This window comes from Pseudomonas asplenii, from assembly GCF_001293465.1.
In the GTDB taxonomy this organism is placed as follows: domain Bacteria; phylum Pseudomonadota; class Gammaproteobacteria; order Pseudomonadales; family Pseudomonadaceae; genus Aquipseudomonas; species Aquipseudomonas fuscovaginae_B.
Genome location: NZ_JSYZ01000007.1, coordinates 284563 through 338051, shown reverse-complemented (window position 1 = coordinate 338051; position 53489 = coordinate 284563). Strand labels below are relative to the sequence as shown.

The window sequence follows — 53489 nt, the reverse complement described above, 5'->3', positions numbered from 1 at the left end:
TGAGCCGCTTCGAACTGTTCAGGCCAGGGCGGTGCGATCAAGAGTTGCAAGGTCGATGAGGGGCCGGTGGGTGAGAGTGAAAGCTGTGCCGTGCAGTGGAAATTGAAGGCGTTGACGCCGAACAGGGTGTCCTGAAGAAAATCTATTCTTATTTCCTGGGTATCGCTGTCGACCACACGATGCATGGGACTTCTCCGGGGTTCTTGAGCGCCGGGGGACGGATGACCTGCGCTTTATCAGGATGAATTCGCTGCCCGGGATACAGGGCAGTAGGTCATTGGACGGATCATGCAGGGGATGATTCAACGTTTCTGTCACTGGAGAAACTGTCGGCTGGAAGATGCCCGCTGACCCACCGGCGCCACCGCGCCATTGCTAACGGCTGACGGCCTGCCCATTCAGGAGCTTGTCCATCCTCAACTGTGCCAGTTCGATCAGGTGCACCACGCCCATCGCCACCCGGCGCTGGGTTGGTTGAATCGGGTTTCCGGGACCCAGATGTCGAATCCGTCTTTATTTGGGAAAAAGCCTACAGGTGCTTGTACAGACCCTCTGCCAAGCTGATTTGAGCGTCGTGCCGACAAGCAGTACGGCGCCGCAAATCTCAATCGCGAGGGTATAAGCATGGTTGCTAAAGCCAGGAAAAAGGGACTTGTCTATCGTCTGAAACGCGTATTTGACTGGCTCTCCCGCCGCTATCGCAGGTGGGAGGAGCCAGTGATCGGGTGGGCGATGAAGAAAGGAGTACCCGCCATGTTGGCGAGCTTGCTGGGTGGGTTGGTGCGATTGTTATTGATTGGCGGGTTTCTGGGTTTGGTATTTTGGATTCTGGTCGTTGTTGTTGGCGTTTTGACACTTAAGGAAATACTGCTTAATAGCTCAGAGATAGAGGATGAAGAAGAGCCGGTTTGGATGGATGGAGAAAGGCTTTTTCCGGATCCGTACTCCGTAGAGAATCGAATTGATCCTGCATTTCATCGTGATCTATGAGTTTAATAACTATTTAGAATTTCTCTTTATTGATTTCTGTGCAGTCCGCTGCAATATATCTTTGCCTTTTCCTCCATATTGTTGAGGGCTAATAGTTCCATCTACCAGACCTTTTAGGAAATGGCCTGTGTGTAGGCCGGCCCAGGCCAATGAGGTCATCCAGAATGAAGGCAGCGCAAGGAACATCGCCCCCATCACAATACCCAACAGAAAATCAGCCTGCTCATTGTTCAACCCCATCAACGGGTTCAGGTTCGAATGGGGCGAGCCGGACCCGTACAAGGCATCGAAGATGGTGCTGTCCATCCAGCGCGCCAGCTGGAACCAGAAGTCGACGAAGATCATCGCGAACTGCACCACCGACACGGTGATCACCGCCTTCAGGTCGTAGCTGCCGAGCACCAGCACCAGTGGAATGCAGATCACCAGCGCCATTTTCAGCAGGGCCATCACCATCGGCAGCGCCTGGCGCACGACGTCCATCGCCGGCAGGTTCGTCAGCGTGCCCATGGTCGTGCCCACCGCGCCGGTCACCCGGGCCGCAACGTCAGGAATCGAAGGGCCAATCCGGCCACCGTAGTCGGTATAGACCTTGCCCTGGGTCATTTGCTGATTTCTCGGTGAAACCACCTGCCGGATGAGCGCTTCGTCCACCTTGTCCTTGCTGGTAAACGTGGCCCACTTGGTGAAACGCTCCAGTAGCGAGCTGTCCACTTCGGCGAGCACCCGGCTTTTCAATCCCTCCTTTTCGTCACTCCACCACTGCTTGCACGTCGGGTAGCCGCCACCGCCGGGTACTTTCGCCAGGCCCGCGTCCCGCTCAGGATCGTATGGCCATGCGTCGCGTGGAGTCTTGGAGTGATAGGTGTCGTAGAACCCCTTGTTCTCCAGGAAATACCGCGAGCCGATCCAGTTGATGTCGTTGGTCTGTTCCTCGGTCAGGTCAGGTTGCTTCATGAACAGCTTGGCGCGGGAGTAGCCGTAGCAGTCGTCGACGAAGTCGGCCACCTCCTGAGCCAGCAGTGGGTTTGTCAGGCGGGTGTTGTTCACCTCCATGCGCATCTGCCGCAGATCCGTCCCGCAGGGAATGGCCGCCACTGCGGCGCCGCTCACGGCCTTGGATGCCGAGTGCACGAAGAACCACCAGAACGGCACCTTCGCACTCTGGCCGTTCAGGGTGGTGAAGGACTTTGCCCAGCCGGTGTTCTGGGGCAGGGGGGCTTGATGCTGACACTGTTCCGAACGACTCTGGTCGAACTCCAGGGTACTCAGGCTCACGGTCATGACGGGCACTCCGGCGAACAGGATCACCGCGGTCGCCAGCCACAAGCGGTGCTCGATGCTGGCGCTGGCCGCAAACGCCAGCTCGGCGCCACCGCCTTCCTCCCGGGCCTTGAACCACTCCTGCAGCAGGATGACCAGAAAGGGCAGCGCGAAGAAGCCCGAGTCCATCATCACGTTCCAGATCCCGTTGCTGACCAGCCAGCCCACCAGGGTCAGGTAGTACTCCAGGTAATCGTTGGCATAGAGCGTCATGCCAGGCCCTCCCACAGTGCCAGGGCCCGCACCAGCTCGATCAGCAGGATGCCGAGGGCGGCAATGACCTCGGCCCTTTTCAGGCTGTCGGGAACGCCCGGCTGAACCGGCAGGGCCCTGCGACGGAACCACACCCATCCCCACGCGGCGAGGCTGAAGAGGAGGAGGCGGGCGAGCAGGAAGTACCCGTAATGGTGGACCTGCCACGCTTGCCACTGAGCGAAGCGCATGAGCGAAAGCCCGCTGATGCTCACCAGGCTGCCCACGAGCAGGCTGAGCAGGGCGAGCACCAGGGGGATGAGAACAATCAGACCCAGGCGCCTGAGAGGCTTCATCGGGCCAGTGGGGACGAGCGCAGAGGGCGTGTGGCGAGGGTGGGACATGGCGGGGCTCCTGAAAGAGAAGCCTCGAATCCTCCCCAGTCCCCCTGGCAATCGCAGCCGGAAAACTGGATCAAGCCGCATGCCTTTGCTGCACAGGACCGTTTGACAGGTTTTCAGGCGACCACATATCGCCACGCGGCCGCCGGTATCAGAGACGCCGGACAGGGCAGGCAGACGCGCAACCGGTAACCATCGGGGTCGAGGGCCACGAACGTCAGTCCGAACGCGGCGTGATGCAGCGGCTGCTCGATCCCGGCGCGAGCCTGTTTCATCAGAGGCTCAAGCCAGGTTGCGCTTCAATTCGGCGATATGTTCCGGGCCGATGCCGCAGCAGCCACCGATCAGGCTGGCACCGCGTTGCCGCCAATCCCGGGCCCAGGCCAGGTAGCCGGGTGGGTCGAGGTCTTCGCGCAGTTCATCCAGGCCATCGTTGGCGGTGGCCTCTTTGGGTTGCGGCGGGAAAGCGTTGGCGTAGGCACCGATGGCGATATCGACGTTCAGCTCTTCGATCACCGAGCGCGCCACGTCCACGGCCGCACCAATGACTTCCGGCTGGCTGCAGTTGAACAGCACGGCGCTCACGCCCAGGCCGGCAACGACCTTGATGGCTTCGGCCACCGGCTCGCCGGAGCGCAGGCGTGGTGTATCGTCGATGTCTTCGTCCTGCAGGGTGAACGACACCCAGAACGATTTGCCATCGGCCGGCAGGTGGGCGTGGATCGCCCGGACCTCGGCAATCGAACTCTGGGTTTCGGCCAGCCAGAGGTCGACGTGCGGCGCCAGGCCTTCGAGCAGCGGTGTGAGCACTTCGGCCACGCGCTCAGGCTGGAACAGGTCGGGCCGATAGGAACCGAACAGCGGTGGCAGGGAGCCCGCCACCTGCACCGGCTGCGCGCTGGCGTCGGCGGCGGTGCGGGCCAGCTTGCCGGCGGTTTCGGCCAGTTGACGTCCTTCCCGGGCAAAGCGCTCCTCACCGATATGGAAGGGCACCACGGCGTAGCTGTTGCTGGTGATGACCTGGGCTCCGGCGGCGATGAACGAGGCATGCACGCCCACGACCGCCTCGGGGGCCTCGCTGAGCGCCAGTGCGGACCACTCCGGCTGGCGGAACGGAGCACCGCTGCGTTGCAGTTCGCGCCCCATGCCACCGTCTAGAACCACCATCGATCGTTGTTTCATATAACCTTCCTGGATGTGCTTATGAAGAAAATTCACTATGTTCAGTGCGCTTATAGCTATTAAATAGCTGAAATTCGTTTTCAGCCAACTTTTCAGGTACTTATATGCGTTTTCCTTCCTTGCTGGGCGCAGGGCTGCTCGCCCTTGCCGCTGCTTCACAGGCTGTTGCCGGTGTCACGCTGGATCGGGTCGAGTCACGCAAGGAACTGGTCAATGTGCTGATGGAAAGCTATCCGCCGTTTTCCTTCCTGAACGAACAGAACCAGCTCGATGGCTTCGACGTGGACGTGGCCAAGGCGGTCGCGCAGAAGCTGGGCGTCAAGCTGCGCCTGGAAACACCTTCCTGGGACGTGATCGCCGCCGGTCGCTGGAGCGGCCGCTATGACCTGTGCATCTGCTCGATGACACCGAGCAAGGCGCGGGCCGAAGTCTTCGATTTCCCGGTCGAGTACTACGCCTCGCCGGCGGTGATCGTGGTCAACGCCCAGGATGACCGCATTCATTCGGCCAAGGACCTGGACGGTCGCAAGGTGGGCCTGACCAGCGCCTCCAGCTACGAGAGCTACCTGAACAAGAACCTGGTGATCGAAGGTGCCGAAGACCAGAAGATCGATTATCCCTTCGACTTCGTCCAGATCGCGCCCTACGACACCGACAACGTGGCCTTCCAGGACCTGGGACTGGGCGCCGGGGTCCGTCTGGATGCCATCCTGACCAACCTGGTGACCGCGCAACCGCGCCTGAACCAGGACAAGCGTTTCAAGCTGGCCGGTGCCCCGCTGTATGAGGAGCCCAACTCGGTCGCCATCGAGAAGGGCGACCCCGAGTGGGAGGCGAAGGTGCGCCAGGTGTTCGCCGAACTCAAGAGCGACGGCACCCTGGCTCGTCTGTCGCAGAAATGGATCGGCGCCGACATCAGTAAATGAGTGCCTTCGAACCTTCCCCGAAGCCCGTGGCCAAGGCCGCGGGCACGCGCCTGTTAGGTTTTCGCACGCGCCTGTACCTGACCTGGCTGGCGCTGTTCGTTCTGTTCGTCGCGTTCTTCCTGAGCTTTGACCTGAAATTCTCGATCATCCTGGAGAAGTTCCCGAACCTGGCCGGTTTCAAACTGGGGCCGAACGGCTTCCTGCAGGGTGCGGCGCTGACCCTGTTCCTGTGCCTGTGCTCGATGGTGGTCTCGGTGTTGTTCGGTTTCGCCGCCGCCCTGGCGCGGTTGTCGAACAGCGCGGTCCTGGTGGGGATTGCCAGCTTCTATACCTCGTTCTTCCGCGGTACGCCGCTGCTGATCCAGATCCTGTTGATCTACCTGGGGCTGCCGCAACTGGGCATGGTGCCAGGGGCAATCAGTGCCGGCATCATTGCCTTGTCGCTCAACTACGGGGCTTACCTGAGCGAGATCTTCCGCGCCGGCATCCTGGGCGTTGCCCGGGGGCAGCGGGAGGCGGCACTGGCGTTGGGCATGCGCTCGCGGCAGATCTTCCGGCACGTCATCCTGCCCCAGGCCATGCGGGTGATCATTCCACCCACCGCCAACCAGTTCATCTCCATGCTCAAGGACTCGTCGCTGATCTCGGTGATGGGGGTGTGGGAAGTGATGTTCCTGGCGCAGTCCTACGGCCGCTCCAGCTATCGCTACATGGAGATGCTGACCACCGCGGCGGTTATCTACTGGTTGCTGTCGATCCTGCTGGAGCTGGTGCAGTCGCGACTGGAACGGCACTTCGGCAAGGCTTATCGGCGGTAGGGTCGGCTGGCGTCCCGCGCGGCGGTGTCGAAATGACGCCCCATTTCGACAACCTGAAGAGAGCGGGGTCACCGACCGGCGATGACCCCGGATAGCGGTCAGTCGAACACGATGCCCTGGGCCAGCGGCAGCTCGCGGGAGTAGTTCACGGTGTTGGTCTGGCGCCGCATGTAGCCTTTCCAGGCATCGGAGCCGGATTCGCGGCCGCCGCCGGTCTCCTTCTCGCCGCCGAACGCACCGCCGATTTCCGCGCCGCTGGTGCCGATGTTGACGTTGGCGATGCCGCAGTCGCTGCCGGTTGCGCTCTGGAAGGCTTCGGCCTCACGCACGTCGGTGGTGAAAATGCACGACGACAGGCCCTGGGGCACTTCGTTGTTCAGGCGCAGCGCCTCGTCGAAATCGTCATAGCCGATGACGTAGAGAATCGGCGCGAAGGTTTCGTGGCGTACCACGGCGGACTGGCCCGGCATTTCCACCAGCGCCGGGCTGACGTAGTAGGCGTTCGGGTACCGGTCGGCGAGCTGGCGTTCACCGCCGAACACCTGGCCGCCTTCGTCGCGCGCCTGGGTCAGGGCGTTCTGCATGGCGTTGAAGCTCTGCTGGTCGATCAGCGGGCCGATCAGGTTGCCTTCCCGCGGGTCGCCGATCCGCACCTTGCCGTAGGCGGATTTGACCCGGGCCACCACCTCGGCCTTGACCGAGTTGTGCACGAACAGGCGACGCAGGGTGGTGCAACGCTGGCCGGCGGTGCCGACGGCGCTGAACAGCACGGCGCGTACCGCCAGGTCCAGGTCGGCACTCGGGGCCAGGATCATGGCGTTGTTGCCGCCCAGTTCCAGGATGCTGCGGCCGAAGCGCGCGGCGACCCGTGGGCCCACTTCGCGGCCCATGCGGGTGCTGCCGGTGGCGCTGACCAGGGCGACGCGGGTGTCGTCCACCAGTACTTCGCCGGCCTGGCGGTCGCCGATGATCAGTTGCGCCAGGCCTTCAGGGGCCTCGCCGAAACGGGCCAGGGCCTTCTCCAGCAGCGCCTGGCTGGCCAGGGCGGTCAGCGGGGTCTTTTCCGACGGTTTCCAGATCACCGCGTTGCCGCAGACCAGCGCCAGGGCGGTGTTCCAGGCCCAGACCGCGACCGGGAAGTTGAAGGCGCTGATCACCCCGACCACGCCCAGCGAATGCCAGGTCTCGCGCATGTGGTGGCCAGGACGCTCGGAGGCGATGGTCAGGCCGTACAGCTGGCGCGACAGGCCCACCGCGAAGTCGCAGATATCGATCATTTCCTGCACTTCACCCAGGCCTTCCTGGGTGATCTTGCCGGCCTCGATGGACACCAGCTCGCCGAGGTCGGCCTTGTGCTCGCGCAGCACTTCGCCGAACACCCGCACCAGCTCGCCACGACGCGGCGCCGGCACCTGGCGCCAGGCCTGGAAGGCACGCTGGGCGGTGGCGATGCGCGACAGCACCTGTTCGCGATCCTCAAGCTTGACCGAGCCGATACGGCTGCCATCGATGGGGGTATGGACCGCGTAGGTGCCTTCGCTATAAGCGTGGGCGGGCACCCCCAGGCGTTGCAGCAGTTGACTGATCATGATTCGGACTCCTTTGGCGTGACGACAGGCACAATTGACAGGGGGCAGTATCGGCGCCGAGAGCCTGGTCGAACAAACGAGCAAAATTCCAAATATCATTCCTTCCTGGAATTCAATGGGCAGAGAGGGTGTGGGTTCAGAACGAGTTTTTCAGTTTTATCCGTCTATGGCAGGGATGTAGGGTGGGGTTCTTGGGGTGATAGCGCGACTTCATGACTGAAAGGAATGAACCCGCGACTATTTATCGTTTGTCTTGCCCGTACCTGCTCGCTTGAATGGAGGCACTTTCACCAGGAACGGCAGCGGGCCATGAATCAGGATTGCATCAGCCAATCGATCAACATCGTTCACCCTGTGGAGCTGACCCACGGACGCAACGCACTTGTCTGGGACAGCGCCGGCAAGCGCTACATCGATTTCATCGGCGGTATCGGCGTCCTCAACCTCGGGCACTGCAACGAGGCGGTGGTGGCGGCCATTCGCGAGCAGGCCGGGCGCATGACCCACGCCGCGTTCAATGCCGTACCCCACGACCAATATGGCGCCTACCTGCGGGCATTGGCCGCGTTCGTGCCGGTCAGCTATGCGCTGTCGGGCATGCTCACCAACAGCGGCGCGGAGGCGGCGGAAAACGCCCTGAAGATCGTTCGCGGTACTACCGGGCGCAGTGGCGTGGTGGCCTTCGATGGCGGCTTTCATGGCCGCACCCTGGCCACCTTGAATCTCAACGGCAAGGTGGCGCCGTACAAGCAGAAGGTCGGCAGCCTGCCGGGGCCGGTGTTTCACCTGCCGTACCCCAGTGCCGACACCGGCGTCACCGCCGAGCAGGCGCTCAAGGCACTGGAGCGCCTGGTCAGCGTGGAAATTGCGGTCGAGGACATCGGCGCGATCTTCATCGAGGCGGTGCAGGGCGAGGGGGGCTTCCTGGCCCTGGATGCGGATTTCGCCAAGCCGTTGCGGGCCTTCTGCGACCGCCACGGCATCGTGCTGGTGATCGATGAGGTGCAGTCGGGCTTCGGCCGCACCGGCGAGCGTTTTGCCTTTACCCGGCTGGGCATCGAACCGGACCTGCTGCTGCTCGGCAAGAGCATGGCCGGCGGGGTGCCGCTGGGGGCGGTGGTCGGCCGCCGTGAACTGCTCGACGCCCTGCCCAAAGGCGGGTTGGGCGGCACCTATTCCGGCAACCCGCTGGCCTGCGCCGCCGGCCTGGCGACGCTGGGGCAGATGAGCGATGACAACCTTTCGCGCTGGGGCGAAGGGCAGGGCACGCTGATCGCCCGGTATCACGCCGCCTGGAAAGAACGCTTTGCCTGCGTCGGCCGCCTGACCGGGGTCGGCGCGATGCGTGGCCTGGAACTGGTCAATGCCGATGGCAGCCCGGCGCCGCAGCATCTGGCCGCCGTGCTGGCCAGCGCCCGCGAAGCCGGCCTGCTGCTGATGCCGAGCGGCAAGGCGCGGCATATCATCCGGCTGCTGCCACCGTTGACCATCGAACCGGCCATTCTGGAAGATGGCCTGAACATCCTCGAACAATGCCTGGCGCAACTGGCCTGAGCGGAGACCTGCCTGATGAGCACCCTTGTTTCGCCTGATCGTATTCGTGCCGACTTTTCCCGGGCCATGAGCGCCATGTACCAGCAGGAGGTGCCGCTGTATGGCGACCTGATGCAACTGGTGGCCGACACCAACCGCCATACCCTGGCGGCGCAGCCGGCCGTGGCGCAGGCGCTGGCCCATACCGGCGAGCTGGAGCGGCTGGACCTGGAGCGCCACGGCGCGATCCGCGTCGGCACCGCCGCGGAGCTGGCGACCATGGGCCGGCTGTTCGCGGTCATGGGCATGCAGCCGGTGGGTTACTACGACCTGACCCCGGCCGGTGTACCGGTGCATTCCACGGCTTTTCGCGCGGTGGACGAAAGCGCCTTGCGCGCCAGCCCGTTCCGGGTATTCACCTCGCTGTTGCGCCTGGAACTGATCCAGGACACCGCGCTGCGGACCTTCGCCGAGCGCACCCTGGCGGCGCGGCAGATCTTCACCCCACGGGTGCTGGAACTGATCGCCCAGGCCGAGCGCGACGGCGGTCTCGATGCCGCAGCGGCTGACGAGTTCGTCACCCAGGCGCTGGAAACCTTCCGCTGGCACGGCCAGGCCACCGTCAGCCTGGCCGATTACCAGCGCCTGGACGGTGCCCATCGCCTGATCGCCGATGTGGTCGCGTTCAAGGGGCCGCACATCAACCACCTGACGCCGCGCACCCTGGACATCGACCAGGTGCAGGCCGACATGCCCGGCCGTGGTATCACGCCCAAGGCGGTGATCGAGGGGCCGCCACGTCGTCGCTGCCCGATCCTGCTGCGTCAGACCAGCTTCAAGGCCCTCAACGAGGCCATCGACTTCGTCGGCCCGCAGGGCCCGGAGCAGGGCAGTCACTCGGCGCGTTTCGGCGAGATCGAGCAGCGTGGCGTGGCGTTGACCCCGAAAGGCCGTGCACTGTACGACGCCTTGCTGGGGCAGGCCCGCGAGGCGCTGGGGGGATTCCCCTCGGAAGCCAATGCGCAGCGTTACAGTGAACTGCTGGCCGAGGCGTTCAAGGCCTTCCCGGATGACTACGAGACCTTGCGCCGCGAGCAACTGGCGTTCTTCCGCTACCGGGCGACGGACAAGGGCCTGGCGGCCGGTGGGGTGTCCCGGGACGTCGAGGCGCTACTGGCCAGTGGGGAGCTGGCCTATGAGCCTCTGGTCTACGAAGACTTCCTGCCGGTCAGTGCGGCGGGGATCTTCCAGTCCAACCTCGGTGACCATGCCCAGGCCCATTACGCGGAACTGGCCAACCGCGACGCCTTCCAGCGCGCACTGGGCCGGGAGACGCTGGATGAGTTGCAGCTTTACCAGCTCACCGAGCAGGCGTCGCTGCGCAGCGCACTGGCGGCCCTGACAGGTTCAGGGGCCTGAATGAGGCCGAGGGTGAACGCCAGGCGCTGGAACGTCGTTCCTGCGGGGCACGAGTGTGAAGGTTGTTAATGTCGAGCTAACGGAACTCACCTACACTCACCGGCATGATCGACCTGCTGCGACGGCTCACCCTCCTGATGCTTGTTCTCGCGCTTCCCTTCAACGGGATGGCGGGGATCGACTCATCCGTCGAGCCCTGCCCGATGCAGGCCGCGGGGATGAACAGGATGGCGGGGATGCAGCACGACTGCTGTCAGGATCAGGACCAGGACCAGGGACAGTCCTCCCATCATGGCTCCAAGGCCTGCAAGGTCGGCCAGGAGTGCAGCACCGCGAGCGTGCTCCAGGTCAACCTGGCTGAGCCCGCCATGCCCTTTGCCGCGCCAGGCCTGGCCGACAGCTATGCGCGGAACCTGCTGACCCGGGCTGCGCCCGACCTGTGGCGACCGCCCCGCGCCTGATTCCTTCGTAAACCCAAGAGCATCGTTCCGCCCTCGCGGCCGGACGATGGCATGCGCGTGTGCGCCGGTTTTTTCGAGGAATCCTCTTCATGACTTTCTCACGTCTTCATGCAGGGCTGACGCCGATGGCCGCCCTGGTGATCCTGCTGCCGACCCTGTCGGTGCAGGCGGCTTCACTTTCCCTGGACGATGCGCTGCAACTGGCCGAGCGCAACGCGCCTTCTCTCCAGGCGCGCCAGGAGCAGATGTCGGCGGCACGCCATGCGGTGCTGCCGGCCGGTGAACTGCCCGATCCACGTTTGAACCTGGGGGTACAGAACCTGCCGGTGGACGGTAGCGACCGCTGGAATGCCAATCGCGACTTCATGACCATGCAGGTGGTCGGCCTGGCGCAGGAGGTGCCCAACCGTGACAAGCGCAAGGCGCGGGTCGAGACGGCCCAGGCGGTTGTCGAGCGGGCCGATGCCGAGGCCGTGGTCGAACGCCTGAAGGTGCGCGCAGCCACGGCGCAGGCCTGGATCGCGGCCTATACGGTGCAGCGCAAGTTGCAGCAATTCGACGAGTTTTACCGCGAGAACGCCTTGCTCGCCGCGGTCGTGCGCGCACGGCTGGCCGGCGGCGGAGGCGCGACGGCCGATGCGTTGGCGCCGCAACAGGAGGCGGCGCAACTGGATGAGCAGAAAGACCGGTTGTCGAGCCAGGCGAGCCAGGCGCGAGCGGCGCTCAAACGCTGGGTCGGGCAGGACAGCGACCCTCGGGCGCGGGCATTCCCCGAATGGGCCGTGGATGCACCGCACTACCTGCATGCCCTGCATGACCATCCGGAACTGGCGGCCTATGGGGCCATGACCCGCGAGGCGCAGGCCCAGGTGCATCAGGCGCAGGCCGAGAAGAAATCGGACTGGGGATGGCAGGTGGATTACCAGCGGCGTGGGCCGGACTTCAGCAACATGGTCAGTGTGCAGGTCAGCTTCCAGTTGCCGCTGTTCAGCGGATCACGCCAGGACCCGACGATTGCCGCGCGACAGGCGCAGGTGCGGCAGCTCGAAGACGAGCGCGAGGCGTTGCTGCGTGAGTACACCGCGCAACTGGAAGCGGACCTGGCCGAGTACCAGCGCCTGCAACGGGCGGTGACACGCAGTCGCCAGACACTGCTGCCGTTGGCCGAGGAGCGGGTGCACCTGGCCCTGGCCGACTACCGGGCGGGCAAGTTGGCCCTGGCAGAGGTGCTTGAGGCACGGCGCCAGCGGGTGCAGGCGTGGCTGCAGGATATCGATTGGCAGGGGCAACTGGCGGCGACGGCCGCGCGGCTGCACTTCGTCTATGGAGAGGTGCGGGCATGAAGCGGACCTCTATCGGATTGAGCGTGGTGTTTGCACTGGCCGCGGGTGTCGCGGCGGGCTATTGGCTGGCGCAGGAGGGCCGTGGCGGGCCTGCGCCGGTTGCCGACGAGCAGAAGGCGCTGTACTGGTACGACCCGATGTACCCGCAGCAGCATTTTTCGGCCCCCGGCAAGTCACCGTTCATGGACATGCAACTGGTGGCCAAGTACGCCGAGGCCGATGCCGGACAGATGCAGCCGGCGGTGCAGATCACCCAGGGGGTGCAGCAGAACCTGGGGGTGCGCCTGGCAACGGCAACCCCCGGACGGCTGCAGCGTTCGCTGCTGGTCAGCGGTGTGCTGGCCTACGATGAGCGGGACTTCAGCGTGCTGCAGGCCCGCACCGCGGGCTTCGTCGAACGTACCTATGGCCGGGCCACGGGCGACAGGGTGGTCAAGGGGGCGCCGTTGGCGGATGTCCTGGCACCGGAGTGGGTCGGGTTGCAGGAGGAGTTTCTGGCCCTGCGTCGCTTGGGGGATGCGGGGTTGCAGGCGGCGGCGCGCCAGCGTCTGTTGCTCGCGGGGATGCCCGCCGAGCTGATCGGGCGGGTTGCGCGCAGCGGCCAGGTGCAGAACCGGGTGACGCTGGTGGCGCCCGGCACGGGGGTGATCCAGGCGCTGGAGTTGCGTCCGGGCATGGCGCTGATGCCGGGGGCGACCCTGGCGCGGATCAATGGCGTGCTCAATGTCTGGCTTGAGGCCGCGGTGCCGGAAGGCCAGGCCGGCGGCCTGCGCGAAGGGCAGGCGATAGAGGCACGCCTGCCGGCGTATCCCGGCGAGGTGATCCCGGGCAGGCTGACCGCCATGCTCGCCGACGCCGACCTGCAGAGCCGCACCTTGCGCCTGCGTATCGAACTGCCCAATCGCGAGGGGCGGCTGCGCCCGGGCATGACCGCGCAAGTCACCCTGCATCCGGACGAACAGGCCGATGATAGCCTGCTGTTGCCGGCCGAAGCGGTGATCCGCAGCGGCAAGCGCGACATGGTGATGCTGGCCGAGGACCAGGGACGTTTCCGTCCGGTACAGGTGCGGCTGGGGCTGGAGAGCAACGGCCAGGTCGCGGTGCTGCAAGGGCTGCAGGCGGGGCAGAAGGTGGTGGCCTCGGGACAGTTCCTGATCGATTCCGAAGCCAGCCTCAAGGGTATCGAGGCCACGACGGCACCGGACATTCCGTCAGCCTCGGCAGCGCCTGCCAGGGAGAGCCGACCATGATCGAGAAACTGATTCGCTGGTCGGTGGGCAACCGCATCCTGGTGCTGCTCATCACGCTGTTTCTGCTGGCGTGGGGGCTGTTTTCACTGCGCAGCCTGCCGATCGATGCGTTGCCGGACCTGTCGGACGCGCAAGTGATCATCCGCACCTCCTATCCGGGGCAGGCGCCGCAGATCGTCGAAAACCAGGTCACCTATCCGCTGACCACGACCATGCTTTCGGTGCCGGGCGCCAGGACCGTGCGCGGCTATTCGGCGTACGGCGACAGCTTTGTCTATGTGCTGTTCGAGGACGGGACCGACCTGTACTGGGCGCGTTCGCGGGTACTGGAGTACCTGAGCCAGGTGCAGTCGCGCCTGCCAGCCTCGGCCAGGCCCGTGCTCGGCCCGGATGCCACCGGGGTGGGCTGGATCTACCAGTACGCCCTGGTCGATCGCAGCGGCGGGCATGACCTGTCGCAGTTGCGCAGCCTGCAGGACTGGTTCCTGCGCTTCGAGCTCAAGACCCTGCCGGATGTCGCCGAGGTGGCGAGCATCGGTGGCATGGTCAGGCAGTACCAGGTGGTGCTCGATCCGTTGCGCATGGCCAGCCTCGGCATCACCCAGGAAGAAGTGGCGCAGGCCATCGGCAAGGCCAACCAGGAAACCGGGGGCGGCGTACTCGAACAGGGTGAGGCCGAGTTCATGGTGCGGGCCTCGGGCTACCTGAAGACGCTGGACGATTTCCGTGCCATCCCCCTGCGCCTGAGCGCCCAGGGGGCGCCGGTGACGCTGGGCGATGTGGCCAGGGTGCAACGGGGGCCGGAGGCGCGCCGCGGCATTGGCGAGCTGGATGGCCAGGGGGAGGCCGTGGGGGGCGTGGTGATCCTGCGCAGTGGCAAGAATGCGCGGGAGGCGATTGCCCGCGTCAAGGACAAGCTCCAGGCGCTGAAGAAGAGCCTGCCCGCCGGCGTCGAACTGGTCACCACCTATGATCGCAGCCAGTTGATCGACCGCGCCGTCGACAACCTCGGCCACAAGCTGATCGAGGAGTTCATCGTGGTCGCCCTGGTGTGCGCGGCATTCCTCTGGCACCTGCGCTCGTCGCTGGTGGCGATCATCTCGCTGCCGGTGGGGGTACTGGTCGCGCTGATCGTCATGCGTCACCAGGGCATCAACGCCAACATCATGTCGCTGGGCGGGATTGCCATCGCCATCGGCGCGATGGTCGATGCCGCCGTGGTGATGATCGAGAATGCGCACAAGCGGGTAGAGGCCTGGCACAGGCTCAATCCGGTGCGCTCGCTGCACGGCGAACAGCACTGGCAGGTCATGACCGAGGCGGCCATCGAGGTGGGGCCGGCGCTGTTCTTCAGCCTGATGATCATCACCCTGTCGTTCGTCCCGGTGTTCACCCTGCAGGCCCAGGAGGGACGCTTGTTCGCACCGCTGGCCTTCACCAAGACCTACGCCATGGCCGCCGCCGCCGGCCTGGCCGTGACCCTGGTGCCGGTGTTGATGGGCTACTGGATTCGCGGGCCGCTGCCGGCGGAGCAGCGTAACCCGCTCAATCGGGGGCTGATCCGCCTGTACCGCCCGGCCCTGGCGGTTGTACTGCGGCGCCCGCTGATGACACTGCTGGGCGCCCTGTTGATCCTGCTCAGCAGCCTGTGGCCATTGACCCACCTGGGCGGGGAATTCCTGCCGCCGCTGGATGAGGGGGACCTGCTGTACATGCCCTCGGCCCTGCCAGGGCTGTCGGCGCAGCAGGCTTCGCAGTTGCTGCAGCGCACCGACCGGCTGATTCGCACGGTGCCCGAGGTGGCCAGCGTGTTCGGCAAGGCGGGGCGCGCGGAGTCGGCCACCGATCCGGCACCGCTGGAAATGTTCGAGACCATCGTGCGGCTCAAGCCGAAGGATCAGTGGCGCCCGGGCATGACCAGCGAGAAACTGGTCGAGGAGCTCGACCGTACCGTGCACGTGCCAGGCCTGACCAATATCTGGATCCCGCCGATCCGCAATCGGATCGACATGCTCGCCACCGGGGTCAAGAGCCCGATCGGGGTCAAGGTGGCCGGTAACGACCTGGCCCGGATCGACCACGTGACCCAGGCCATCGAGCGGGTCGCCAGGGGCGTGCCCGGCGTGACCTCGGCCCTGGCCGAGCGTTTGACCGGCGGACGCTACATCGACCTCGATATCGACCGCCAGGCCGCGGCGCGTTACGGCCTGAACATTGCCGACGTGCAGGCCATCGTCGCCGGAGCCATCGGTGGCGACAACATCGGCGAGACCGTCGAGGGCCTGGCGCGCTACCCGATCAGCCTGCGTTACCCGCGTGAATGGCGCGACTCTGTCGAAACCCTGCGGCAACTGCCGATCTACACCGCGCAGGGTAGCCAGATCACCCTCGGCAGCGTGGCGCGTGTGGGCCTTGCCGACGGGCCGCCGATGCTCAAAAGCGAGAACGCCCGTCCCTCTGGCTGGGTGTACATCGACGTACGCGGTCGTGACCTCTCATCGGTGGTGGCCGACCTGCGCCAGGCGGTGGAACGCGAGGTCAGGCTCGAGCCCGGCATGAGCCTGAGCTACTCCGGTCAGTTCGAGTACCTGGAGCGGGCCAACGCACGTCTGGCCTGGGTGGTACCGGCGACCCTGGCGATCATCTTCGTGCTGCTCTACCTGACCTTCGGCCGTCTTGGCGAAGCGCTGCTGATCATGGGCACCTTGCCTTTTGCCCTGACCGGTGGCGTGTGGCTGCTGTACCTGATGGGCTTCAACCTGTCGGTGGCCACCGGTGTCGGCTTCATCGCCCTGGCCGGGGTGGCGGCGGAGTTCGGGGTGATCATGCTGATCTACCTGAACAATGCCTGGGCCGAGCGACAGGCCAACGGCGAGTGCACGCAGTCGGCGCTGCTGGCGTCGATCGGCGAAGGCGCGGTGCAACGTATCCGGCCCAAGGCGATGACCGTGGCGGTGATCGTCGCCGGGCTCTTGCCGATCCTCTGGAGCAGCGGTACCGGCAGTGAAGTCATGAGCCGTATTGCGGTGCCGATGGTCGGCGGCATGCTGACCGCACCCCTGCTTTCCCTGTTCGTGATTCCCGCGGTGTACTGGCTGATCCGGCGCCGCGGCCTGGCAGCCGTTGCACGGCCCGCTGGCTGACAGGCCAGGTGCAACGACGCCCGGCACTGTTCGAATTGCGCGAACAGCCAATCGGCAAAGGCGTCCCGCCGTGTGGCCGAGCGCGGATGCGCTACCCATGCGTTGAGATGAAAAGGCTCTCCGGGGCCTTTTCACCTCAACCGCCGCGCAGGGCTCTCGCTACTCCACTGCTTCCACCACGCCCAGGTCCTCGCCCAGGAATCCACCACTCTGGTGCTGCCAGAGCCGGGCGTAGGTGCCGTTCTTCTCCAGCAGTTCGCTGTGGGTGCCCTGTTCGATGATGCGCCCGTCATCCATGACGATGAGCCGGTCCATGGCCGCGATGGTGGACAGCCGGTGGGCGATGGCGATGACGGTCTTGCCCTCCATCATCTCGTCGAGACTTTCCTGGATGGCGACTTCCACCTCCGAATCCAGCGCGCTGGTGGCCTCGTCGAGCAGCAGGATCGGCGCGTTCTTGAGCATCACCCGGGCAATGGCGATGCGCTGGCGCTGCCCGCCCGACAGCTTGATGCCGCGCTCACCGACCAGGGTGTCGTAGCCGGTATGGCCCTGTCGGTCGCTCAGTTGGCTGATGAACCCGTCGGCCTGGGCGTTCGCCGCGGCGGCCCGAATCTGTGCCTCGCTCGCGTCGGGGCGGCCGTAGGCGATGTTGTCGCGGATGGAGCGGTGCAGCAGGGACGTGTCCTGGGTGACCATGCCGATGGCGCTGCGCAGGCTGTCCTGGGTGACCTGGGCGATATTCTGCCCATCGATGCGGATTTCGCCGCGGTCCACGTCGTAGAAGCGCAGCAGCAGATTGATCAGCGTGGACTTGCCGGCGCCGGAACGCCCCACCAGGCCGATCTTTTCGCCCGCGCGGATCTGCAGGCTCAGGCCATCGAGCACCTGGCGCTCACCGTTGTAGTTGAAGCTCACGTTATCGAAGCTCACCGCGCCGCCCGAGGTCACCAGTTCGCCGGCGTTCGGCGCATCCTGCACCTTGGGGCCGCGGGTCAGGGTGGCCATGCCATCCTGCACGGTGCCGATGTTTTCGAACAGCGAAGTCATCTGCCACATGATCCAGTGCGACATGCCGTTGATCCGCAAGGCCATGGCGGTGATCGCCGCGACCGCACCGGTACCGATCCCGCCCTGGTGCCACAGCCACAGGGCATAACCGCCGGCCCCCAGGATCAGGCCGACCACCAGCGCCTGGTTGACGATCTCGAACTGGCTGACCAGGCGCATCTGGCGAAAGCCGGTGTCCTTGAAGTCTTCCATCGCCGCACGGGCGAACTGTGCCTCGCGCCGGGAGTGCGAGAACAGCTTCACGGTGGTGATGTTGGTGTAGGCGTCCGAGACCCGCCCGGTCATGGACGAGCGCGCATGGGCCTGTTCCTGGCCGACTTGTCCCAGGCGCGGCACGAAGTACAGCATGGCCAGCCCGAACAGGGCGACCCAGGCCACGAACGGCAGCATCAGCTTCAGGGCGAAGCCGCCGGCCAGCGCGATGATCGCAATGAAGTACACGCCGATACCGGGGAGGATCTCGATGACGGTGAACAGCACTTCGCGTACCGCCAGCGCCGTCTGCATCACCTTGGTGGTGACCCGGCCGGAGAACTCGTCGGAAAAGAACGAGAGGCTTTGCCGCAGCATCAGGCGGTGGAAGTCCCAGCGCAGCCGCAGCGGCAGATTGATCGCCAGGACCTGGTGCTGGACCATGGTGCGCAGTGCCACCAGGCCGATGCTGGTCAGCAGCACGATGCCGATGCCCCACAGCACGCGCCTTTCCTCGCCGCTGGCGGCGCCGCCGGCCTTCCAGCTGGAAAGCAGGTCGACCACCTGCCCGAGGAAGGAAAACAGCCAGGCTTCGTAGATCGATACCCCGGCGCTGAGCAGTGCCAGTGCGAGGATGTAGCCGCGGGCGCCGCGGGTGCAGGCCCAGAGGAACCGCAGCAGGCCCATGGGCGGCGGTGGCACCTCGTCGGGCGGGAAGGGGTCGAGCCATCGTTCAAACGTACGAAGCACAGTGATCTCCGGGTGGTGACGTTGCAGAGAGTCTATCAAGAGAGTCGGATCTCGACCGGAAAGACCCTCATCGACCCGCTTCAGGACGTTCTCAGAGAGGGCTTTTCTTATTGTTTTATAAGGTTTTTCCATGACGGTCTCCGGCGCCGTCGATCACGCCGGCAACGCGCTTCGATTTTCAGAAGCTCTCCCAGCCTCTACCGAGAAAACCTGCGAGCCCCCGCCACACAGAAAATCACCGCCACCGTCACCCCCACCATCCCCACGCTCACCCGCTCATGCAACAAGGTTGCCGCCAACGCCAAGCCGAAGAAGGGCTGCAGCAACTGCAACTGTCCCACCGCGGCAATCCCTCCCTGAGCCAGCCCCCGGTACCAGAACACGAACCCGATCAGCATACTGAACAGCGACACATACCCCAGGCTGGCCCAGGCCGCCGGCGTAATGCCCGAAAAGCTCGGCGGCGCGCAAACCCCGCTCAATACCAGCATCACCGGCAACGACAGCACCAGCGCCCAGCAGATCACCTGCCAACCGCCGAGGGTGCGCGACAGCCTGGCCCCTTCGGCATAACCCAGGCCACAGACTACAATCGCCGCCAGCATCAGCAGATCCCCCACGGGCGACGCGCTGAGTCCCTGGGCCAGCGCATAACCGACCACCAGCAGACTGCCCAGTACCGAAAAGCACCAGAACGCCGGCCGTGGCCGCTCACCGCCGCGCAGCACGCCAAAGATCGCCGTGGCCAGCGGCAGCAAACCGACGAAGACGATGGAGTGCGCCGAGGTCACGTGCTGCAGGGCCAGTGCCGTCAGCAAGGGAAAACCGACAACGACCCCCAGGGCCACGACCAGCAACGACAGCCACTGGCCCCGGGCCGGTCGCCGTTCCCTGAAGATCCACAGCAGGGCGAGCGCCAGCAAGCCGGCGATGCTGGCGCGGGCCACCGTGAGAAACACCGGGTCGAACTCCAGCACCGCCAGCCGTGTGGTGGGCAGCGAGCCACTGAAAATCACCACGCCGATCAGGCCGTTGAGCCATCCTTGCGTGCGCTGGCGGGTGGTCGATTGTTGCAGGTTCGATAGCTGTTCCATTCGGCAGCAGGCTCCTCGGCTCACGTGGGGGTTGCATGAAGGGCATGCTAGGGTCGACCATGATGACAATCAAAAAATTGTCATGGATACGCTTTCACATGCCACGTCTGCGCTACAAGACGCTGGTCGACACCCTCGCTGCGGATATCCGCTCGGGCAGGCTGTCACCGGGCAGCCGCCTGCCGACCCACCGGCAGTTGGCCGAAACCCACGGGGTGGCGCTGGTCACCGCCACGCGGGTCTATGGCGAGCTGGAGAACATGGGCCTGGTCAGCGGCGAGACCGGGCGCGGCACCTTCGTCCGGGAAACCACCCTGCCGCCGGGGCAGGGCATCGACCAGCCGGAAATCGCCGTGGGCGTGGCCGACCTCAACTTCAACTATCCCTCGCTGCCAGGCCAGTCGGAGCTGCTGCGCAACGGCCTGCGCCAACTGGCGCTGTCGGGCGACCTCGAGTCCCTGCTGCGCTACCAGCCCCACGCGGGCCGCCAGCACGAGCGCAACAGCGTGGCCCGCCATCTGCGGGTGCGTGGCGTGACGGTCACGCCCGAGCAGGTGCTCATCGTCGGCGGCGCCCAGCATGGCCTGGCGGTGACGATGATGGCGCTGCTGCAGCCTGGCGACGTGATCGCCGCCGATGCCTTGACCTATTCCGGTTTCAAGGTGATGGCCGAGGCCCTGCACCTGGAAATCCTGCCGATCCCCGTGCTCCCGCACGGGCCCGACCTGGCGGCGCTCGAGCAACTGTGTCGAACACGCCGCGTGCGGGCGCTCTACACCATCCCGACGCTGCACAACCCGTTGGGCTGGGTGCTGGATCTCGAGCAGCGCGAGCACCTGGTGGCCCTGGCCCGGCGGCACGATCTCTGGCTGATCGAGGACGGTGCCTATGCGTTCCTGGCCGAAGATCCACCGGCACCGCTGATCGCGTTGGCGCCCGAGCGGACGATTTATGTTTCGGGACTGTCGAAGAATGTCGCCACCGGCCTGCGGGTCGGTTTTATCGCCGTGCCGTTGCCCCAGGTGCCGCTGGTGCAGCGGGCGATCAGGGCCACCACCTGGAACACGCCGGGGGTGATGACGGCCCTGGCCTGTGCCTGGCTGGAGGATGGCACGGTCGCCCGCCTGGAAACCGAAAAACGCCGCGATGCCCGCGCCCGCCAGGCCCTGGCCGCCGAGGTGCTGGCGGGGTTGCCGTGCATCACCCATCCCGCCTCCTACTTTCTCTGGCTGCCGCTGGCCGAGGAGGCGCGGGCGGACCGGATCACCAAGGCGCTGCTGGACCTGAACGTCTCGGTGTCGACCGCCGAGCCCTTTGCCGTTTCGGCCCATGTGCCCCATGCGATCCGCCTGGCGCTCGGTTCGGTGGACATGACGGTGCTGCGTGAAGCGCTGAAAAAGGTGAAATGGGTGATCGAGGCCGCGTCCTGATCGGCCGCTGTTCAGACGCAAAAGTGCTGGATCGTGGACTCGATAGCACAGGGGGTTATAGCGCTGGCCTGGCCGTTGCCGAATCTTGAATGCAGGCTGTCCAAAGGGTCAGAAAAACCCTACACCGGTGCCAGCGCTCTGCTAGGCTAGAGCCTGTATCTGCAGCACGTGTGTGGCAGTTGCGTAAGCAGTAGCACGGCCTACTGCCAGGGAAGGGGGGCGAGGTCGGCGCAAATGTCAGCCCTTGCAGCTTGCTGCCTTCCATCATTCGTTCGGTTGATAGTGACCATCAAAAAACGCAAGTTCTGTTTTTTGAGCGAAAGAGGAAGATAGCGACATACCGAACCTGCTTTTGAAGGAACCCGAGCGATGAAAATTTCAACCCTGCTGGCTTTTGTCGCCGTCCTCAGCACAGGTATCGCCACCACCTTTCCCGCCCAGGCCGCCGAGAGCGCCAATGGCGACCAGGCCTGCCACTTCCTGCCGGTGGCCGACAGCGGCTTCAGCCTGAAGCAGGCCCGCTCGGTCGGTGTGCTGTACAGCGAAAACACCGTCAATACGCTCGAGTACCTGGAGCGCTACCACAGCGTTGCGCTGAACGGGGCGAAGAACGATGCCCTCGATTCGCGCATCAGCAGCGCCTTCGTCAACAGTTCGGACCCGAAATTGGCGATCGACTGGCTCAAGGGTTCGTTGCAGAAGCAATTCGCTTCGGTGACCGTTTACGACAACCTCGATGCGGTGGTGCAGGCCCGCCCTGACGTGGTGGTGATGCTCGATACCTACAGCCGCCTGGTCACCAAGCGCAACAATCAGTTCGAGGCCCGCTTCATCGCCAAGTTCTATGACGCGAACCTGCAATACATCGGCCAGGCCGAAGGCTCCACCGGCAAGCAACTGTCTTCGGTGTGGGTCAAGGGCAAGGCCGCGCCGGAGATCGCCGCACAGATCAACCAGCAGCGCGACCTACAGGTCGATGCCCTGAAACGGTTCGATGCCTCGCTCAAGGCGCTGGTGACCTCGGGCAATGTGGAACGGATGGCGAGCAACTGAGCGGCCGTTCCCAGTCAGCGGCGTGCCAGTTTGTACTTGACGCAATCCTCATAGAAACCGCGGCGGATGGCCTCGGGTTTGAGCCGTGACGGGCTGTCGTAGGTCTGTTCGGTGATACCCAGGGCCATCATGCGCATCCAGCCCTTGCTGAATTTGTAGGCCTGGATCTTCTGCCGCGCGGCATACAGCGAAACCCCCGACAGCTTCAGTTCCTGCGCCCGCGCCGCGGTGCCGGCCCCCCAACTGCACATGTAGCGATCATTGGGCTTCAGTTCCTTGCCATCGGCGCATAGCGCTACGCCTGCGAGGGAAAACGAGATCAGCGTGGTCCATACCGTTCGCATCTATGCTCAACCTAACTGCCTGAAAATAAAGTGATTCTGGCTGTTGCTGAACGGTCGCGGGGCCATCAATGTGCCTGCTGTCTGGACGGGTGGCTGAGGCCTGTCAGTCCTCCAGCGGTTCCCAGTGCAGGGTGCCGAACAGATAGTCCATCAATGGCAGCACAATATTGAAATTGCGCCCCTGCATCAGTTCGCGCCGATGGTGCAGCTCATGCAGCCGGCGCATCTGGCGGATCCACGGCAGGCGCGCCAGCGGATGCTTCGCCGGCAGGTGTTCGCAGGCGTGGAACACCTCATAGGCCAGGTAGCCGAGCAGGGTGCCGCTGGCGAACAGCGCCGCGACATTGGCATTCAATGGCAGAAGGGCCAGCCACAGCGGCAGGGCGAACACCAGGCTGTGGAGCACGATCAGCCAGGCGGGAAACAGCACCACCCGCCAATCCCGTGCCGTGTCGCAGGTCATGTAGCCGGGGCCGAAGAAACTGTGATGGTCACCGGTATGGCGGGCATAGAACAGCCGGGCGAACGGCTGCCGGTGGTGCCCCAGCCAGCGGTGCACGACATAGATACACAGGTTGAAGAACAGCAGCGACAGCGGCAGGGCCAGCCATTCCATTGGCTGCAACGCGTGCAGCGAGTGCCACAACAGGCCGATGCAGAGCGCCCCGTAAGCCAGGACGAAACCCCCATGCAGCCAAGGGTTGTAGCGCGGGTGAACGGCGGCGCGGTAACGCGCGCGGAAGTCCGGGATGGGGTTGCGCATGGTCGGGCTCCAGCTGTTGTGGTGATTGACAGCAGCGTAGCAGCCGGCGCGTGGGGCGGCGGCGGTCCGGTTCAGGGGTGAAGAGATGTAAGCGCGCGCCGGATTTGGCACCGCTTCGCAGAGGATTTGGCACCGCCGCTGATCGCGGAGCCTAGACATAGCGAAGTTACTTGCTCCCCCCAACGCCCGACGGCGCCCCCAACTGCTCAACGCTGAGTGACCAGCCCAAGCGGGCCTCCGGGTCAAGCGGGATTACCGCCTCTTGCACGACCCAGAAAGCCACACCGGCGGGCACGTCCTTGATACCGATATCTTCAATGGTCAGCCCACACTCACATGGGGTCATGACAGCCACTGGCTCACCTGGGATTTGATACACGATACGCAGAGCCATCACTTACCTCCGAAAACTTGAACGCTGTTGTAGGGGAAATCCGTCATCACGAAATTCGCGCCAGTGCCCATACCGGCAGCGCTGACGCTTGTCACTCGCAACGCGGAGACTGTGGGAGCTACCGAGCCACCACTTGAGAGGTTGAGTGCGTTGGAGATGCCACCCACGGTGTAGCAAAAGCTGTAGTTAGGGTTTGCCAGTGGGGTGGCAAAGTTGATTGTGAAGTCCCCCACACCGTTATCGGTGATGCTCGAAACATTGAAACTGTCTCGCACCGCGACCGTTCCAGTGCCGTTCCATGACACCCAGGCCGAGCAGGTGGCCTTAGCCGAGCGGAACTTCTTGGATGTGAGCACCGCCGTATCATCGCTGCCGGTATCCACCTGCACCTGAGAAGCCACCCGAGCGATCCCCTGGACTGTCTCTGTTGCCTGGACCAAGCGATCCGTAATAGCGGCCAACAGAGCCGTAATCTCGGCCTGGGAGTAGGTCGAGGTCTTTGGATAAGCATCAGTGATGCCATATCCCGAGAGGGTCGTTGCTTTCGCCGCCTTGCCCGCCAGAGCGTTCGTCATGGTGGTTGCGAAATTCGGGTCATTGCCAAGAGCCGCAGCAAGCTCATTCAACGTGTCTAGCGCAGCAGGCGAAGATGCAACTAGGTCTGAAACTGCTTTTTGAATAGCGCTTGAAGTTTCTGTCTTGGTGAACGCATCAGTTATGCCGAACCCAGCGACAGTGGTCGGCTTGTTAGCGAGCTTTGCCCAGGTCCCGGCAGCGGCCTGGAGCGCCTTTACCGCATTCAGAACTTGAGAATCATCACTAGGGACGATGTCCATCCCAGCCCCTACAATTAGGTTCACAAGCTCCCGCTGAATAGCGTTGAGCCAAGCGGGAGTTAGCAACGTGGCATCTACACCCGATGCCGGCTGTCCTTGCGTAAACTCCTTCGAGCCATTGGCTGTCGAGGTGCTGTCACCAATTCTTTGCATCAGTTATCTCCATAGCCGAATAGCAAGATGGACTCAGCAGGCTTCATTTGGCTGAGTCGACATTCCAGCAATTTATTTCCCCACACTGCCAGCGGATCACCCGCCGCAGCCATCCCAGCCACGGCGTGACTGACAGTCACTGCCGGCGCATTGACTCGCCATGCGAAGCTCCAGTCCCCGCCGTAGAGCGCATCGCCAGCGCGGGCTATACCTGCCCTGGCAGGGCGAAATGTGGTGATCGTGACGTCATAGCCCAGTGCCTTTGCCAGCGCGATAAAAAATGGCTTGCTCCGCCCATCTCGACTACTCAGCTTGCTAACAACAGCCTGAATGCGCTGCCGAGTCGTTTGCGGCACTCCGACAAGGCATGGATCAGGTAACGCAAGGACGCGCTCCCAATCAGCCAAACCCATACCCGTATCGGCGAACAACGCCGCACCAACTGCCTCGGCCTTATCGTCAGTCAGGGTGAGCGCGGATGCCTCAGCCTCAATGGCTGCTGACAACCTCGGGGCTGTACCGTCATACGAGACGGGCGGGAGCAGCAACCGCAACTGGTCGGCGAGCGTCGTCATTCCATCAGCCCAAGAGTGATGGTGCCGGGGCGAATCCACCCGACAAGGGCAGGATCATCCGACGCCTTGACGTTGCCCGTTGGGGTTGTCAGAAGGCGATCAGTAACCCCAGCCAAGTTGTTTAGCATTGCCTCAATCTGCGACCGTTTAAGACCATCCTGCGGCTGAATGGCACCGAGCAATGTGTTGTAAGCAGCCTGGGCAGCAGACTCAATATCGGACAAGTTGTAGCCGCTGGCCAATTCAACCAGGGCCGTAGAATCAATCACTCTGACAGTCGGGACATAAACCCATACGTCGGCGATTACTGAACACTTTGATTCAATATGTTTTTTGCAGTTAGAAATGACTTCCTCTGATGGAACCCCGCTACTGCCGGTTATCACCACGTCGACCGTACCGCCGCCCCGACGACCAACCAACACAAGCGCATCAGCTACGCCATCAACTTGCCGAGCCCATTTCCTGTAGTCCTCAGCAGTTCCACCCGCTGGGGGTGTTTGGACTTGATCCAAATACCGGGCACGCAGGGAGTCCAGCGTTTCAGCGTCCTCACCACCAGCAGTTTCGCCAACAAAACTTGCAGAACTGGACATAGCCAACGGCGGGCTAGTAATTACCAGATCTCCACTTAAACCATTGAGAGCGACACCGGCTGTATTGGCACGGACGCTAACAGCCACAGTTCCATCTGGACCAATCTGCGCACCTGAAGTCGTCGCAAACTTTTCCCCTGTGATGAGATGAGTGAGCGTCGATCCTTGCAGCAGAATGACGCCAGGCGTACCGCTCAAAAGCACTGGCGCCGTGGCCGCTACCGGATCTTTCTGAAACAACCCCTGAATCGCCGCGTGATGCAGCAATTCATCATCATCTGCGGTGTCCGCAAATATCTGACGATACACCCATGCCAGCTTCTGATAGAGCCCTTCGACGGCCGCCGCAAAAGCAGCCGAGCGAGCGTAATTGTCGCTGTCCTTGCCGATATCGGCCTCAGGCTGCAAGTTGCGAATATCACGCAGGATCTGCCCGAGAATACTTTCGAACGAGAGAAACGAGATGGCCATTTAAATAACCCTTACAGGGAAACGAAACACATGCAAATTGCTAGTGGCGTCCGTGACGTTGATATCAAGGTTGAGCCAGCCGTTATGTGGCTGTTCAGTGGTTACGCTGATCGCAGTAGCACGGCCGTCATCAAGCAGTTGCTTAAGTGCGTCCTCAGCGTATTGCTTAGCTAATGTGCCCACCCGAGAAAGATCTTTCTCGCGGCGCAGCTCATGCAGGCGGGAACCAATTTCGGGAGCTGCCCAGTAGCTCCCGAGGGGGGTTGCGATTCGGATGTAGACAGCATTAGCCAGCGTGTAGATTCGCTGTCCAGTTGCGTCGCCTGTATTTGGGTCTATGCCTGCGTCCATACAGGCAGAATGACAAGTTTTATCGACCAGTGAGTTTCAACGGAATGTAAGCCAAACCTACTGCTGTTTGTCCGGGGGAGGCCCCTGATTATGCCCATGAACGTTATAAATATCCCGGTCGGCCTGCATACTTCGAACACGGTCTGCAATCTCGCCTGCACCCTTGATATCGCCAGTCGTTTCGATCACAGGCGTATCAAAGATAACTTTTGTGGTCGCCTTAATCCGAAGCGTATCCGTCTCAACTTCAATGACACGTCCGCGCTTCATATGAACGTAATCGCCTTCGTCGGTGTACAAGGCGACTTCGCCGCCTTGTACCGCCAACCTGTAGCGACCGTCTTCGCTTGCAACAACCACAGCGTGATTCGTGCTGCCGCCGACCGGGATGACGATGTACTCAGCACCGGCCAGCGGCGCCGATGTGAAACCGTAGTGCTGGAACAGCTCCCCATCGACAGCCTCACCGGCCAGGCCCTCCATCTGCACGCCCTGGAGCTTGCCCTGGGTGTTACCGGCAGCCACCGCCCGGAATGCCTGACGCACCTGCTGTAGAGCACGCTGCACCTGCTCACGGACCTGCCTTGCTAGCCCAGTCATATCAAGCGCTCCTGATCTGTTCGATAAAGGCGGCATCCGGATTGGACTTGCCCTTGTGTTTCTTGATCTTGGCCCCGTCCAGCACCCACATTTTGTCCTCTCGCAACCGCAGCTCGGTGATTGCACCCTGCCCGCGAGTGAGCCGCATCGTGCGAGCCATCAGGAAGTAGACGGCGTTCAGGCCGTGCGGCTCGCTGTAGACGTGCACCCGCTGCCCCGGATTCCAGACCAGGCCGGATGCTGTCCGATGCCCTTTGACGATTGCGCGGATCTCGAACCCCTCAAGACGACTGTCCGCCAGTAGCTTTCGCGCTCTGGTCGTCGCCATGTCTTGGTTCTCGGTGCTGTTGTCGATCACCACTTTCGGCCGGAAGATGCCACGCTGGGCCAACGTCTCGTCCTTGATGACCGACTGAAGGTGGGAGCGCTTTGTATCCAGGCCATCATTGCTGTACTGACCATGCTGGCCGAGGACGGTGATCTGGCTGTAGCGGTTCGCGATTGATCGCCGCACGGACAGCCGCTCAACGTTGTTGCCCATGCCGTCTAGGCGTAGCACCAGGCCGTCGACGGGTGCCGCGTCATAGTCCGGCCCACCGACCACCAGCGTTCCGTCTGGCTCGAACCACGGCCACAGACCACTTGCCTCAGCGGCTTGCAGCAATGCCTCCCAAGCGGTCTGGCCTGGCTCAATCTGAACACGCCGACGCCCCTTGCCCTTGGCCGACTTCTCGCGCACATCAATCTTGCTGATCCCCAGCGGCTTAACCACCTTGCTGATCACCTCATCAAGCGATGCCTCGCGCATGGCAACGAAAGGACAAGAGCAGTCGACCAGGGGAGCAGCACCGTCGCGGCCGTTAATTCGGATTGCGATACCACTGCGGCTGACGTCGTGTTCAAACTCGTCGACCTGTCCCGTCAGCACCCGGTCACGGCCGAGGTTCAGCGTGCAACTGGCCCCCTCGACCAGGACTTTTGGCAGCCTGGCCGTATCACGGACGTACAACTCAAGCTCAAACGCGTCAGACGGTGTGAGCAGGTCCGACTCGACCGACCACCCGTCCCATGTCGCGTGGGTCATACCGCCAATGGTCAGGCGGATTGCGTCATTTGGCGTAGGCACGTAGCACTTCTCCGGCTTCGATGTTGTGTGGGGCTTTCAGCCCTGGGTTGAGCCGCATCAGCTCTTCGGCACGTGCATGGTCGCCGTACCAGTGGTGGGCCAGCCGCCGCAAACTGGTGGCGCTGGAGACAGTGCGTTCAACCAGTGGTGGACTGAGCAAAATCACCGACCGAGCGCGCGCTTGCACCAGGCCAGCGACTGAACGCAGTGCATTGATCACCGGCAACGCGGATTCGACGTCGTATAGGCGACGGTGCAACAACACCGCAGACTCGGCCAACGAGCGCGCCAGGTTGACAAGGCGCTCTAGATCATCCGGGCTCAGCGTCTGCGCCGTCGCCTCGTCATCGATGACAGCGGCCACAGCCTGCACATGGGAGACGGCCAGCTCAGTGATTGTCAGTACGACTAGGCCCAGCGCAGTGGCCTCGACCGGATCGCTTGGCATCTCAGCCGGCAGTACCGCTGAGTCCGGTTCAACACCTTGTCGGGCAGCCAGCAGAAACGCGGACCCGGCCCGAGCCGCATCAGCGGTCAGGCTTTCGGCACCCGGCATCGCGAAAGGGACACCACTGCGCGACAGCAGTGAGCGCGAGTCGGTCGGCGTGCTGCCCTGAATGACACTGCGGATCTCGGTCGGCGTGCGCAGCAGGTCAGTCAGCGGGTCGAAGGCCGAGAGCGGGTTGCTCTTGAACAGGTCGACGACCCCGGACACGACGCCGAGGATCTGGCTACGCAACTGTTGCAGCCGCAACCCGATCCCCGGCAGGCCGAGCGCCTTCTCAAGTAACCCCGTCCAGCCGCCGCCAATCCATTCCTGGATCTCGGCCACCAGGCTGTCGATAGCAGCCAGAAAGTCAAAGATGCCGTCCTGCCAGGTGTACTCATCCTCCACCAGCATCTTTTGCTCGATGGTGTAGATGAGGTCACGCGTGAAGAACGGTTCGTCTGGCTTATGTCCGACGAAATTCAGCTCGACCTGCGCGTAGTCTGGGCGGTCTGCGCCGTGATGCACCGTGTAGCCTTTCGACACGACCGCGACACTGCCGTACACCGGGTGCACAAGCTCGCCCGGCCCAATGGTGTCGAGCGCGTCGAGAAGCGTCCGCAGCTCGAACTCATAGTTGGTGCCGAACAGCACGGCTCGCATCATGTAGACCCGAGCGCCTTGCCCTAGGTCCTCAACCGCATCGCCGTCCTGATAAGGCGTCCCATGCTGTGCCAGCGAGCGCTCGGCCTGAACACTTTCTTCAACCACATCGAACGGTACGCCCCGGAACGAGGCGTCCAACAAGTTCTCCGCCCAACTCATTGGCCGCGCCTCACTTGAATGTCCGTCCGACGCTCTACCTCAGCCTGGATTGCGTTCGAATCAAGGCGCAGGTCGATGACCAGCGGCCTCGACAGTAGCGCCTGCAACTTGGCGTCTGCGGGGCTCTGGCCGCTCGCCTGCTGCATAGGAGCCAGCGCTGCATCAGTGAGGCGCTGAGAGGCGTTTGCCGCCCATGCCCGAGCCCCATCAACAGATCCACCGGACGCGGTTAGCCCGGTCTGGTCATGCGCCAGGCGCTGTGCCTGACTCGAAATCCAGTCGTCCGAGGCATCCGGGTTGTCCTTCGCCAGATCGATGCGGTTTCGGTAGAAGGCCGTTTGATAGGCGCGCTGCTTGTCGTTGAGCAGCTTTGAATTCTCAGCAGCATGCAACCGGCCCTCGTCGGTGTTCTCTGTCGACCCGCTTGTCACGCCGCCCGCCAGTGCCAAAAGGGCCGCACCACCTGCTTTCCAACTCGGCATGCCCCACTTCGACTTAGCCGCCCCTGGAATCTCTGGTGTCACGGAACCACCAGCGCCGATATTTGCCGGCCAGTTTGTAACGAATACCGAAGTAACGCCGGCCGCCTCTTCAAGCACTTTACCGACTGCGATATTTTTAAGTGTCTCCGGCCCGCCCAAGAACTTATTGAACAAAGCACCTACACCCGCTTTTGCGCCGCGACCTGCGTAATAACCACCAATACCAGCCAGGGCACCGCCGGCCAACATTTGCTCACCAGACAAGTTCAGGTCATCCAGTAGGTAACTCCCAAACTCGGAAAAGCCTTTGTTCAACGGCTGCGCCATGCGGTCAATGGCCTGGCTGAGCGTGGCTTTCATGCGGCTACCGGCACCTGTGGCGCTGTTCACGTTGTCCACAAGGTCTTTTTCAAAGATGGGCTTGGCCTGCTCAATCTCTTTCGACTGTTCAGCAAACTTCTTGTTCTTATCGCCCGTCAACATAATTCGCGCACCGCGAATTGTATCTTGGTCCATGCCTTTAAATACAACGCCCATAAACTTTGCGCGCTGCTCATCTGTTTTCATACGATCATACTTTCGCTTCAAGTCCGAAAAAACATCTTCTGGATTTCGCGAACTTCCATCTTTGTTAAAGAACTTAACGCCAGACGCCTTAGTAACTTGATCACGATAGGTTTTGTTGCTGAATACTCGCAAAGTCGATTCGGCTAAAGTACCCAATCGCTCTGGCTGAAGTTCAACCGTGGACAGCGTTTCGGTGAACGCCAGTGCCTGCGAGATCGACATACCCGCCGCCTGAGCAGCACCCCCAATCTTCGGGAACAGGTCGGCCAGGTTCTCAAGCTCAGCGTTACCGAGGCGACCGGCTACCGTCATCTTTTGCAGCAGATCCAGCGCAACGCCTTCTTTGTTCAGGTCCAGGTTAAACGCACTGGCGCCCGCTACCACTGCCTTGCCCAACACAGCCGAGTCAGCACCAGTTACAGCCGTCCCTTGCCCGATGGCATCAGCGGTCTTCTTCGCCGCGCTGTAGTTGACCCCGGATGCAATCAGCGTGTTGAAACCACTGTCCACTCCCTCGCGGTCGAGGCCGTATTTCTTGGCGATGCGGAACCCTTCCGCTCGCCACTCGTCCCGCTCAGCGTTCGACATGTCGGCAGTCTGCTGGGTGCGGATCAACTGGCGATCCAGACGGGCACTACCAGTCAGGCCGGCCGCTACTCCGAAGCCCAGACCAAGCCCGGCGAGCTGCCCCTGAGCGGTGCCGCCAAACCGCTTGAGCCGGTCGAACTCTTCACGAACGCCGGTCGCGAGACGCTTGAGAAGGCGCAGGTTATTACCGCCGCTCTGAGCCAACCGACGCATGCTGGCTTCAGTCTTGTCGACGGACTGGCGAAGCGGCTCGGAGCCTTCTTTTGCGGCCTTGGCAAGCTCGGTTTTCGTGTCGTTCGCGGCCTTGCGCGCGGTTTCGCCCATCGTTTTCAGAGCGCTAGTGGATTGCGTAACACCAGCACGCCAAACACCTTGCCCCTGCGCTACCTCACGCACGGCCTGGCGAATGATCTTGTAGCTAGCCGCGCCGGCCTGGCCGGCGTTACGCAATGCGGCACCGGACTTGTTTGCCTCGTCAGTGAGGGTGCGCGCTCCCTTCTTGCCGGCATCGCGCAGTGTATTGTCGAGCGCCTGCACTTCGCGGCGTGCATCACCCGAGTGCGCCTGAAGGCGCAAGGCTACGCGCAGGTCCGAATTCATGACCGAATCTCCCAAAGACTTTCATACAGAAGAAAGGCCCGAATCGGGCCTTGAATTAGTGCCGAGTCTCGGCCTTGTCTACTTCCCAGCAGAGGTGGGCATCACCACCCGGCCGGAGCTTCACCAGGTAAGACCCAGGCCCTCCAGGGGACAGGCCCAGTCGCTTACCAGCGGCGACCAGATCCTCTTGAAAGGCCACCATCGGCTCAGGCGCTCCCAGCACAAGAAGCGCGGCGCTACGATGAGCGCGGAACGAATTTTCAAGAGCCTCAAAGTCAGCCTTGGGGAGCGCCACACATTGGATAGTCATCGTCTTTTCTTCCCTTTGCCCCTGGCGACATATCGAGTCGTGTTTTTCTTCCTGCCGATCAGCAGGTCAATACGCGTGTCGATTTCTTGCCGTGTCATTGACCGGATTTCGTCGAGCCGGTAGCCATGCCTTACGAGGGCGTGCTCGATGCGTCGCCAGTCTCGGGCTGTGCCGCCTTCTGCGGCTTCAGCTTTTTTTCCAGGCTGACATCCGCGTCAGCGATCAAGGCCAGGTCGGACTCAGCCAACTCTTCCAGCAACAGCTCCGTCGTCAGCGCCTCGGCAGGGATCTCGCCGAGAGCGAGCAACTGGCGACGGTAGACCTCAACAGTGATCAGTTGCAGCGGGCCCTCGGGGTGCTGTTGCTGGGCCGCCACCATGTCACCAGCGACCGCAACACGCAGAGTGAACTCTTTGTGCCGCGTGCCCGCGTACCACACGCCGATTTCCAACTCACCCTTGATCGTCAGGCCTTCCCAACGCTTGCTTTGGTCAGTCATAACCTCACTCCATGTAGTAGTTGAGAGCGGAAAGGGTCAGGTCACGGGTGGCCTCACCTTCCAACTGGTACTTACTGCCCATTTCCATCAGCGCGACACCTGTCCATGTCTCGCGCTGACCACCTCCATCGACAGGCTCGATGGTGATCTTGGCGTCAAGCATCGCCCGCCAGTTCGGCTCACCCGTCTTCGGGATCGCGACCGAGACACGCAGCTCATGGTCTTCCATGCCCTTGGCGGTGCCTTTGGGGCGGCCAGTGCGGTTCATCGTCTTGACGACGGTGCGACCGGTTTTCAGCGAGTGGTCAAGGCTCTTGACGTCATAGTCTTGGCCGTTGATGGACAGAACGATCTGCCCTACGTAGTTATCAGACATAGGGATCTCCGGTTACAGCAACAGGTCGATTCGGCCAGCAAAGACATGCAGGCCATTCACAACGTCAGCAGGGATAGAGGCATTCAACCGGCTCACGTCTTGACCAGATCGCTCGACGACCAGGCCGTCTGCGTTGTCATCCACGGCCTCGACAATCTCCAGGTCCTCCAGCTTTTTGAGTACGTCCAGCAGCTCGCCACGCACCGCTGCCGGAGTCCGGTTCGACAGCTTGTCGCGCGGGAAGCGCAAACGAATCCGGTCACGGCAGGCCTGCCGCACGTAGTACAGCGTGCGAATGGTGGTCAGATCGAGCAGCGAAACGTCATCGGCACCGGCCGCGCTTTTGGTGTAGGTCGAGACAGCACGAACGATCTGCACCACATCACCTGCGCCGACTTCCAGCGGGGTGACGCCGTTCTTCAGACAGGTCTCTTGCTCAGTTCGGCCCAGGCGCTTGGCGACTGGCGGAACGGCAGTTCCCGTGAGGACGAGGGTGTTGAGTGGCCGGGCCGGGTCTTGTTCAGAAGCGATCATTGCTGCGTACGCGGCAGCAACCTGGCGTGCAGACGATGACGTACCCGGCAGCAGCGCCAGGCTGATGGCCCCACTGTTCAGCGATGCGGCCAGGGCAGTGGCAGCGGAAATGGTCGACGTGACAGCACCAACACCGAGGATGGATTGCTGCTCAATCGAATCGGTATATGTGTTGATGTGAGTGCGCAACGCCGTCATGGCCGCCTGAGTGAACCAGGCCGGCACCAGGATGGTGTAACCGCCTAGGGCCGTTGACGCCAAAGCTGCCGAGATATCTGGCTCATCGGAGCCGGTCACAGCGATACCGACACAGGACACGGCGGCATAGCGGTAGGCTGCGAGCAGAGCCGCAACCATTTCACCAGCCACCGGCCCGAACTGAGCCTGCGCCTCGGTCGCGTCGTAGACCTGAGCCGGCACCAGAGGCTCAGCGGTGGCATCGGCGCCCAGTGGGACAACCAGGCAGATGGATTGGGGATTGGTCGGCAGGTTCCGCACCGCCATCCGCAAGTTGAACTCCATGTAGACGCCGGGCTTGCGAATGCTCGACGGGATCGTGTCAAACGGAATGGTCATTGGGCGGTATCCTTGGCGGCCGTTTTGGCACCGCCTTTGACGGTACTGGCAGTGGCTGGCTGATCGTCAGCCACAACTTTCAACTCGCCGGAAGCAACGCGGCGCTGGTAGTAAGAGTGCTCAGGTACGTCGACCGGATCAGCCGGGGCTGGCTTGATAAAGCCGCCCGACTGGTCGCCGGCCTGGAGCATTGGCACGGGGTGCACTGTGGCAATCACACGCATCACAGGTTCCTCAGTTCAATCGAATCGGTTACGACCACTTCCGGGTTGTCAGCCGGCACGTGGTACGACAGGTCAATGCCTTCCAGGATTGGCAGTTCTTCTTCAGGGATCTCCCAGTCCAGCTCGACGGCGAAGCTCTGGCCCAGCACCGACAGGTGGCTGGCGTCGAACTTACCGTTCACCAGGTTTGCGAACTCGGTCGGCGACACCCGAGCACCGCCCGGTTTGTGTTGCCAGCCAGTCAGCAACCGCATGCAGCTCTCCCAGATCCAGTAGCTGCCGGGGTCAGTGGGTACGGTGCCGCGCCGGGTTTCACGCTCGCCGCGCACTGAGCGACTTGAGATGACCAGGCGGAACACCACCGCTGCCGCGTAACGCCGGGCCTGACTCGCCTTGCGGAACGTCACTTTCGGGGTCGTGATCAGCACGCTCGGGGTGAGCTTGAGAAGGTCGACCAACAGATCAGGGTCGCTCAGTTCGCCGCCGTAGCTGCCGACATGCAGTCGCGGCAATTGCTTCAGCAGCTCGCCCAAACGTCCCTGAATGGCGTCCTCCAGCTCGCCCAGCATCACAGCCCCCTCATGGTCGAGCGGCTGAACGTCCGTGGCTGGTGGCTGATCTGGAGCCCAGATTGCCCAGACTCGGCCGCGCCTCGCTTCTCATCCTCGGCGGCCAGGTTCTCCAGTCGCTTGATGATGTCGCGATATCGCAGACGAACAGCCGATTCGGCGTTGGCCTTCTCCCCGTACAGGTGAAAACGGGTCAGCTCAGGCAGGTCATCAGCCACCCAGTCCGGGGCGTCCTGCCCCGGCTGGCGATACCGCAAGTAGTACTGAACCTCACTGCGAGCACGGCCCGAGGCGTCAGCGATCCTTGCCAACGCAGCCACGGCCGACGCCACGTCCTCCGGTGCCCAGTCATCCAAAGACTCACCATTGGCAGCCGCCTCCAGCAGCTCACCATCAATAGGCCGGTGGGTTTGAGGGACCGCAAGGTCCGCCATTTCCTTGGAACCGAAACGGGTGATGATCGCGATTGCGCTCGGCAGCGAGAGATTCATTACTCAGCCCCCTTCTTGCTGGCTGCACCGCGTTTACCCGCAGCCTTCTCGGTCACAGCGTCCGAGTGATCACCAGAAGCCGGAGCCATTGCCGGAACCGGCGGCGTACTCGACGACGGCTCAGCACCGCCGGAACTGTCGAGCGTCGATTTATGTTCATCGTCCTGCGCCTCCAGCGCCTTGAGGTGTTCGGTGACGAGGCCGGCCAGGCTGTCAGGCAGGATGCAAATCACGCCTTCCTGCGCGGGATCTGCGGGAGCCAGCAGCTTTGCTGCTTCAACGATCAGAGCCGGGGCTGCCTTTTGGCGATCGAGCGCTTTCACCAGGTCGGAACACGCGGACTGCAAGCCGGCACGGGCCTTCTCCAGATCGAACGAGGCCGTCAGCAAACCCGCCTTGGTCTGCTCCAGCTCGTGCTCCAGCTCAGCGATGGTTTCGCCCATTTCCTGCATCAGAACCGGAGACGAATTGCTTTGGCTTGCAGTTGCACCTGGCACTGCTTGCTCAGCCACCACCAGTTGAGGCTCACGGCGGAATTGCTCCAGTTGCTGCTCGGTCAGCTCGCCATCCGCGTAGAAGGTGCCTTCGGCGCTGTGGGCGATGCCACCGCGACGAAAGCCATCAATCTTGGACTTGATCACGACACCCATGATCAGCTCCCCGTACCAGTCGAGCCGAAGGCCATCTGCCAGAAGCCGTAGCCGCCCGCCGCCCGCGCTTCAGCACCGAACTTGAATTCCTTGCGGTTGAATACGTCGGTGGCCTCAGCGTCGATTTGCTGCACGAACACCGGGGCCTTACGTTCCTGATAGATGAACGGTCGGACGGGCTTGCTTGTATCGATCAGGAACCACGCGGTATCCGAAGTGAGCCGAGCCTCGACAACCAGCTCAGCAGTGCCCTTGTAAGGGTTCGGCTTGCCGTCTTCCAGGCGATCAACAGTGAGCAACGCCCGACCGGTGTCTTCCAGCGCCGGCGGCACCAGCAGAACGGTCGGGATGCAGTTGATTGGTCGACCGTCTTCATCCTTGAACTTGCGCATAGCGGTCCGAGCAGCACCGTAGCTCGACTGGGCAGCGGCCAGGGTGGAAATGCTCAGCGCCTTGGTGGTCATGTTGCTGACGCTATTGCCCGCCACAGGATGGTCGGTGTCGAAGAAGTACTGACCGTCATAGCACGGCGAGACGAAACCGCCGTTCACCAGCTCATAAACGATCTCGTCAGGCAACTGCTTGGCCGAGAAACCCGCCATCTGCGCCTGTGGTTGATAGATGCCCAGTTGGTCATCTTCGATATGGTTGCGGTCGACCGCGACGGTGGCTTCGAAGTCTTCGTTCGTCACCGAGTAGCTGTAGGCCTGGAGGTTCTTGACGTGCTTCTCACCGACCCAGCGGCGCATCTTGGGAAACGCTGAGAGCCAGGCGTAGAGGTTGCTGCCGGTGCTGGACGGCACCTTCATCGCGATCTTTTCCCAGGTGCTGGGAGCCGATGCGAAGGCATTGTTGAACAGGGTTTTCAGGCCAATGAAAACGGCCTGGATGGAAGATTTGTTTACCAGCATGCGCTATGCGCTCCTATATAGAGAGGGTTACTCGACCCAGACACCGTCGGAATCGATGCCCACAACCAGGCCAGCGGCCGAGCGAGTGCCGCCGCCATCAGCCGCCGCCACGGTTGCGTCGTCGACGATGTAGGCCGGCTTCAGCAAGCGGGCTTGGGTGACGGTGCCGTCGTTCGCCCACTTGAAGGCTTGGTTACGGCGAACCTTCACGGACAAGGCGCCATCAGCACCGGAGGTGTTATCTGCCGATTCCTCGGCACGGCCGGCGTAGGTCAGGCCGGTTGCTGCCTTGCCCGGAATGGCAAAGCCATTGGCGTTCAGCGCGACCAGGGAACCCGCGAAGATGCGCACACCGGCACCTGCGCCGATCACCACAATGTCGGTCTGTTTGTATGGGGTATTGCGGTCAGCGGTCAGCGGCATGGCTTAGGCCTCGGGCTTCAGGGTTTTGGCGTACTCCACCGGGTTGAGACCGAGCTGGGCACATGCTGCTTGCTGCTCAGCGTTCAGCGCGGTAGAGGTTTTCGGAGGTTGCGCATCACCCAGGCCGGACGGTTCAGCAATAGCCGGCGCGGCCTTTACGAACTCGCGGAAGCGGTCGAGCCCGGCTTGCTCGGAGCAGCAGGCGCGGTGGTAGTCAGCGGTCGCCGGGGTGATCTTGCCGGCCTTCAGGGCGGCATCGATTTCGGCATTGACGACCGCCTTGTGGTCATCAGCCTTGCGGGTTGCCAGGGCATTTTCGGCGTTCGTTGCACGGGAGACGGCTTGGTCGTAGTCGCCACGCGGGACGAACTTTTCCAGGCTCGGCTGTTCGTTGTTGCGTGCGGTGGCGGTTGCCTTGAGTTGAGTTACTGCGGCGACGGCTTGTTCATCGGTTGCGGTGGGGTCCACACCGAGGGCTACCGCCAATGCGAGAGAAATTGCCATTTGAGGCTCCTGCTCATGGTTCAGTGCTGTCAGCACCAGGTTGGGTTTGTTCGTCAGGCCGACGCTGACCATCCGAAGAATTCGGCGGTATGTGTCGTCGTAGTCGAACACGGGGGATACAAAGCGATACTCTTTGGCAACGACCTGCCCCCCAGCGCGAGGGGTCCAATTGACATGCCCCCACAGGGCACCGTCGCGCAGCTCAAGCTGGTCAATCCAACCAGCGGCAGGGGCTTCCTCGCCCTTGGGTGCTGACACTTCGGTGGCGTGCTCCCAATCAATCACCATGTCGATACCGCGTTCGGTGAAGGCAGCGAGCACCAGTTGCTGGGCCAGCTCATCGAACAGCCAGGTACGGCCATCTCGACCAGTGACGGTGGGTCCAGTGGGGATCAGCTCAATCCACTCGGGCGGCTGCCCTTCGGTCGAGGGCAGCGCGGAGAGGTCTGTGTTTAGTGCGAGAAGTGTTTTCATGCCGCCAGTGTCGGCGGCATGAGGGAGAGAGTGTTTTTAAGCCCGACGCAAGAATATGCAGGCTGAGGGGGGGCTAATTGAGAGCCGGGAATGCTACCTCGCTTCGATCAGCGAGCGGGTCACTTTTTGAGGTTTTCCAGCCTTTCGAAGAATCTCAACGCCGGTTATGGCTCGGCAATGGGGCTGAAACAAAATCTAACGGTGGTCTAACGGTGCTTCGATTCGGTTTCCAACCGGATGCACCGGCTAGGCCCTACAACGCGCTCAAACGGGCGCGTTTTCAGGAGGCCCGTTTACCCCCTCAGATAGGCGCCAACGATCTCCACAATCTCTGCCTCGTCCTCGCTCGACAATCCGAGGTAGGGTCGAGCTGGCATATCAACCGACCGCGCCCCGTGCGTGACCCACTGAGCGAAGTTCGACTGACTTTTTCTCACAAAGCGGTTGCCGACCACGCCACCTCTCTCCCTGAAGTAAACCTGCTGCGACCTGGCAGCGTGATTGACCTTGCCGCCGAACTGGTGGATGGCGCCGTAGGGGCGGTCCGTGCCGAACTGCAGTTCGTCGTTACTGACTTGGTGACGGAGCGTATCGAGCAGCGCGCCAGACTCGCGAAGGATCTTGTTACCTCTCTTCCTTGCCAGGGTACGCGGCGATAGTGGCGCCCACGGCGATCCGTCTGGCCCGACTTGGCGGCGGGCGCGCCCATCAACGGACATGTGCAGATACTCGCCAATGTCGTTGAGCGGCACCCTCAACGAGCCGAGGCGCTCAATCAGCAGCTCCAGCCCGCGCCCGGCAACCGACGCATCAATGGTTACATCAAGCACTGCCCCTGCCACGAATGCCTCCTTTATACGTACTGATCACTCGCGGCCCGAGCGACGATAGAGCCGCACGCCGATGCGAAGTTGTTCCAGGTAGTCGGAATCAATGGCAGCCGGCGCAAGCGTGGTGACACCGCTCCAGCCGTCGCTCCCCACCTCAAATACCGCCAGTGCGGGCACCGCGTCACCATCCAGTTTGAAGCGGCGAATGTAGCGGCGGCGCACTACAGCCTTGTTCCGCTCGCGCTGCCACTCCAGCCTTGCCCACACCTCGTCCGGCTCTTTCAACGCGTCAGCCAGCAACAACAGCTCACGCGGTTTGACCTTTGACGCAACGGATTTGGCACCGTCGAACATGTCACGGCCGACAACCACGCTGTCGCCAGCCTTGTCACGGAACACAGCAGGACTGTCCGCAGTGGCACCAAACTCTCCCAGGAACCGGTCGACATACTCGTCATCTGCCAGCCCTTCGGGCATGACGCGGCTGGCAGCAGCCGGACGAGGCGTTGGCAGCGGACCTGGCGGGCGGCGGTTTGGCAGCCCGGCGCTCGGCACCGGACTGGCACGGCCAGGCTCGGGGAGTGGGTCATGGACTCGCGACATCGGCACGGCCGAGGACAACCGCGACTGACCTGGGGCATGCTCAAAGCCAGGGTCGATGCCCAGTGGCACGCGTACGGTACGTGAACCGTTGGGACTGTTGACGCCGATGACGCGGGTCTCATACTCGACCACAGGCACCGGACCAACTTTGAGCCCCATGCGCTCAACGTCCCGTTCGCTCAACATGAACTTTTTGCACTTGCACCCCCATCCATTCTGCGGGCTGTGCGTCGACCACCAAGCGTCATCGAGCGGGAGCACTGTGCCATTCCACGCCAGGTGCTGAGGACGCGGATGTGAGCTATCACCGTGACGATAGAGCCCATAGGGCCGAGTCTTCCGCAGCTCAGGGTCAGCCATCTGCGTTTCTCGGCCGGCGTTGTAGGACTGCCGCAGGTTCGTTTCGAAGATGGTGCGCGACCGCCAGGCTCTGCCGCCGTTGTGCTCCCAGCCATGCTGGGCAACGATCCTGTCGAAGTCCGTTCTGAACTGTTCCAGGGTGCGGCCCGTCGTGATTGCCTTCTCTACTGCACCGCGCATGTCGGACAGCAGATCGCGCTTGGTTGCCCCGGCCACGACGAAAGCCCAGTCATGCTCGGCGGCATACGTGTCTGTCCAGGCGCGGGAGGGCAGATTGGTCTTGCCCCTGAAGTAGTCGATCTGTTCTTTAAACGGCAATGAGCCGTGAGATACTGCCATTGCTGCATCTACTCATTTGGTAACGCCTCATGGAGGGCATTAAGTGAACATCACTGGTGATATGGAAAAAGTTGCTCGCGACACACAGGTAATCGGCCTCTTTACTGCCCTTGCCACGGCTGCCACTTCGGAGCCTGGATTCAACAGAGCCAGCTACATAGCAAAGGTAGAGGGCACTCTCGCGAAGATGGAAAGCGTTTACGATAAGCACCTTCTAGAAATGGTGCGCATCGTGCTCATGGCGATCAAAGCCCCCTGAGCACGTCGTAGCGACCGGCCAGGCTCGCGGCCATCATCCCGTCAGCCATTGCATTGGCGAGCTGGTCGGCGCTCATGGCGGGGTACGCATCAATCAGTCGGTCGCGAAACTCTTCAAGGCTGGACACCGAATCCAACAGCTCCTTTATTGCATCCACCATGTCATCCATGGGCGCGGCAGCAGCCGCCTCCAACGTCTCGACCTGGCTGTCCACTACATCCGGCACGGCAGCCGGGACCGGTGCCGCTTGTCGCTCGCGGTTGAGCGCTGTAGCTACCGGGGCGTCAGCCGCAACCTGCGACGGCGCGCCAAGAATCTCGGCACCCTCGGCCGGCTCAGGCAGACCGAACTTGTCGCGGATAACCGACTGCTCGACCCGCAACCCGAATGGCACGAACGCCTGTACGGCCTTGATCAGCAGCTCAAGGTTTTCGGGCTTCGGCACATCAATGATCAACTTCGGATAGCGTCGACCAGGTGCAAAATTCAGGTCGCAGAAAGGCCGCACGAACATCCGGTTGAGTGTGTTCGACTCAGCCTTGGCGTCGGCCTCCAGCAGATCCAGGCGTACTTCGTTGTGCACCTTGGCTTGAGCCAGGCTGGCACCGTCGTCGGCACTCATGGTCTGCCCGACGATGGCTTTGGACATTTGCTTGTCCCACCACTCAGCCAGCCCCTTAAAGAACTCGCCCGCACCATTGACGTTCGCAGCCTGCGTGAAGTCGATGCGCATCGAGTCGGGGATAACGGCAGCCGCGTCGCTGCCGAGGTTCGCCACGGCAGACATCAAAACACCAATGTCTTCCTTGCTTGCGCTCGGCCCATAGCGACCGACACGCATCGGAATGCCGTAGATATCAGCGAAGCCCATCCAGTCTTTCCAGACCCAGGCCTTGCACATGTAGCCGACCGCCGCCAGGCGTGCCAAACCACCACGGATCGGCAGGCCTGCGCGCAGCCTCGGACGATGCACAATGAACTTGTAGGGAGCCAGCGCGATGCCATTGAGCATGTCCGCCTCATCGAGCAGGCGCAGCTCTTGACCGGTTTCCCGGTCGAACTGAAAGAACCGAGGGTCGCGCAGTTCGAAGCGCTCCGGCGTCCACGTCTTGCCGCTTCGATCCCAGATGACTTCGACCACCGCGTACCCTTTGCTCAGAGCATCTGTTAGGTCTGTCTGCATCTCACCGAACTCTGCCGACTCAACCACCTCGCGCAGAATGTCGGCCCGGCGAATGTCTTCAGCATCATCCGTCGCGGCCTCAATACGGATATTGAGCCCTGCAAGGGCAAGCTTGCGCGTGCCGAGCACCGAGGCGTAGTGCAGGTCTCGCTCCTCCATCTCTTCCGCAAGGGTCAGGTAGTCGCGGGCGTCACCTTCGGCGGCGGCTTGCAGCAAGCCTGCAAGCCGCTCTGGAGTGAGTCCACCCGCGACAGAGGGATGCCAGACATGGCGCACGCCGGTTACACGTGGCGCAGCCACGTCCTCGCTGAGCTGATCGTATTCGATGGCTCGGCCGTATTGATCCACGATTGGTGAGCGTGCCATTACCAGATGCCTTTTCCTGAACGCCAGCCCGCACCCTGCTTGACCTGTCGATCATGCTGGGCCGTGGGCATAACGCGGTGATATTCGAAAATCTCAATTTCCTGCCGGCTGGCGAAGTCAGCGAGGACCAGGGCCACGCCTGCGTCCCCGTGGCGCTTATCGCCACCCTTTTCCGTTGTGCGCTGTTCGGGGATACGAGCAACGCCTTTCACCACACGGAAAGCGCGGACGTCCCCGGTAACGTCCTTGTCTGCGGGGATGCCATAGAGGGTGTCGTCCTCTAGTGCGGCCTTGAAGGGCGGCATGTTGTCCCGATACCAGCCTTCAGTAAGCATCACCTGCTCGATGCGGTTGAACCCGAATTTCACGGCGGCAGACTCGGCGATCTGCTGGCCGTTGCCTCGGGCGTCATGCGCACCCTTGAGAAAGTTCGGTAGATGTTCGACCAGGTAGAACAGGATCTGCTCTTGCTGCTTGAACGGCACGTTCCGCATCTCCAGCACGAACGGCGTGCGCTTGCGCAGGTTCTGCTCCTTGAGCAGCGGCCACAGGACTGACAGGTCGCCAGAGCGGGCGAAGTCCATCCCATAGAAGCTCTGCACGTCGGTCGGCATGGCCTTCAGCAGCGGCAGCAACTCGCGCTCGCACCACTCCAACGACTCAGCCATGCGCACGCTCTCGGGCTTTGTTTCGTATCCCTGCGGATACTTGAGGCGCAGCACGGGCGATTCGCGACTTGTGCGGCTCTCGACCAGGGCCATCGACAGGTAGGCACCGCCCCCCTGACTCGGGATGCAATCAAGTTCCTCATTGGCCGCTTCGCCATAGAAGTCGTAAACGTCCTGCACCCAGGCATCACGCTCCGCCTCAACGAACGGAATGCCTTTGCGCATGCACACCCGGTCATACAGGCCATCTTCGACGGCCTCACGGAAGGTGCACCGGAACACCACACCCTTACGCTTGCCTGCCCGTATGTCTTCGATAAGCTCGTTGAATGCGTTTTCGGTGCCGTCGTGCGTGCTGATCACGTGCACCTCACCACCCCAGATCAAGAGCGCAAGTGCCGCCTTCAGCAGCTCGGCAAGGTCTTGATGGAAAGCGGCCTCATCGATCACCACCACGCCCTGCCGACCACGCAAGTTACTCGGGCGGCTGGTCAGCGCGACAATGCGGTGCCCACTGGGGAATGAGATGGTGAAGGTCTTAATGTGCTTGTCTGGATCTTCATCGGGCCAAATGCCTTCTTCGATTTCGCCCGCCGCGTAGTTGAAGGCGCGCGACCACATTGCGCAGGCCTGGATGTATTCGACCGTCATGTCTTGGTTGTAGCCCAAGTAGTAGACCGTCTGGCCACCGGCCTTTTTCTCTGCGGCAGCCACAAGCACGTTGTCGGCAGCCTCTGCCCAGGTCAGACCGATCCGGCGCGACTTCTCGGCGACCTTGAGGGGAGCGCGAATGTTGACCCAATCCTTTTGATACTCCAGAAGGACAGACGGAGCAGCGACCCCGGCAGCACTCAACATTGACAGACTGCTCATGCGCGCCTCCAGGATGCTAGTCTATTGCCATCATCAATGTGTCGCAGAGGTGCTAAATGATTGACTGGTTTGCAGGTGCAGTGGAAAGCGCAAAGGCGATGAAGGAAATCGGCCAGTCGTTGCTCACGATTCGCGACGAAGGAATTATCCGCGAGCGCGTTTATGAGCTGAACAACAGCCTGATGGACCTTCAACAAAAGCTGCTGGAGGCACAGCTGAACCAGATGGAGTTGGTCAAGCGGATTCAAGCGCTTGAGTCCGAAAGGGAGCAAGCGAATCAGTCCAAAGACGTTATGGCTCAGTACACTCTTAAAAACTTCCAGACAGGGGTTTCTGCATACATTCTGAACGGCGAAGCCGATGCGGAATCTCCCCAGCTTTTCTGCACTAGCTGCCTGGAGACCGCAAGTGTAGCCGTCACCCTTCAGGGCGCCCGCGTAAAAACCTGCCCTAAATGCCGTAGCTCGATTAGTACGGCGCCCAGACCTCAAATCACGGTCCGGAATCGTACACAGCTCTGGTAGGCTCACGAGGCAACCCCCAAGATCTCTCGGCGAATTTCTTCCACTGTCTTGGCACTGAGGCCACCTTTCTTAGCGATCTTCTCGACCTGATTCGCCGCGTCCTCGACCTTGGCCCGTACCTCGGCTTTCCATTTCGCCTGCACGACAGACGCTCGACCCAGTTCGGCAACGACCTTGGCAACCTTGGGCAGATCAATCTTGCCGCCCGAGGTCATCAGCAACTTGAAGAGGCGTTCTTGCACCAGGCGCATCAACGCCTCGTTGACCGCGCCCTCATCATCCGGGGCAGCCTGAACCACCGCCTTGGCCTGCTCGCTGGACATTCGCAGTGCGGCAAGCTTGTCCTCGAACTCGCTCCCGTACCGATGCAGCGCGCTCTTGCCGATTGAGTAGCCACGCGACTCAAGCTCGGCAGACAGCAGCTCGTAGCCACTGAAGTTCGATTCGACCAGCGACTGATCAAGCCAGGCTTTCACCTCGGCAGGCAGGGCGGCGACCTTGCTACGCGGCGGCATTACCAGTACTTCTCAGGTCGAGCGATACCTGCGTGGCACTCCACGGTGTATTCGGCGACGTCGACGCCGAGCGCGGTGAGGCCCGCAACCCACTGGCCGGACGGGGACTTAACGACCGTGACCAGGGAGCGGTCGGCCAGGTAGTCCAGCTCACGGCGCAGCTCCAACGCAGTGGCGTCGGGATAGATGCCCTGAACCGTCGAGAGCACTACTGCCTCATGCGGGTCGACAGGGCGGCTTGTGTCGAGAGTGCGCAAGATGTACCAGCGCAGCGCCTCGCGGCGCACTTTTGCGGGATCGATATTCATTGGCGGGCTCCCCGGAGCTGCACGTTTTCAAGCTTGAGAGCCAACGAATCAAGCTTGGCCTCAATGATGGTTTGATTGCGCACGAAGTCCTCGCGGCGCACGTAGTGCAGGGGCATCTCCCCGCGCAGCTTTTCCAAGCCAAGCTCCACTTGGCGCAGCCGGTCGGAGTCCTTTGCAAGCTCCTCAAAGCGGCCATCCATGAGCGCAAAGCGCTGGTCGAGGCGGCGCTCGATAGCGGCGACCAGCAGCTTGAGCAGGGCCATGAGCGCGCCGACCAGGCCGACGCCGATGCTGATCAACTGCCAGACCGGCAGTTCTACAGTGCTCATCGGCCACCCATCCGCGTTACGTGCTCCTTGCACGGCACGCAAAGCGCTACACCTGGCAGCGCCAGTCGACGGCCTTCGGGAATCGCTTCGCCGCAGTGTTCGCAGTGGGTTGCCGACACCCCTTGAAAGCTGCCCCCGAGCGCGAGCTGCGCGGCTAGCGCCTGCTCGCGAAAGGCCTCTTCCGCTTCGGTTGCCATGTCAGTTACTTCCATTTTTGGTATTCCATTCGATCAGTTTCTTGAGCTGGGCACGGCACGCGGCATAGCCCTCGCTGTTGCGTACGTGGTTAGCCAGCAGGTCAGCGCGGGTCACGCCCGCGATTAGGTCGTCAGCGGCTCCGGGTCCTGCACCGGCCGCATCAGCTCGGCCGGTGGCTGAGCCGGTGGAAGGCACTGCAACTGGGGCTGCGGTGCTGAAGAGGGCGCCGTTCCACACGCGGACAAAGCCAGCAGTGAAGACAGCAGGAGGTAGCGGCTCAGGCTGCGCATCGAGCGCGCGGCGATAGAGTGTTGTGACACGTTGAATATCTCCGTTGAGTTTGTCTGTGACGGCACGCAGTTCGTCCCGTTTTGCGACGAGGTCAGCAGCCAACTGGGTGCCTCGGGCCTGCTCGGCGATCAGTTCGTCTGCGGCCTTCTTCAGCTCGGCAGCGCTGGACTCAGCATTGCTGCGCAGCTCTGTCGCGTGATCGCTGGCCTGCTTGCTCAGTGCCGCATCGCCCTGAGCTTTCGCCAAGGCGAAACCCTGCTCATAGCCGTCGTGGTGTGTCAGGGCCAGGCCTCCAACAGCAGCAGCGACAACCAGCAACCAGATGAGCAAAGGTTTGATGCTGCTCATAGGCACACCCCTTGGCCCCAGCCGGCCGCGATGTATTGGGCTTCGAAGGTCTTGAGGATCAGGCGTGGATAGCCTCGGTTTTCACGAAAGGCTGCGAGCGAGCGGCCCGCGTTGAACCGCTCGATTGATCCGAACCAGACCAGCGGATCGGCGCCCTTTGCCGATGCAAGTTTTCGGTCACGGATCAGCCAGCCAAGGCCGCCGTTGTAGGAGGACAGCACCATGGCGAATTGCTCGCAGGCGTTGCGGCCCTTGATGCGGTCAGCAAGCCAGCGGTCATAGCTGACCAGGGCCATGAGCGACCAGGTGGGGTTGTATGGCTCGACGTTGCCCAAGGTGTCGGGGAACAGCTCCGCGAGCCACACGGCGGTCGAGGGCATCACCTGGCCCAAGCCTTGCGCACCGACAGGGGATTTTGCATTGAACCGCCAACGCGACTCCTGATGCACCTGCGCTGCGAAGGCTGCAACAGGGGCATCGAGCCCCCATTCGGCCTGGGCAATGCGGACCAGCTCGCGGCGGTACTGCTGTGCCTCGGCCGGCACGTCGGCATAGGCCGAGGGCACGTTGTTGAGGATCGCTGCCAGAGGCAGGGCCACAAGCAGGATCAGACCAGAAAGACGGGCTCGTATCATGGTCAGAGCCCCAGAGTCAGGCCGATGATACAGGCCAGTACGATCAGGGCTCGGCGGACGCCTGCCCATGGCTGATGCGACAGCCGAACCTTGTCCGGGCGTGCATACGGGAACAGGGCTCGGTCGATCCAGTAGCCGAGGACGCCACCGCCAGTGACGAGCACTGCCTTGTAGAGAACGACGGCAATCTTGGTTGGTGCGATGAGGTACAGCGCGATCAGCAGGGCGACGGTGATCAACGCCCAGTTGGTCAGTCGTGGTGCCCTCGGGCGATGACCGCGCAGGCGAGTGCGGAAGCTGCTCATGAATGAGCCTCCTTGTTTGGGTTGGGTTTGAGTGAGGCGCGGATATCTGCGATAGCGCTTGCGGCTACGACTGGACTGCCACGGCCGATGTGACGCGGTGAGGAAGGGGCTGCCACTGCCCTGTAACGCCAACCACCTTGGCTGGCTTCCTGGGCAACTTGCCGGCGATGTGCAGCAACCCGCGAGATGACATAGGTTCGCCATTCGCGCGGGCATTCATCGATCATCTTTTGGCGCACTTTCTCGCAGCGCTCGTCAATGACGCGCTGTGCGCATTCCGCTGAAAGAGGTTCGTGCTCAAACATGTTCGAATCTGCCGGTTTGAATGGACCTGGCTAGATTCGCCCGCATTGCGCGGGTGCTGTATTTCCTGACGCTTTAAGCAAAAAGCCCAGCAGTGCTGGGCTTATTGTGGTGGCGGCTAGTGCAACCGCTTTGGCGTATCGTCGTACCCGAATAGGTCGGGTTCTTGCTGCCGGTGCAACACGCGCTGGCGGGAGATAATCTCATAAATAGCCTGGCTGGACAGATTAAACTCACGGGCCAGCTTGTCAGGCCGAATGTTCTTCTCGCGCCAGGCCTGGAAGATCTCCGCGTCTCGCAATGCCCGGCGTAGTACTTCGCCGCGAGGGATGTAAACAACAGATCCCCCCATCGTTTCGCATATCGCGTACACAACAGCACGCGCGATATTTGGCGCCTCATCAAGCTTGTCCGGCAGCACCTGCCGCAACTTGTTCTCGGCAATACCGGCCATCTCCGTTAGTGTCCCTTCCCACCGTGCCAGCACCACCGCATCGCTCATGTGGGCCAGCACTTTGTCGGGGTCTAACTTGTCCACCTCCCCACTCTCAAACAACTCTCCATTGCTCATTGTCGTCTCCCGTTTCGTTGTGCGTCCTTGGCTAGAGCGGTGACGACTCCCCGCAGTTGCACGGAGTCAAGCCACTCCAGCCGTTCTACCTGATACATCCGTTTTGCCATGCCGTCGCCGTACTCCCACGGCCGGCCGGCTTCCGCTAACTGGGCCTCGATCTTGCCGACCAGCTTGGCCCGATCCGCCGTAGGCTTTGGCTTGGCCCGGCCTTTCTTCTGCTGCCAGCCAAGCCGCTCAAACTCGGCCAGCACGGCCGCGATCTGCGTTGGGCTCAAGTCCTTTGCCGACGACTTGCCCGTCACCCGGCTCAGCAAGGCGCGGTATGTCTCGTCATCGAGCGACAGTTCTTTCTTCGCGATGTGGATCTTGCTGAGCTGCTGATTGCGCCGGTTCATCATGACGCCACCTGCGCCAACGCCAGCGGCGCCGCAGTGGTCATGCCATGGCTCAGGCGCACATCAGCCGCGGCTAACACGCCGTGGAGTGCATCGCCGATAGCCCGCACTCCGGCCTTGTGGCGGTTCGTGACGTTCCGATCCCGTGGTTTCTGCTGCACCAGGTCGGGATAGTGATGAGCCAAGTATTGCTCGACAGCCGGGGACAGCGTGCCGCCCGCGAACGCCGCGACCTGCTCATTCACCGCGTGTACCCACGCCTCACAGAACACATCGGCGCGCCGCACTTTGGTCGCCAACTTGCAGTTCTTGAGCCGAGTCAGCGAGAAGTCGCGGCGCGCCTGGCGCACCTGGCGCAGCAGCACGGTCATTGTGTACCCGGCCACCTCGGCCATCTCACCGATGAAGTTCCAGCGGCCAATCCCGGCAGCGAAGATCATCTTGCAGGCGTAGGCTTTCCCCACTGTATGGGCCAGTTGCGCCTCCCACTTCGCCGGGGTCCGCTTCGAACCGGCGACTGCGGTGCATTCGGCCACATCCGCCATGTTCACATCGGCCTGGCCGATGCCGTATTGCTGCATCAGTGCCTGAGCCTGGCGCATCGCGGCCGCAGCCTCATGAGCATTGGCACTGGTCGCCAGCCGCAGGCATTTCTTGATCTTGTCCAGGGCCTTGTTACGGTCCATGTGATTTCCTATCGCGTGTTGCCGTTTGCTTAGTGGATGGTGGTAGTTGGCACCGCTTCACGAAAGCGCGAAGGGCTCCAGTCACACGACTCATCGGCGGGGATGTGACCAAACATCAGCGTGCAGCGGCGGCAGTGCACGCAGTCGCCGCAGGTCTTGCCCTCGGGCAAATTCATCTGATCCTCATCGTTTACTGCGCGCCGTAGCGGCTCTCTCTGCTCGATCATCGTCGTCTCCATCTGTTTGGCTGCTCGTCAGTACCCGGCCACCACGGCGGGCAGACCACCCCGGCCAGGCCGGGGCGGTTTCGCTTAGTGGATGGTGGGTTTGGTCTGCAACAGCTCTCGGGTCGCTGCGCAGACCTCGCAGTCACAGCCATGCACGGGCGAGCAGATAGGGAGAGCAATGCGCCCCAGCAGCTTTGCGCCATTGACCATGGCGTCGACCACCCGGCCGGCCGCGCTGCTGTGCAGATCGCTCTGGTTGTCGATGCTGATTGAAACTGAGCCTTCGGTGTCATCTACGGTGATTTGGAACTTAGCCATGTGAACTACTCTTTAAATTCGGGAATTGGTTGCAATAGAGATCAATGCAGGGTCGATGGGGCCCGGTCGGCAAGGAAGACACTCGCAATGTCCAGCGGGATCGGCACGTACTGCTCCGAGCCGCCGAGGCGCTGGTACACGCGGATGTAGCTCTTTGAGCCCACGACCTGAACGGCGTCTCCGATAGCCTCCATGGCGCGCTGCCAGCGTGGATCGGTGATATCCATACGGCGCAGGGCCAGGACTCGACCGGTGCTGATTTCGCCTTGCTTGTCGGCCCGGAACGCCTCGTTGACGATGGCGCGCACTTCGGTGCGAGCGTCCTGCGTCCACTCGGTCAGGCACTCATCGATCAGCGCACGCGCGGCTTGCAGGCGCTCGTCAAAGCGGATGCTGTCCTGAGCGGCTTGCACAACCTTGAAACGCCCGTCGAACGACATCAGCGTTGTGTTGCCTTTTTTGCCGCCCAGCTTGACGCCGTACATCTCGGCAGACATATCGACGAAAGCCTTGATGTCGCCGAAAGCATCAACCTTGAACGCAGCCAGCGTGTTGGATACTGCCTGCGCCTTCTTCACCAACTCGTTTACCAGCTCGTCGCGAGCCAGGTCGATTGGCTTAACCAACTCCAGTGGGACGAGGTGGCCTTTGGCATCCTTCATGAACCCTTCAGGAACGTTGCTCATTTGTCTTGTTGCTCCATAAATTGAGAATCCCGTTTGTTCAGTTCCGCAGCAGTGGCTTGCTGCGAGCGCTGCCGGGAATATTCGAACTGTTTGTTTGTCTTCAATGCGGTCTGAGTGCCGGCCCGTCCCTTGAGCGTCGCGACAATGTTGTCCAGCGCCGCATTGCCGCTCTTTAACTGCTCAGTGCTTCGCTCTGGCTTCGGCAACGCCACCGGCAACTTGCGAGGCTTCAAATCACGCAGGAACCGGGCGGGTGACGGCCAGGTTTCGCAGCCCGCAAACAGTGATTCGAAGGTCGCCTTGATACGCTCGGCGTCCTGCTCTTCATCCCATTGACGATTTTTCGTGAGCGCGATCAGCCAAACATCAAGCGTCAGAGCCACCGCGTCAGCGGCGGGAGCACCGTCCAGGCGCAGAGTGACTAGCCCCTGAAGCCCCGTGCCGATTGCGCGCACGAACCACTTCTCAGCCATTCATTCGCTCCTCAAGGGCGGCCAGGGCTGTAGCTGTCGCGCTCTGCGGACGCTGAGCAAGGCGGGGCTGCTGACGCTCCGGTGCCAAAACCGGCGCTACGGCGCTGGCCTGTGGCTGGTACTGGCTCATGACTTGATACAACCAGCCATGGCCCTTTAGCGGCGTTGCGAGGCGACCGGCTTCACGTGCGGCCAGCGTCTGGTCAATCGCCCAGGCCCAGCACTCATGGGGAGCCTCGAATACCTGGCCGTTGCGCTCGATACGCTGGGACTGCAAATCAGGCAGCAACTCACTCAGCAGCTTTGCCACGCGATCCATGGTCAACTCGCGGGTTTCCGGCCGGAACAGGCCCAGGTAGCGCACCAGGGCATGACCGAGGGAGCCGGACAACTTGAACGCAACTCCCAGCGCCTCACGGGCGCCGTCGTGTGCTATCAGCGCGTCGAGCGAAAGCGTCACGCCGCAGTTGGGGCAACGAGTGCGCATCAGTGCACCTCCAGCTTTCGAACGGTCAGCGAGCCGCCACAGGCCGACGCCATAGGCGCCGGATGATTGCGGAACCAGTCGATTTGAGCGGCCGACCACTCGCCACCGTCATCAGTCGAGGGCCGCATTTCGTCGTAGGTTTCAACCGCATCCCGGAACCAACTCGCGACTTTCTCCGACGTGAAAAAGCGGATTGGCGTGCCGTCCTTCGCCTCGACCACCCAAAGTTCCGCCACCGGGCACTGACCAGAAATGACACATTTTTCTGAGCCCATTGAACCGAATGAAACTTCCGCTGTCGCATCGAAGCCAGACTTTATACTGAGAACTAGAGGCATCGAAAAAAGATGATCCAACTGATCAGCCGCATAACCTGCTGAGCGGTAGGACACCGCAAACCCGACACACTGACCGGCGAACACCAACTGAATCATGCCGGGGCCTTTCAGGTGGATCTGAGTAGTTGGCTTAGTGCACTGTTGCATTGCTCTTACCTCCACAGTTCGGATTAAACGGGCACTGCTGGCAGGTTCGCCAATGTTGCATTGCCTGTGGGTTGTGAGTCGGTGCCTGGCGTTGGTAGAACCCCTGGCATTGCTCGACCGTCAGGGTGTCGCCAGTGGCGACACACTCAATGCGGCCAAGAACGTCCATCACGCGCTTTTCAACACGGGCAGTGCTTGGGCTTGGGTATTTGTTTTCCAGCACAAGGCTCACTGCCGACCGGCTCATACTGATGCGAGCCCCGGCGGCTGTTCGACTTGTGGCCGTTACTTCTTTGGCTAGGAGCCGCACGAAGAGCGGCGGCTCATCACCCCAGTTCGATAAGTTCACGGCCCGTTTCATTGCAGGCCTCCAGACTCCCCAGTGGACGCCAGCTCCAACTGAGTACGCTGCACCAGGTCAGAAGAAGGTTTGACCGTTTCCTTGCCTCCCTCAGTCAGCGCCAACCATTCGCCTAGCAGGTCACGCGTTCTCAGCAGCGCAACGCCTGGTTCAACCAGGCTACGATCACCTGCTATTGATCCTGTGGTTTTGGCATAAACCAATTTGCTTACGTTCGGGTCATAAACTTGAAGAGAGTCCAACCGCCGAATCTCCGGTGGGCGCGGGCCCGTGTACTTCTCAACAAGGAGGCGAAAGAGATCGCCGTTCTTGTCTCCCTTGCGTTTGACCAAATATCCTGCTTCGGCAAGGGCATTCAGGTACTGGCGCACTACAATCATGGTCATGGTTACACCACCCGCAGTTGCCGCCTCAGTCACGGTTGCAACTGAAAGTTCCCCCTTGAGAATACGGAGAGTGCGCCAAATGTTCTCAGTAATGAGGTGGGAATATGTGCGCTGCCCTTTGTTATCCAGCCTGGGATGATCTACCCCCTCATCCTTTAGTAGCTCATAGACACATGCGCCCCTCAGCCCTGAACGAGGCTCAATCTGCTGAATAATTCCAGCCATAACCAAGAGCTTGAGATATTTGCGGATTTCAGTCGGCAGTTGCCCGCTACGCCGAGCAATGTCATTTGATGAAAACCCAGGTGCGAGGATTCGTATAGACTCCCAAATGCGCTGACGAGGTTCTTTAGTGCCCTTGGCGACCAATTGAGGTTTACCGGCCATTAGTGAGCCCTCCGAACTGGTGCCTCTCCAGTAAACCAAGAGCGCTTGCCCCAAGCTGCCAGATCCACAGTGTCGATCATCATTGCCTCAGCCTCGCCCCGTACCTTGTACAGATTCGCTGCTACTCGACGCAGACAACCCTTTGTTGCAATCCTTAAATCCTCTAATAGATCCTCGGCAAACGTCATATCGGGATACGTTTCAATGGCTAACTGGCAAATGTCCTCGATAGTTGCAGGCTGAGCTGGAACCCACTCGATTACTCGATTGTGCAAACGCTCCATCTTCTGCAACGACCCAGGAACACGCTCCTCACCAATCAATACGA

General features: G+C 62.1%; 64 protein-coding genes, 1 other RNA gene and 1 pseudogene (2 of these 66 only partly in view). 14 read left to right on the top strand and 52 right to left on the bottom strand.

The genetic code is table 11. The annotated features are described in order from the left end of the window. Positions 1-185: the 5' portion of a hypothetical protein gene (locus PF66_RS11285; protein ID WP_054056889.1), read on the bottom strand. It extends 106 nt beyond the left edge of the window; 185 of the gene's 291 nt are visible here — the first part of the coding sequence; its start codon is at positions 183-185; the stop codon falls past the left edge of the window. 439 nt (positions 186-624) lie between these two features. Here PF66_RS11285 and PF66_RS11280 point away from each other — a divergent pair, with 439 nt between their 5' ends. Continuing rightward, on the top strand, positions 625-990 hold the full coding sequence (locus PF66_RS11280) for a DUF3742 family protein (protein WP_054062743.1): 366 nt from the start codon (positions 625-627) through the stop codon (positions 988-990). 9 nt (positions 991-999) lie between these two features. Here PF66_RS11280 and PF66_RS11275 read toward each other — a convergent pair whose 3' ends face one another. From PF66_RS11275 to PF66_RS11265, 4 genes are all read right to left on the bottom strand, one after another. Beyond that, complete coding sequence (locus tag PF66_RS11275) at positions 1000-2526, bottom strand: conjugal transfer protein TraG N-terminal domain-containing protein (protein ID WP_054062742.1); 1527 nt, start codon at positions 2524-2526, stop codon at positions 1000-1002. Then, positions 2523-2909: a hypothetical protein gene (locus tag PF66_RS11270; RefSeq protein WP_192842823.1), complete on the bottom strand. Its 387-nt coding sequence runs from the start codon at positions 2907-2909 to the stop codon at positions 2523-2525. The genes PF66_RS11275 and PF66_RS11270 overlap by 4 nt, the downstream gene beginning before the upstream one ends. A gap of 113 nt (positions 2910-3022) precedes the next feature. Beyond that, positions 3023-3181, bottom strand: a complete 159-nt coding sequence (locus PF66_RS33030; RefSeq protein WP_160320658.1) for a hypothetical protein — start codon at positions 3179-3181, stop codon at positions 3023-3025. 7 nt (positions 3182-3188) lie between these two features. Then, on the bottom strand, positions 3189-4073 hold the full coding sequence (locus PF66_RS11265) for a homocysteine S-methyltransferase family protein (protein WP_193394200.1): 885 nt from the start codon (positions 4071-4073) through the stop codon (positions 3189-3191). Between the two features lie 119 nt (positions 4074-4192). Here PF66_RS11265 and PF66_RS11260 point away from each other — a divergent pair, with 119 nt between their 5' ends. Continuing rightward, entirely contained in the window at positions 4193-5014 is an 822-nt protein-coding gene (locus PF66_RS11260; RefSeq protein WP_054062740.1) for an ABC transporter substrate-binding protein, read from the top strand. Then, positions 5011-5832 carry an amino acid ABC transporter permease gene (locus PF66_RS11255; protein ID WP_054060789.1) on the top strand — a complete coding sequence of 274 codons (822 nt, stop codon included), beginning with the start codon at positions 5011-5013 and terminating at the stop codon, positions 5830-5832. The genes PF66_RS11260 and PF66_RS11255 overlap by 4 nt, the downstream gene beginning before the upstream one ends. Before the next feature lie 98 nt (positions 5833-5930). Here PF66_RS11255 and amaB read toward each other — a convergent pair whose 3' ends face one another. Beyond that, the gene (amaB, locus tag PF66_RS11250) at positions 5931-7421 is read right to left on the bottom strand and encodes an L-piperidine-6-carboxylate dehydrogenase (RefSeq protein ID WP_054062739.1); all 1491 of its coding nucleotides are present in this window, start codon (positions 7419-7421) and stop codon (positions 5931-5933) included. 309 nt (positions 7422-7730) lie between these two features. On the opposite strand from amaB, the gene PF66_RS11245 reads away from it, so the two are divergent. The 6 genes from PF66_RS11245 to PF66_RS11220 all read left to right on the top strand — a co-directional run bounded on the left by PF66_RS11245 (position 7731) and on the right by PF66_RS11220 (position 16570). Then, positions 7731-8975, top strand: coding sequence for a 2-aminoadipate transaminase (locus PF66_RS11245; RefSeq protein WP_054062738.1), 1245 nt, complete (start codon positions 7731-7733; stop codon positions 8973-8975). Positions 8976-8990: 15 nt separating this feature from the next. After that, on the top strand, positions 8991-10373 hold the full coding sequence (hglS, locus tag PF66_RS11240) for a 2-oxoadipate dioxygenase/decarboxylase HglS (protein ID WP_054062737.1): 1383 nt from the start codon (positions 8991-8993) through the stop codon (positions 10371-10373). A 104-nt stretch (positions 10374-10477) separates the two neighbouring features. Continuing rightward, positions 10478-10834 carry a hypothetical protein gene (locus tag PF66_RS11235; protein ID WP_054061512.1) on the top strand — a complete coding sequence of 119 codons (357 nt, stop codon included), beginning with the start codon at positions 10478-10480 and terminating at the stop codon, positions 10832-10834. Between the two features lie 89 nt (positions 10835-10923). Next, on the top strand, positions 10924-12177 hold the full coding sequence (locus PF66_RS11230; protein ID WP_054062736.1) for a TolC family protein: 1254 nt from the start codon (positions 10924-10926) through the stop codon (positions 12175-12177). Then, complete coding sequence (locus PF66_RS11225) at positions 12174-13427, top strand: efflux RND transporter periplasmic adaptor subunit (RefSeq protein ID WP_081009833.1); 1254 nt, start codon at positions 12174-12176, stop codon at positions 13425-13427. Before PF66_RS11230 ends, PF66_RS11225 begins: the two co-directional genes overlap by 4 nt. Further along, positions 13424-16570 carry an efflux RND transporter permease subunit gene (locus PF66_RS11220; RefSeq protein ID WP_054062735.1) on the top strand — a complete coding sequence of 1049 codons (3147 nt, stop codon included), beginning with the start codon at positions 13424-13426 and terminating at the stop codon, positions 16568-16570. The genes PF66_RS11225 and PF66_RS11220 overlap by 4 nt, the downstream gene beginning before the upstream one ends. A gap of 159 nt (positions 16571-16729) precedes the next feature. Here PF66_RS11220 and PF66_RS11215 read toward each other — a convergent pair whose 3' ends face one another. Both PF66_RS11215 and PF66_RS11210 read right to left on the bottom strand, forming a co-directional pair. Then, positions 16730-18583, bottom strand: coding sequence for an ABC transporter ATP-binding protein (locus tag PF66_RS11215; protein WP_054062734.1), 1854 nt, complete (start codon positions 18581-18583; stop codon positions 16730-16732). Between the two features lie 197 nt (positions 18584-18780). Beyond that, positions 18781-19677 (bottom strand): DMT family transporter, encoded by an 897-nt coding sequence (locus PF66_RS11210; protein WP_054057383.1) that lies wholly within the window; start codon positions 19675-19677, stop codon positions 18781-18783. Between the two features lie 98 nt (positions 19678-19775). Here PF66_RS11210 and PF66_RS11205 point away from each other — a divergent pair, with 98 nt between their 5' ends. Both PF66_RS11205 and PF66_RS11200 read left to right on the top strand, forming a co-directional pair. Beyond that, positions 19776-21107 (top strand): PLP-dependent aminotransferase family protein, encoded by a 1332-nt coding sequence (locus PF66_RS11205; RefSeq protein ID WP_054062733.1) that lies wholly within the window; start codon positions 19776-19778, stop codon positions 21105-21107. 369 nt (positions 21108-21476) lie between these two features. After that, positions 21477-22160 (top strand): hypothetical protein, encoded by a 684-nt coding sequence (locus tag PF66_RS11200; protein WP_054062732.1) that lies wholly within the window; start codon positions 21477-21479, stop codon positions 22158-22160. 14 nt (positions 22161-22174) lie between these two features. On the opposite strand, the gene PF66_RS11195 is transcribed toward PF66_RS11200, so the two are convergent. The 10 genes and pseudogenes from PF66_RS11195 to PF66_RS11150 form a co-directional block, all read right to left on the bottom strand. After that, entirely contained in the window at positions 22175-22504 is a 330-nt protein-coding gene (locus PF66_RS11195) for a hypothetical protein (RefSeq protein WP_054057386.1), read from the bottom strand. A 115-nt stretch (positions 22505-22619) separates the two neighbouring features. Continuing rightward, a pseudogene (locus PF66_RS11190) lies at positions 22620-23267 on the bottom strand (sterol desaturase family protein); the annotation flags it as partial. A 393-nt stretch (positions 23268-23660) separates the two neighbouring features. Further along, a complete protein-coding gene (locus tag PF66_RS33280) occupies positions 23661-24650 on the bottom strand; it encodes a hypothetical protein (protein ID WP_054062730.1) in 990 nt (329 codons plus the stop codon). Then, positions 24650-25225: a YmfQ family protein gene (locus PF66_RS11175; RefSeq protein WP_054062729.1), complete on the bottom strand. Its 576-nt coding sequence runs from the start codon at positions 25223-25225 to the stop codon at positions 24650-24652. Before PF66_RS11175 ends, PF66_RS33280 begins: the two co-directional genes overlap by 1 nt. Further along, complete coding sequence (locus PF66_RS11170; RefSeq protein ID WP_054062728.1) at positions 25222-26292, bottom strand: baseplate J/gp47 family protein; 1071 nt, start codon at positions 26290-26292, stop codon at positions 25222-25224. Before PF66_RS11170 ends, PF66_RS11175 begins: the two co-directional genes overlap by 4 nt. Beyond that, complete coding sequence (locus PF66_RS31940; protein WP_081009832.1) at positions 26293-26643, bottom strand: phage GP46 family protein; 351 nt, start codon at positions 26641-26643, stop codon at positions 26293-26295. Positions 26644-26700: 57 nt separating this feature from the next. Beyond that, positions 26701-27243, bottom strand: coding sequence for a phage baseplate assembly protein V (locus PF66_RS11165; RefSeq protein ID WP_054062727.1), 543 nt, complete (start codon positions 27241-27243; stop codon positions 26701-26703). A 1-nt stretch (position 27244) separates the two neighbouring features. Then, complete coding sequence (locus tag PF66_RS11160; protein WP_241494326.1) at positions 27245-28369, bottom strand: phage baseplate assembly protein; 1125 nt, start codon at positions 28367-28369, stop codon at positions 27245-27247. After that, positions 28353-29660 (bottom strand): DNA circularization protein, encoded by a 1308-nt coding sequence (locus PF66_RS11155; protein WP_241494324.1) that lies wholly within the window; start codon positions 29658-29660, stop codon positions 28353-28355. Before PF66_RS11155 ends, PF66_RS11160 begins: the two co-directional genes overlap by 17 nt. A gap of 17 nt (positions 29661-29677) precedes the next feature. Beyond that, positions 29678-31918 (bottom strand): phage tail tape measure protein, encoded by a 2241-nt coding sequence (locus tag PF66_RS11150; protein WP_054062724.1) that lies wholly within the window; start codon positions 31916-31918, stop codon positions 29678-29680. On the opposite strand from PF66_RS11150, the gene PF66_RS11145 reads away from it, so the two are divergent. Continuing rightward, entirely contained in the window at positions 31917-32351 is a 435-nt protein-coding gene (locus PF66_RS11145) for a hypothetical protein (RefSeq protein ID WP_054062723.1), read from the top strand. The two genes, PF66_RS11150 and PF66_RS11145, sit on opposite strands and share 2 nt — an antisense overlap. A gap of 7 nt (positions 32352-32358) precedes the next feature. On the opposite strand, the gene PF66_RS11140 is transcribed toward PF66_RS11145, so the two are convergent. The 12 genes from PF66_RS11140 to PF66_RS11085 form a co-directional block, all read right to left on the bottom strand. Then, positions 32359-32727 (bottom strand): hypothetical protein, encoded by a 369-nt coding sequence (locus PF66_RS11140; protein ID WP_054062722.1) that lies wholly within the window; start codon positions 32725-32727, stop codon positions 32359-32361. 4 nt (positions 32728-32731) lie between these two features. After that, positions 32732-33103, bottom strand: coding sequence for a hypothetical protein (locus PF66_RS11135; protein WP_054062721.1), 372 nt, complete (start codon positions 33101-33103; stop codon positions 32732-32734). Between the two features lie 12 nt (positions 33104-33115). Then, positions 33116-34213, bottom strand: a complete 1098-nt coding sequence (locus PF66_RS11130; RefSeq protein ID WP_054062720.1) for a phage tail sheath C-terminal domain-containing protein — start codon at positions 34211-34213, stop codon at positions 33116-33118. After that, positions 34210-34437: a hypothetical protein gene (locus PF66_RS11125; protein ID WP_054062719.1), complete on the bottom strand. Its 228-nt coding sequence runs from the start codon at positions 34435-34437 to the stop codon at positions 34210-34212. Before PF66_RS11125 ends, PF66_RS11130 begins: the two co-directional genes overlap by 4 nt. Then, the gene (locus tag PF66_RS11120) at positions 34437-35006 is read right to left on the bottom strand and encodes a phage protein Gp37 (protein WP_054062718.1); all 570 of its coding nucleotides are present in this window, start codon (positions 35004-35006) and stop codon (positions 34437-34439) included. Before PF66_RS11120 ends, PF66_RS11125 begins: the two co-directional genes overlap by 1 nt. Then, complete coding sequence (locus PF66_RS11115; RefSeq protein WP_054062717.1) at positions 35006-35497, bottom strand: phage protein Gp36 family protein; 492 nt, start codon at positions 35495-35497, stop codon at positions 35006-35008. The genes PF66_RS11120 and PF66_RS11115 overlap by 1 nt, the downstream gene beginning before the upstream one ends. Beyond that, entirely contained in the window at positions 35497-36147 is a 651-nt protein-coding gene (locus PF66_RS11110; protein WP_054062716.1) for an HI1506-related protein, read from the bottom strand. Before PF66_RS11110 ends, PF66_RS11115 begins: the two co-directional genes overlap by 1 nt. A gap of 2 nt (positions 36148-36149) precedes the next feature. Further along, positions 36150-37058, bottom strand: a complete 909-nt coding sequence (locus PF66_RS11105) for a Mu-like prophage major head subunit gpT family protein (RefSeq protein WP_054062715.1) — start codon at positions 37056-37058, stop codon at positions 36150-36152. A 27-nt stretch (positions 37059-37085) separates the two neighbouring features. Beyond that, positions 37086-37481 carry a hypothetical protein gene (locus PF66_RS11100; protein WP_054062714.1) on the bottom strand — a complete coding sequence of 132 codons (396 nt, stop codon included), beginning with the start codon at positions 37479-37481 and terminating at the stop codon, positions 37086-37088. Positions 37482-37484: 3 nt separating this feature from the next. Continuing rightward, a complete protein-coding gene (locus PF66_RS11095) occupies positions 37485-38459 on the bottom strand; it encodes a phage protease (protein ID WP_054062713.1) in 975 nt (324 codons plus the stop codon). 293 nt (positions 38460-38752) lie between these two features. Next, on the bottom strand, positions 38753-39301 hold the full coding sequence (locus PF66_RS11090; RefSeq protein WP_054062712.1) for a phage virion morphogenesis protein: 549 nt from the start codon (positions 39299-39301) through the stop codon (positions 38753-38755). A 24-nt stretch (positions 39302-39325) separates the two neighbouring features. Next, entirely contained in the window at positions 39326-40591 is a 1266-nt protein-coding gene (locus tag PF66_RS11085) for a PBECR2 nuclease fold domain-containing protein (protein WP_054062711.1), read from the bottom strand. Positions 40592-40634: 43 nt separating this feature from the next. Between PF66_RS11085 and PF66_RS11080 the strand changes: the two genes are divergently transcribed. Next, on the top strand, positions 40635-40850 hold the full coding sequence (locus PF66_RS11080) for a hypothetical protein (RefSeq protein WP_054062710.1): 216 nt from the start codon (positions 40635-40637) through the stop codon (positions 40848-40850). Here the strand turns inward: PF66_RS11080 and PF66_RS11075 are convergent. Both PF66_RS11075 and PF66_RS11070 read right to left on the bottom strand, forming a co-directional pair. Beyond that, entirely contained in the window at positions 40837-42399 is a 1563-nt protein-coding gene (locus tag PF66_RS11075) for a DUF935 domain-containing protein (RefSeq protein WP_054062709.1), read from the bottom strand. The genes PF66_RS11080 and PF66_RS11075 overlap by 14 nt on opposite strands. Continuing rightward, a complete protein-coding gene (locus tag PF66_RS11070) occupies positions 42399-43940 on the bottom strand; it encodes a hypothetical protein (RefSeq protein WP_054062708.1) in 1542 nt (513 codons plus the stop codon). Before PF66_RS11070 ends, PF66_RS11075 begins: the two co-directional genes overlap by 1 nt. Positions 43941-43996: 56 nt before the next feature. Between PF66_RS11070 and PF66_RS11065 the strand changes: the two genes are divergently transcribed. Continuing rightward, positions 43997-44464, top strand: a complete 468-nt coding sequence (locus PF66_RS11065; RefSeq protein ID WP_054062707.1) for a hypothetical protein — start codon at positions 43997-43999, stop codon at positions 44462-44464. A gap of 2 nt (positions 44465-44466) precedes the next feature. Here the strand turns inward: PF66_RS11065 and PF66_RS11060 are convergent, their stop codons facing one another. From PF66_RS11060 to PF66_RS10975, 20 genes are all read right to left on the bottom strand, one after another. Beyond that, complete coding sequence (locus PF66_RS11060; protein ID WP_054062706.1) at positions 44467-44979, bottom strand: DUF3486 family protein; 513 nt, start codon at positions 44977-44979, stop codon at positions 44467-44469. Beyond that, entirely contained in the window at positions 44979-45287 is a 309-nt protein-coding gene (locus PF66_RS11055) for a hypothetical protein (RefSeq protein ID WP_054062705.1), read from the bottom strand. The genes PF66_RS11060 and PF66_RS11055 overlap by 1 nt, the downstream gene beginning before the upstream one ends. Then, on the bottom strand, positions 45284-45616 hold the full coding sequence (locus PF66_RS11050; protein ID WP_054062704.1) for a hypothetical protein: 333 nt from the start codon (positions 45614-45616) through the stop codon (positions 45284-45286). Before PF66_RS11050 ends, PF66_RS11055 begins: the two co-directional genes overlap by 4 nt. Beyond that, positions 45613-45813, bottom strand: coding sequence for a TraR/DksA C4-type zinc finger protein (locus tag PF66_RS11045; RefSeq protein ID WP_054062703.1), 201 nt, complete (start codon positions 45811-45813; stop codon positions 45613-45615). The genes PF66_RS11050 and PF66_RS11045 overlap by 4 nt, the downstream gene beginning before the upstream one ends. 1 nt (position 45814) lies before the next feature. Next, positions 45815-46453, bottom strand: a complete 639-nt coding sequence (locus PF66_RS11040; protein WP_054062702.1) for a hypothetical protein — start codon at positions 46451-46453, stop codon at positions 45815-45817. Then, on the bottom strand, positions 46450-47088 hold the full coding sequence (locus tag PF66_RS11035) for a transglycosylase SLT domain-containing protein (RefSeq protein ID WP_054062701.1): 639 nt from the start codon (positions 47086-47088) through the stop codon (positions 46450-46452). The genes PF66_RS11040 and PF66_RS11035 overlap by 4 nt, the downstream gene beginning before the upstream one ends. Positions 47089-47090: 2 nt before the next feature. Further along, entirely contained in the window at positions 47091-47393 is a 303-nt protein-coding gene (locus PF66_RS11030) for a putative holin (RefSeq protein ID WP_054062700.1), read from the bottom strand. A 421-nt stretch (positions 47394-47814) separates the two neighbouring features. Next, on the bottom strand, positions 47815-48267 hold the full coding sequence (locus PF66_RS11025; protein ID WP_054062699.1) for a Mor transcription activator family protein: 453 nt from the start codon (positions 48265-48267) through the stop codon (positions 47815-47817). Further along, the gene (locus tag PF66_RS11020) at positions 48264-48665 is read right to left on the bottom strand and encodes a gp16 family protein (protein WP_054062787.1); all 402 of its coding nucleotides are present in this window, start codon (positions 48663-48665) and stop codon (positions 48264-48266) included. Before PF66_RS11020 ends, PF66_RS11025 begins: the two co-directional genes overlap by 4 nt. Then, on the bottom strand, positions 48665-49351 hold the full coding sequence (locus PF66_RS11015) for a DUF7168 domain-containing protein (RefSeq protein WP_054062698.1): 687 nt from the start codon (positions 49349-49351) through the stop codon (positions 48665-48667). Before PF66_RS11015 ends, PF66_RS11020 begins: the two co-directional genes overlap by 1 nt. Before the next feature lie 29 nt (positions 49352-49380). Next, entirely contained in the window at positions 49381-49578 is a 198-nt protein-coding gene (locus tag PF66_RS11010) for a hypothetical protein (protein ID WP_054062697.1), read from the bottom strand. A 14-nt stretch (positions 49579-49592) separates the two neighbouring features. After that, an RNA gene (locus tag PF66_RS31935) (hammerhead ribozyme type II) lies at positions 49593-49664 on the bottom strand. Continuing rightward, positions 49663-49896: a hypothetical protein gene (locus tag PF66_RS11005; RefSeq protein WP_054062696.1), complete on the bottom strand. Its 234-nt coding sequence runs from the start codon at positions 49894-49896 to the stop codon at positions 49663-49665. The genes PF66_RS31935 and PF66_RS11005 overlap by 2 nt, the downstream gene beginning before the upstream one ends. A gap of 41 nt (positions 49897-49937) precedes the next feature. Further along, on the bottom strand, positions 49938-50582 hold the full coding sequence (locus tag PF66_RS11000) for a DUF3164 family protein (RefSeq protein ID WP_054062695.1): 645 nt from the start codon (positions 50580-50582) through the stop codon (positions 49938-49940). After that, positions 50579-51055, bottom strand: coding sequence for a hypothetical protein (locus PF66_RS10995; protein ID WP_054062694.1), 477 nt, complete (start codon positions 51053-51055; stop codon positions 50579-50581). Before PF66_RS10995 ends, PF66_RS11000 begins: the two co-directional genes overlap by 4 nt. After that, complete coding sequence (locus PF66_RS10990) at positions 51048-51542, bottom strand: hypothetical protein (protein WP_054062693.1); 495 nt, start codon at positions 51540-51542, stop codon at positions 51048-51050. The genes PF66_RS10995 and PF66_RS10990 overlap by 8 nt, the downstream gene beginning before the upstream one ends. After that, positions 51542-51976 carry a hypothetical protein gene (locus PF66_RS10985; protein ID WP_152973001.1) on the bottom strand — a complete coding sequence of 145 codons (435 nt, stop codon included), beginning with the start codon at positions 51974-51976 and terminating at the stop codon, positions 51542-51544. The genes PF66_RS10990 and PF66_RS10985 overlap by 1 nt, the downstream gene beginning before the upstream one ends. A 34-nt stretch (positions 51977-52010) precedes the next feature. After that, on the bottom strand, positions 52011-52388 hold the full coding sequence (locus PF66_RS31930) for a hypothetical protein (RefSeq protein ID WP_081009831.1): 378 nt from the start codon (positions 52386-52388) through the stop codon (positions 52011-52013). Then, positions 52385-53161, bottom strand: coding sequence for a hypothetical protein (locus tag PF66_RS10980; protein ID WP_054062691.1), 777 nt, complete (start codon positions 53159-53161; stop codon positions 52385-52387). The genes PF66_RS31930 and PF66_RS10980 overlap by 4 nt, the downstream gene beginning before the upstream one ends. Next, positions 53161-53489, bottom strand: the final stretch of a protein-coding gene (locus tag PF66_RS10975) for an AAA family ATPase (RefSeq protein ID WP_054062690.1). It continues 394 nt past the right edge of the window; only the last 329 of its 723 coding nucleotides appear in the window; the start codon falls outside the window, past its right edge; the stop codon is at positions 53161-53163. The genes PF66_RS10980 and PF66_RS10975 overlap by 1 nt, the downstream gene beginning before the upstream one ends.

Excerpts from the sequence above, each read along its gene's own strand:
- PF66_RS11280 (WP_054062743.1), top strand. The coding sequence starts at position 625 with ATGGTTGCTAAAGCCAGGAAAAAGGGACTTGTCTATCGTCTGAAACGC.
- PF66_RS11275 (WP_054062742.1), bottom strand. The coding sequence starts at position 2,526 with ATGACGCTCTATGCCAACGATTACCTGGAGTACTACCTGACCCTGGTG.
- PF66_RS11270 (WP_192842823.1), bottom strand. The coding sequence starts at position 2,909 with ATGTCCCACCCTCGCCACACGCCCTCTGCGCTCGTCCCCACTGGCCCG.
- PF66_RS33030 (WP_160320658.1), bottom strand. The coding sequence starts at position 3,181 with ATGAAACAGGCTCGCGCCGGGATCGAGCAGCCGCTGCATCACGCCGCG.
- PF66_RS11265 (WP_193394200.1), bottom strand. The coding sequence starts at position 4,073 with ATGGTGGTTCTAGACGGTGGCATGGGGCGCGAACTGCAACGCAGCGGT.
- PF66_RS11260 (WP_054062740.1), top strand. The coding sequence starts at position 4,193 with ATGCGTTTTCCTTCCTTGCTGGGCGCAGGGCTGCTCGCCCTTGCCGCT.
- PF66_RS11255 (WP_054060789.1), top strand. The coding sequence starts at position 5,011 with ATGAGTGCCTTCGAACCTTCCCCGAAGCCCGTGGCCAAGGCCGCGGGC.
- amaB (WP_054062739.1), bottom strand. The coding sequence starts at position 7,421 with ATGATCAGTCAACTGCTGCAACGCCTGGGGGTGCCCGCCCACGCTTAT.
- PF66_RS11245 (WP_054062738.1), top strand. The coding sequence starts at position 7,731 with ATGAATCAGGATTGCATCAGCCAATCGATCAACATCGTTCACCCTGTG.
- hglS (WP_054062737.1), top strand. The coding sequence starts at position 8,991 with ATGAGCACCCTTGTTTCGCCTGATCGTATTCGTGCCGACTTTTCCCGG.
- PF66_RS11235 (WP_054061512.1), top strand. The coding sequence starts at position 10,478 with ATGATCGACCTGCTGCGACGGCTCACCCTCCTGATGCTTGTTCTCGCG.
- PF66_RS11230 (WP_054062736.1), top strand. The coding sequence starts at position 10,924 with ATGACTTTCTCACGTCTTCATGCAGGGCTGACGCCGATGGCCGCCCTG.
- PF66_RS11225 (WP_081009833.1), top strand. The coding sequence starts at position 12,174 with ATGAAGCGGACCTCTATCGGATTGAGCGTGGTGTTTGCACTGGCCGCG.
- PF66_RS11220 (WP_054062735.1), top strand. The coding sequence starts at position 13,424 with ATGATCGAGAAACTGATTCGCTGGTCGGTGGGCAACCGCATCCTGGTG.
- PF66_RS11210 (WP_054057383.1), bottom strand. The coding sequence starts at position 19,677 with ATGGAACAGCTATCGAACCTGCAACAATCGACCACCCGCCAGCGCACG.
- PF66_RS11205 (WP_054062733.1), top strand. The coding sequence starts at position 19,776 with ATGCCACGTCTGCGCTACAAGACGCTGGTCGACACCCTCGCTGCGGAT.
- PF66_RS11200 (WP_054062732.1), top strand. The coding sequence starts at position 21,477 with ATGAAAATTTCAACCCTGCTGGCTTTTGTCGCCGTCCTCAGCACAGGT.
- PF66_RS11195 (WP_054057386.1), bottom strand. The coding sequence starts at position 22,504 with ATGCGAACGGTATGGACCACGCTGATCTCGTTTTCCCTCGCAGGCGTA.
- PF66_RS33280 (WP_054062730.1), bottom strand. The coding sequence starts at position 24,650 with ATGCAAAGAATTGGTGACAGCACCTCGACAGCCAATGGCTCGAAGGAG.
- PF66_RS11175 (WP_054062729.1), bottom strand. The coding sequence starts at position 25,225 with ATGACGACGCTCGCCGACCAGTTGCGGTTGCTGCTCCCGCCCGTCTCG.
- PF66_RS11170 (WP_054062728.1), bottom strand. The coding sequence starts at position 26,292 with ATGGCCATCTCGTTTCTCTCGTTCGAAAGTATTCTCGGGCAGATCCTG.
- PF66_RS31940 (WP_081009832.1), bottom strand. The coding sequence starts at position 26,643 with ATGGACGCAGGCATAGACCCAAATACAGGCGACGCAACTGGACAGCGA.
- PF66_RS11165 (WP_054062727.1), bottom strand. The coding sequence starts at position 27,243 with ATGACTGGGCTAGCAAGGCAGGTCCGTGAGCAGGTGCAGCGTGCTCTA.
- PF66_RS11145 (WP_054062723.1), top strand. The coding sequence starts at position 31,917 with ATGACCGAATCTCCCAAAGACTTTCATACAGAAGAAAGGCCCGAATCG.
- PF66_RS11150 (WP_054062724.1), bottom strand. The coding sequence starts at position 31,918 with ATGAATTCGGACCTGCGCGTAGCCTTGCGCCTTCAGGCGCACTCGGGT.
- PF66_RS11140 (WP_054062722.1), bottom strand. The coding sequence starts at position 32,727 with ATGACTGACCAAAGCAAGCGTTGGGAAGGCCTGACGATCAAGGGTGAG.
- PF66_RS11135 (WP_054062721.1), bottom strand. The coding sequence starts at position 33,103 with ATGTCTGATAACTACGTAGGGCAGATCGTTCTGTCCATCAACGGCCAA.
- PF66_RS11130 (WP_054062720.1), bottom strand. The coding sequence starts at position 34,213 with ATGACCATTCCGTTTGACACGATCCCGTCGAGCATTCGCAAGCCCGGC.
- PF66_RS11125 (WP_054062719.1), bottom strand. The coding sequence starts at position 34,437 with ATGCGTGTGATTGCCACAGTGCACCCCGTGCCAATGCTCCAGGCCGGC.
- PF66_RS11120 (WP_054062718.1), bottom strand. The coding sequence starts at position 35,006 with ATGCTGGGCGAGCTGGAGGACGCCATTCAGGGACGTTTGGGCGAGCTG.
- PF66_RS11115 (WP_054062717.1), bottom strand. The coding sequence starts at position 35,497 with ATGAATCTCTCGCTGCCGAGCGCAATCGCGATCATCACCCGTTTCGGT.
- PF66_RS11110 (WP_054062716.1), bottom strand. The coding sequence starts at position 36,147 with ATGGGTGTCGTGATCAAGTCCAAGATTGATGGCTTTCGTCGCGGTGGC.
- PF66_RS11105 (WP_054062715.1), bottom strand. The coding sequence starts at position 37,058 with ATGCTGGTAAACAAATCTTCCATCCAGGCCGTTTTCATTGGCCTGAAA.
- PF66_RS11100 (WP_054062714.1), bottom strand. The coding sequence starts at position 37,481 with ATGCCGCTGACCGCTGACCGCAATACCCCATACAAACAGACCGACATT.
- PF66_RS11095 (WP_054062713.1), bottom strand. The coding sequence starts at position 38,459 with ATGAAAACACTTCTCGCACTAAACACAGACCTCTCCGCGCTGCCCTCG.
- PF66_RS11085 (WP_054062711.1), bottom strand. The coding sequence starts at position 40,591 with ATGGCAGTATCTCACGGCTCATTGCCGTTTAAAGAACAGATCGACTAC.
- PF66_RS11075 (WP_054062709.1), bottom strand. The coding sequence starts at position 42,399 with ATGGCACGCTCACCAATCGTGGATCAATACGGCCGAGCCATCGAATAC.
- PF66_RS11070 (WP_054062708.1), bottom strand. The coding sequence starts at position 43,940 with ATGAGCAGTCTGTCAATGTTGAGTGCTGCCGGGGTCGCTGCTCCGTCT.
- PF66_RS11065 (WP_054062707.1), top strand. The coding sequence starts at position 43,997 with ATGATTGACTGGTTTGCAGGTGCAGTGGAAAGCGCAAAGGCGATGAAG.
- PF66_RS11060 (WP_054062706.1), bottom strand. The coding sequence starts at position 44,979 with ATGCCGCCGCGTAGCAAGGTCGCCGCCCTGCCTGCCGAGGTGAAAGCC.
- PF66_RS11055 (WP_054062705.1), bottom strand. The coding sequence starts at position 45,287 with ATGAATATCGATCCCGCAAAAGTGCGCCGCGAGGCGCTGCGCTGGTAC.
- PF66_RS11050 (WP_054062704.1), bottom strand. The coding sequence starts at position 45,616 with ATGAGCACTGTAGAACTGCCGGTCTGGCAGTTGATCAGCATCGGCGTC.
- PF66_RS11045 (WP_054062703.1), bottom strand. The coding sequence starts at position 45,813 with ATGGCAACCGAAGCGGAAGAGGCCTTTCGCGAGCAGGCGCTAGCCGCG.
- PF66_RS11040 (WP_054062702.1), bottom strand. The coding sequence starts at position 46,453 with ATGAGCAGCATCAAACCTTTGCTCATCTGGTTGCTGGTTGTCGCTGCT.
- PF66_RS11035 (WP_054062701.1), bottom strand. The coding sequence starts at position 47,088 with ATGATACGAGCCCGTCTTTCTGGTCTGATCCTGCTTGTGGCCCTGCCT.
- PF66_RS11030 (WP_054062700.1), bottom strand. The coding sequence starts at position 47,393 with ATGAGCAGCTTCCGCACTCGCCTGCGCGGTCATCGCCCGAGGGCACCA.
- PF66_RS11025 (WP_054062699.1), bottom strand. The coding sequence starts at position 48,267 with ATGAGCAATGGAGAGTTGTTTGAGAGTGGGGAGGTGGACAAGTTAGAC.
- PF66_RS11020 (WP_054062787.1), bottom strand. The coding sequence starts at position 48,665 with ATGAACCGGCGCAATCAGCAGCTCAGCAAGATCCACATCGCGAAGAAA.
- PF66_RS11015 (WP_054062698.1), bottom strand. The coding sequence starts at position 49,351 with ATGGACCGTAACAAGGCCCTGGACAAGATCAAGAAATGCCTGCGGCTG.
- PF66_RS11010 (WP_054062697.1), bottom strand. The coding sequence starts at position 49,578 with ATGATCGAGCAGAGAGAGCCGCTACGGCGCGCAGTAAACGATGAGGAT.
- PF66_RS11005 (WP_054062696.1), bottom strand. The coding sequence starts at position 49,896 with ATGGCTAAGTTCCAAATCACCGTAGATGACACCGAAGGCTCAGTTTCA.
- PF66_RS11000 (WP_054062695.1), bottom strand. The coding sequence starts at position 50,582 with ATGAGCAACGTTCCTGAAGGGTTCATGAAGGATGCCAAAGGCCACCTC.
- PF66_RS10995 (WP_054062694.1), bottom strand. The coding sequence starts at position 51,055 with ATGGCTGAGAAGTGGTTCGTGCGCGCAATCGGCACGGGGCTTCAGGGG.
- PF66_RS10990 (WP_054062693.1), bottom strand. The coding sequence starts at position 51,542 with ATGCGCACTCGTTGCCCCAACTGCGGCGTGACGCTTTCGCTCGACGCG.
- PF66_RS10985 (WP_152973001.1), bottom strand. The coding sequence starts at position 51,976 with ATGATTCAGTTGGTGTTCGCCGGTCAGTGTGTCGGGTTTGCGGTGTCC.
- PF66_RS31930 (WP_081009831.1), bottom strand. The coding sequence starts at position 52,388 with ATGAAACGGGCCGTGAACTTATCGAACTGGGGTGATGAGCCGCCGCTC.
- PF66_RS10980 (WP_054062691.1), bottom strand. The coding sequence starts at position 53,161 with ATGGCCGGTAAACCTCAATTGGTCGCCAAGGGCACTAAAGAACCTCGT.